We start from the raw sequence: 53,761 nt of genomic DNA, 5'->3' as shown, positions 1-53,761 counted from the left end.
CAAAATTGCTTCGCAATTTTGTCGCGAGCTCCTCGCAATGACGGGGAGGCATCTTTTCTCGGTCCCTTGGGGAGGGAAAGTTGCAGCGACGCTATTGCGGGCAGCCCGAGGTCTGATCGCCCTGGGTCACCATCGGCTTGCCGTTGATGAAGACGCCGTGGCTGCCGGAGGTCGTCTTGCCGCCGCAATGCGTGCGATCGCCCATGACCACCGCCGGCTTGCCGTTGATCAGGACGTTGGGCACGCCCTCGACAAGCGGGCCGCCATTGCTGGTGGTATCGCCGCTGCGCGCCGCCGGCTTGCCATTGACGGTGACGCCGGTGGCTCCGCTGGTGACGACCCCGGGCTGGGTGCTGGTCTGGCCATAGGCGAGGCCCGACATCGCCGACAGGGCGGCGACGGCTCCGATCATCAGCGGGATGCGCATGGCTTCCTCATGGGAATCTGTTCCGCGCCAGTTTATAGGCGCTGTTTGGGCGGGATTGTGTTAGCACGGCGCACCCACGGCGTCAGCGCAACCCCCTCATCGTGCGGGATGGCTTGATCCGTCCCGCGCGGGACTGCATGGTCGCCGGCAAAAGGATGCAGCATTTTGACCAATCAGGTTTCCGCGCAAGCCGCCGCGCCGATCGTTGCCGTCGGATCGGCCAAGTTCGGCAATGCCTTGCCGATTTCGATCATCGCCGGTCCGTGCCAGCTCGAGAGCCGCGCGCATGCGCTTGAGGTGGCGTCCGCGCTGAAGGAGATCGCGGTCCGGCTCAAGGTCGGTCTGGTGTACAAGACCTCGTTCGACAAGGCGAACCGCACCAGCGCGACCGCGGCGCGCGGCATCGGATTGGCGCAGGCGCTGCCTATCCTCGCCGAGATCCGGTCTTCGCTCGGGCTGCCGGTGCTGACCGACGTGCATGAGGCGACCCAGTGCGCCGACGTGGCGCAGGCGGTCGACGTGCTGCAGATTCCGGCCTTCCTGTGCCGGCAGACCGATCTCTTGCTGGCTGCGGCCGCGACCGGCAAGGTCGTCAATGTCAAGAAGGGCCAGTTCCTGGCGCCGTGGGACATGGCCAATGTGGTCAGCAAGATCACCGGCGCCGGCAACGCCAACGTGCTGGTCACCGAGCGCGGCGCGTCGTTCGGCTACAACACGCTGGTCTCGGACATGCGCGCGCTGCCGATCTTGTCGCGCACCACCGGCGCGCCTGTGATCTTCGACGCCACCCATTCGGTGCAGCAGCCGGGCGGCAAGGGCACCTCGTCGGGCGGTGAGCGTGAATTCGTGCCGGTGCTGGCGCGCGCCGCGGTCGCGGTCGGCGTCGCCGGCGTGTTCATCGAGACCCATCCCGATCCGGATCACGCGCCGTCGGACGGCCCCAACATGGTGCCGCTCCGCGACTTCGAGTCCCTCGTCAAGCGGCTGATGCAGTTCGACGCGCTGGCGAAGACGGCGGCCTGACCGGCGGACAACGACATGACCGCAACCAGCGGCATGCCGCCGGCCCTTAACGTGATCACGCTGGCGACCTTCGCGGCGAGCCTGTCGGTGCGCGCGCTGGATCCGGTGCTGCCGCATGTCGCTGAGGATTTCGGCGTCAGCATCGCGACCGCGGCGAGCTTTGCCGCGGTGTTCGCCTTCACCTTTGCCGCGGTCCAGCCGGCGATCGGCGCCGCTGCCGATCTGTTCGGCAAGGCGCGGCTGATGACGATCTGCCTCGGACTGCTCGGCGTCGCCAACATCCTCGGTGCGCTCTCGACCTCGTTTCCGATGCTGTTCGTGACCCGCATCCTCGCCGGCATCGGCTCGGGCGGCGTGTTTCCGGTGGCGCTGTCGCTGACCAGCGATCTGGTTGGCCCGGACAAGCGGCAGCTCGCGATCGGACGAACCCTCGCGGGCTCGATGACCGGCAATCTGCTCGGTGCGACGGCATCCGGCCTGATCGGCGACTTCCTCGGCTGGCGCGGCGTGCTCGCGGTGCTCGGCGGCCTCGTGATCATCGTCGCGCTGGCGGTTGCAGCCGGCTTCCGCGGCGCTGCGCTGAACCGTCCGCCGCGCACCAGCCTGAAGGCGCTGCGCCACGGCTATCGCACCATCTTCACCAATCCGAACGCCCGCATCTGCTATTCGGCAGTCTTCATCGAAGGCTGCTGCGTGCTCGGGCTGTTTCCCTTCATCGCCTCGTTCCTGTTCGAGCTCGGCGAGACCTCGCTGTCGATCGCCGGCATCGTGATCGCGGGATTTGCGATCGGCGGATTGCTCTACACGCTGACGGTATCGCGCCTGCTGCCGTGGATCGGGGTGAGGGGGATGATGATCGTTGGCGCGACACTGGTTGCGATTCAACTGGTCGGGGTCGCCTTCGGGCCGCACTGGAAGCTGCAGATGGCGGGCCTCCTGGTGATGGGCCTCGGCTTCTACATGATCCACGGCTGCCTGCAGGTGTTCGCCAGCGAGCTGTCGGTCGAGGCGCGCGCCACCGCGCTGTCGCTGCACTCGTTCTTCTTTTTCATGGGCCAGACCGTCGGCCCGATCGCTTACGGCTTCGGCCTGCAACACGTCGGCAAGACCGCGACGTTGGTGTCAGCTGCCGCCGTGATGGTCGTGCTCGGCTTTATCTGCGCGCGGTTTCTGCGGCAGACCAGGCCCGCCGATGCGCAGACAACCTAGGCGTCCACGGGCCCACCGGCGGTGGCAGACACAACATGCAGGGAAGCGGGGTGCAGCGTCAGGATGACGCATTCGCAGCAGCGTTCGGACGACCGCGCATGGCATGAGGATTGCTTATTTCTCGCCATTTGAGGTGAGAGCGTGGACGTCCAGACTGGCTGGCCTATTCGAGGGAATGCGGACGTCAGGACAACGGGATATGGCACCGAGCCTCCACTTCAGCGTTTTCTGGCCTCCTGCCACCAAGAATTCAAATCGGACAATTCCGGCGCGCTCGCCGACTACATTCCGGAGCTGAAACGGGCCAACCCGGCGCATTTTGGCATCAGCCTCGTCACCATCGATGGCCATGTCTACGAAGTCGGCGACAGCGCCGCTCCTTTCACCATCCAGTCCGTTTCGAAGGCGTTCGTGTTTGCGCTGGCCCTCGATCTCGTCGGCGAAGCGCGCGTCGCGTCGGCGATCGGCGTCGAGCCGAGCGGTGAGGCATTCAACTCGATCCGGCTGACCAACGACAACAAGCCGTTCAATCCGATGGTCAACGCCGGCGCGATTGCCTGCTCCGGGCTGATCCACGAGGTCGATGGCCGCGCCGCATTCGAGCGCATCCGGGACAAGCTCGGCCAGTTTGCCGGCCGCGAACTCGACGTCGACGACGCGGTCCATGCGTCGGAGACGGCGACCGGCAACCGCAATCGCGCGATCGCCTGGCTGCTGCGCAACTACCTCGTGCTACAGGACGGCGTCGATGCCGTGCTCGATATCTATTTCCGGCAATGCGCAATTCTCGTCACCGCGCGCGACCTCGCGGTGATGGCCGCAACGCTCGCCAATCGCGGCGTCAATCCGGTCACCGGCGTCCAGGTGGTGACGCCGCATGTCGTCGCGCGCACGCTGTCGGTGATGACGAGCTCGGGCATGTACGACTATGCCGGCGAGTGGATCTATCGCGTCGGAATGCCCGCCAAGAGTGGGGTCGGCGGCGGCATCGTCGCAGCGCTCCCGTCGCAATTGGGGCTCGGCACCTTTTCGCCGCTGCTCGATGGGCACTTCAACAGCGTGCGAGGCCTGAAGGTTTGCGAGGCGCTGTCGGCGCGATTTGATCTGCATATGCTCAACCGCAGCGGCGACGTCCGCACCTGCATCATCGCCGACTACGACATCTTCGGCATCACCTCCCGCCGCAGCCGCCAGCCGCACGAACAGCAGATCCTCGATGACCGCCACAGCGACACCCGCGTCATCGAGCTGGTGGGGGCGCTCAACTTCGCGTCGATCGACTACGTCACTCGCCGGCTGTCCAGCGAGCCGCCCGGCGCGCCGCTGCTGATCCTAGATTTCCACCGCGTGCCCGACATCACGGCAGCCGGCGCCCAGCTGCTGGCTGAGAAAATCGCCACGCTCGGAAATTCCGGTGTCACCACGATCATCTCCGGTGTCGAGACGACGTCGCCGGTCTGGGCCACGATCCGCGCGCAGATCGAAGAGCCGAAGCGGTTGCGGCATTTTCCGCTGCTCGACGACGCCGTTGAATGGGCCGAGGATCAACTGATCTACCGCTATGGCGGCTTCACCGAGACCAAGGAGACCGCCCATCTCGGCGAGCAGGCGCTGTTGGCCGATCTCGCGCCCGAGGAGATCGCTGCGCTCGCCGAACTCTCGACGCCGCGCCGCTACGACGCCGGCCAGCGCATCGTCGTGGCCGGCGAGCCGGCCAATTCGTTGTTCTTCCTGCAAAGCGGGATGGTGAGCGTGAAGCTGCCGAGCGGCGTGCGGCTTGCCTCGCTCGGGCCGGGCATGGAGTTCGGCGAGATGGCGATCATCGAGAGCCACCGCAGCGCCGACGTCTGGGCGGACACCCCGGTCAAATGCCTCGAGCTACCGATCGACAGCTTTGCCGACTATCGTCAGCTCCACCCGCAGATTTCGATGAAGATCATGCGCAATCTTTCCGCACTGCTGGCGCGCCGCCTGATCCTCGCCAATGCCAAGGTCGATCTGCTGAGCGCCTATTGAGACGCCGGATCACCCGCGCCCGCGATAGGGCGCGACGCCCTGATCGGGAACCCAGACGCCCTTCGGCAGCCGGCCGGTCTGGAAGAACACGTCGATCGGGATGCCGCCGCGCGGATACCAGTAACCGCCGATCCGCAGCCATTTCGGCTTGATTTCCCCGACGATACGCTTCCCGATCATGACGGTGCAATCCTCGTGGAAGGCGCCGTGATTGCGGAAGCTTGCCGCATAGAGTTTCAGCGACTTAGATTCCAGGAGCCACCGGCCCGGCACAAAGTCGAGCACCAGATGGGCGAAGTCCGGCTGGCCGGTGATCGGGCAGACCGAGGTGAATTCCGGGATAGCGAAGCGCACCAGATAATCCGTGCCGGCCTGCGGATTGGGGACGCGGTCGAGCACCGCCTTGTCCGGGCTATCCGGCCAAGCGACGGCACGGCCGAGTTGCAGGGTTTTCTTCGCCATGGGCCTCATCCTTGTGGGAGCGGCCGAAATGAACGGAAGCGGGCGGTTCGTCAACCGTCCGCGTGCGGGGGCAGGGTGCTACGCGGGCGCGGCAGTCTGGATCAGGACCAAGCGGTCTTGGCCGGATTCACAGCCCCAGACCTCGCCGGGCCGGCCATCGAGTTGCCGGACATTCGCGCCGGCGCGGTCGCTCGGAAAGGCGTTGAAGGTCGCGCCCACCGGATCGAAGCGCATGATCGCGTTGGCCGAGAAATCGGTGAGCCAGACCTTGTCCTTGTCGTCGACATAGACGGCATAGGTCCGTGGATTGCTGCCGGGCAGCTTCCAGGCCCTCCACGTCCCGTCGGCGGGATCGTGCACCGACACGTTGCCGCTGTTCCATTCGCTGACCCAGATCCGCCCCCGCGAATCCGACCACACCCGTCGCGCGCCCTGTTTCGGCGTCGGCGGTTGGACCACGCTGGCGTTGCCGGTCGCAGGGTCAATCCGTGCGATATAGCTGCCGGCAAGCGAGGCGTACCAGATGTCGCCGTTTGGGGTCACGGTGATGCCGTAGGGGCCGACGCCGCGCGGTGCCTCGAACACCTTCATCTCACCGGATTTCGGATCGAGCCGGCCGTAGAAGCCGGACTGGCCGGTGAACCAGTAGACGCCGCGCTTGTCGAACACGCCGGTATTGAGATTGGCGTCAGCGGCTTTCTCAGGCAGGCGGAACAGCGTCACCTTGTGGTCGCCGGGGTCGACGCGGGCGATCGCATTCTGCCCGCCCTCGGTTACCCATGGCGCGCCGTCGGGGCCGATCGTGACGCCGTGCGGGGCCGCACCCTTGCCGAGGCTGACCAGCTTGAACGCACTGTTGCGCGGATTGAGCCGGCCCAGCGCACCGCTGCGCTGGCCCGTGAACCAGACGGTGCCATCGGGCGCCGGCGTGACATCGTGCAGGCCGGTCCCGGCGTCGACGTTGAAATATTTCACCCGGAACGGCGTCTGGGCATCCTGCGCCTGCGCTCTCGTGGTCAAAATCGCGGCAGTGGTGGAGGCGAGAAACTGGCGACGGTTCATTGCGTTATCCCGGCTTCGTGAAACAATGGGCCAGCACGCGAAGGTAATCCCCGACAGCATAAACCCACCACATTGCACCGTCAGACGGGCCGGGCGGGCGGGCCGTTCACATTTGCTTGCGCGCCGTGTATGACGCGGCGCATCAGCCAACCCCATATCGAGAAAGAGCACGTCATGACTGACATCGTCGACATCATCGGCCGCGAAATCCTTGATAGCCGCGGCAACCCCACGGTCGAGGTCGATGTGGTGCTGGAGGATGGGTCAATCGGTCGCGCGGCGGTGCCGTCGGGCGCCTCCACCGGCGCGCATGAGGCGGTGGAACTGCGCGACGGCAACAAGGCGCGCTATCTCGGCAAGGGCGTCGAGAAGGCGGTCGCCGCCATCAACGGTGAGATCTTCGAGGCGCTCAGCGACCAGGCGGTCGAGGAGCAGGTCGCGATCGACCAGATCATGATCGAGCTCGACGGCACGCCGAACAAGAGCCGGCTCGGGGCCAACGCCATCCTCGGCGTCTCGCTGGCCTGCGCCAAGGCCGCCGCCGAATCCTTCGACATGCCGCTGTATCGTTATGTTGGCGGCACCTCGGCGCGGACGCTGCCGGTGCCGATGATGAACATCATCAATGGCGGCGTGCATGCCGACAACCCGATCGACTTCCAGGAATTCATGATCCTGCCGGTCGGCGCCACGTCGTTCGCCGAGGCGCTGCGTTGCGGTTCGGAAATTTTCCACACGCTGCGCGGCGAACTGAAGAAGGCCGGCCACAACACCAATGTCGGCGACGAGGGCGGCTTCGCGCCGAACCTGCCGTCGGCCGACGCCGCGCTCGAGTTCGTGATGAATGCGATCGGCAAGGCCGGCTACAAGGCGGGCGACGACGTCGTGCTCGGCCTCGACTGCGCCTCGACCGAATTCTTCAAGGAAGGCTCCTACGTCTATGGCGGCGAGAACAAGACCCGCTCGCGCTCCGAGCAGGTGAAGTATCTCGCCGATCTCGTCAGCCGCTATCCGATCGTCACCATCGAGGACGGTATGTCGGAGGACGACATGGACGGCTGGAAGGAACTGACGGATGCGATCGGCAAGAAGTGCCAGCTGGTCGGCGACGATCTGTTCGTCACCAACGTCACCCGGCTTGCCGACGGCATCAAGAACGGCCGCGCCAATTCGATCCTGGTCAAGGTCAACCAGATCGGCACGCTGACCGAGACGCTTGCGGCGATCGAGATGGCCTACAAGGCCGGCTACACCGCCGTGATGTCGCACCGCTCCGGCGAGACCGAGGACTCCACGATCGCCGATCTCGCGGTCGCCACCAATTGCGGGCAGATCAAGACCGGCTCGCTGGCGCGCTCCGACCGCACCGCCAAATACAATCAGCTGCTCCGCATCGAGCAGCAGCTCGGCACCCAGGCGAAATACGCGGGCAGGGCGGCCTTGAAGGCGCTGGCGTAGCGCCCCAGCTTGAACGGGATCCAACAAAACTCAAAAGGGAGGTCGGGATGAGCGACGGCAAGAGCGGTCTGCAGCTGCGTTCGCTGCTCAAGAAGAATGGCGAGCTCGAGATATCGCTGGTCAATGTCCCGACCCCCGAGCCCGGCCCCGACGAGGTCGTGGTCCGGGTCGAGGCGACCCCGATCAATCCGTCCGATCTCGGTCTGTTGATCGGCCCGGCCGACATGTCGGCCGCCAAGGTCTCCGGCAGCAAGGAATTGCCAGTGGTGACCGCGCGCGTGCCGGAAGCTGCGTTGCCGGGCCTCGCGGCACGACTCGACGAGTCCATGCCGGTCGGCAATGAAGGCGCCGGCGTCGTGATCAGGACCGGTTCATCGGATGCGGCGAAAGCGCTGATGGACCGGACGGTCGCGATGATCGGTGGCGCGATGTATGCGCAATACCGGACGTTGCGCGTCAACGAATGCCTGCCGCTGCCCGACGGCACCACGCCGGCGGAAGGCGCGTCCTGCTTCGTCAATCCGCTGACCGCGCTCGGCATGACCGAGACGATGCGGCGCGAGGGGCACAAGGCGCTGGTGCACACCGCGGCAGCGTCCAATCTCGGCCAGATGCTCAACAAGATCTGTCTCAAGGACGGCATCGGCCTCGTCAACATCGTGCGCAACAAGGAGCAGGCCGACATCCTGCACAAGATCGGCGCCAAACATGTCGTCGATTCCTCCGCGCCCGATTTCATGGACAAGCTCACCGGCGCGCTGGTCGAAACCGGCGCCACCATCGCCTTCGATGCGATCGGCGGCGGCAAGCTCGCGGGCCAGATCCTGGTCGCGATGGAGACCGCGATCAACAAGACCGCCAAGGCCTACAGCCGCTACGGCTCGAATGTGCACAAGCAGGTCTATGTCTATGGCAGCCTCGACACCCGCTCGATCGAATTGCCGCGCGGCTTCGGCATGGCCTGGGGCGTCGGCGGCTGGCTGCTGTTCCCATTCCTGATGAAGATCGGTCCGGAGGCCGGCAACAAGCTGCGCCAGCGCGTGGTGGCCGAACTGAAGACGACTTTCGCCAGTCACTACACCAAGGTGGTCTCGTTGCAGGAGACCCTGCAACTCGACAACATCGCCGTCTACAACAAGCGCGCGACCGGCGAGAAATTCCTGATCAACCCGAACAAGGGCTGAGGATCGAAACGCAGGGGCCGTCCCGATGGGGGCGGCCTTTTGCTTTGCATAGACCAACTCCGCGAAACGCTGCGTTTCCGGAATTGAACGATCCATGCACTTGCATCTTTCTTGGTGCGCCGGTAGGTGAGGGGCACCAGTTTCACGCGCAATCCGAGGGGAATTTGCTATGGCCTATAACATCGTCACCATCGTCGGCAGCATCCGCAAACAGAGCTTCTCGCTCAAGATCGCCAATGCGCTGGCCAAGCTTGCACCGGCGTCGCTGAAGCTCGATGTGACGACGCTTCAGGAAATTTCCTTCTTCAACCAGGACCTCGAGGCCGCGCCGCCGGCGGACTGGCTTGCCTTCCGCGAGAAGCTGCAGAAGTCGAACGGCGTGCTGTTCGTGACCCCCGAATACAACCGCTCGATCCCGGGCGTGCTGAAGAACGCCATCGACGTCGCCTCGCGGCCCTACGGCAAGAGCTCGTTCATCGGCAAGCCGGTCGGCATCATCGGCAATTCGCCCGGACCGCTCGGCGGCGTCAGCGCGGTGAAGCACCTGCAGAACATCCTGCCCGGCATTTCCGGCCCGATCCTCGGTCAGCCGGAAGCCTATCTCAACGGCGTCGGCGATGCCTTCGACGACAACGGCGAACTGACCAAGGAGTCGCTCAAGGGTGTGCTGCAGCAGTATCTCGACGCCTTCGCGGCCTTTATCGAAAAGCAGAACCGCTGAGCAAGAGTCCCGTTCCGATCGAATCGGAACGGGCTCTGAACTTGCTTTGACGCGTTGTCTTCACGCGAACCGGCATCCACTTCGCTCGAAAACGCTCTGGTTCAGCGTTCGTTAACCCCATGGCCGCATGCTCGCGGCCATGGTTTCCCGCACACGCCTCAAATCGATTCTGACCGGGCTCGCCCTCTATACGCTGGCGGCGCTGATGGTCGGCTATTTCGGCGTCAACGCCTACACCGGCAAATACGGCTTGAACGCGCGGCAGGAGCTCGATCAGGAGATCATCGCGCTGACCTCCGAGCTGGCGCGGCTGAAGAAGGAGCGGGCCGAGGGCGAGCAGCGGGTGTCGCTGCTGCGGTCGGACCGGGTCGATCCCGACATGCTGGACGAGCGTGCGCGCTTTCAGCTCGACTACGCCAATCCGCGTGACCTCGTTCGGATCAACAAGTAACTGACGACGCGTTCTCAAATTTCAAAATCATTCGCGCGCTATCACAAAAATGTCGCGCTGCGCTGCAGTGCGGCATAGCAAAATTCCATCGGGCGAACGCAATCCTTCCAAGGCGATTTGAGTTGGGTTAGAGAGGGTTCTCCGACTTCTCTCACCCGGAATTGCCATGGCCGCACCCAAGAAAAGCGTCGCAAAAGAATCAGGGCAGGAGAAGGCCGGCTCTCCCCCCGAATTCACCAAGGAGCAGGAGCTCAAGGCACTGCGGGACATGCTCCTGATCCGGCGCTTCGAGGAGAAGGCCGGTCAGCTCTACGGCATGGGTGCGATCGGCGGCTTCTGCCATCTCTATATCGGCCAGGAAGCGGTCGTGGTCGGCATGCAGATGGCGCTGAAGCCGGGCGACGAGGTCATAACCGGCTACCGGGACCACGGCCACATGCTGGCCTGCGACATGGAAGCCAAGGGCGTGATGGCCGAATTGACCGGACGCCGCGGCGGCTATTCCCGCGGCAAGGGCGGCTCCATGCACATGTTCAGCAAGGAGAAGCACTTTTATGGCGGTCACGGAATCGTGGGCGCGCAGGTCTCGCTCGGCACCGGCCTTGCGTTCGCCAACCGCTATCGCGGCAACGATAACGTCAGCGTGACCTATTTCGGCGACGGCGCGGCCAACCAGGGCCAGGTCTATGAGAGCTTCAACATGGCGGAGCTGTGGAAGCTGCCGGTGATCTACGTGATCGAAAACAATCGCTATGCGATGGGCACCTCGGTGTCGCGCGCATCGGCCCAGCAGGATTTCTCCAAGCGCGGCGCCTCCTTCAACATTCCGGGCAAGCAGGTCGACGGCATGGACGTGCGCGCCGTCAAGGCCGCCGCCGATGAGGCCGTGGCCTGGTGCCGCGGCGGCAACGGTCCGATGATTCTCGAGATGCAGACCTACCGCTACCGCGGCCACTCGATGTCCGATCCGGCCAAGTACCGCACGCGCGAGGAGGTCGAGAAGGTGCGTCACGACCAGGACCCGATCGAGCAGGTGCGTAACCGCTTGCTGGCCTCGGGCGCCAGCGAGCAGGACCTGAAGGCGATCGACGCCCAGGTGCGCGAGATCGTCAACGAGGCCGCAGACTTCGCGCAGCACGATCCGGAACCGGATCCGGCCGAGCTCTACACCGACATCTACCGCTGACCCCACCCGCGCAGACGAATTTCAAGACCGATTTCGGGAGCCGATATGCCCATTCAAGTGCTGATGCCTGCGCTGTCGCCCACCATGGAGAAGGGCAACCTCGCCAAATGGCTGAAAAAGGAAGGCGAGACCATCAAGTCCGGTGACGTCATCGCCGAGATCGAGACCGACAAGGCGACGATGGAGGTCGAGGCAACCGACGAGGGCACGCTCGGCAAGATCCTGATTCCGGAAGGCACCGCGGACGTTGCGGTGAACACGCCGATCGCCACCATTCTCGTCGACGGCGAAAGCGCCGCCGACCTCGCCAAGGCGCCGGCGGCTCCAGCGCCGCAGCCGAAGGCCGCCGAAGCCGCGCCTGCCGAAGCCAAGGCGGAAACGCCGCAGCCCGCGGCGAAGGCATCAGCCGCGCCCGCGACCGAGTCACTGCCTGATCCGGAAATCCCTGCGGGGACCGAGATGGTCACGCAGACCATTCGCGAGGCGCTGCGCGATGCGATGGCCGAGGAGATGCGCCGCGACGGCGATGTCTTCATCATGGGCGAGGAGGTCGCGGAATATCAGGGCGCCTACAAGGTGACGCAGGGCCTGTTGCAGGAATTCGGCGCCCGCCGCGTGATCGACACGCCGATCACCGAGCACGGCTTTGCCGGCGTCGGCGTCGGCGCGGCGATGGCGGGCCTGAAGCCGATCGTCGAGTTCATGACCTTCAACTTCGCCATGCAGGCGATCGACCAGATCATCAACTCCGCCGCCAAGACGCTCTATATGTCCGGCGGCCAGATGGGATGCTCGATCGTGTTCCGCGGCCCGAACGGCGCCGCCGCGCGTGTCGCCGCGCAGCACAGCCAGGACTACGCGGCGTGGTACTCGCAGATCCCGGGCCTCAAGGTGATCGCGCCGTATTCGGCCGCCGATTACAAGGGCCTGCTCAAGGCCGCGATCCGCGATCCCAATCCGGTGATCTTCCTCGAGAACGAGGTGCTGTACGGCCACACCGGCGAGGTGCCGAAGCTGGCTGATTTCGTGGTGCCGATCGGCAAGGCGCGGATTGCCCGCGCCGGCAAGGACGTCACCATCGTCTCCTGGGCGATGGGCATGTCCTATGCGCTGAAGGCTGCCGACGAACTCGCCAAGGAAGGTATCGAGGCCGAGGTCGTCGATCTCCGCACCATCCGTCCGATGGATACCGAGACCATCATCAACTCGGTGAAGAAGACCGGCCGCGCGGTGACGGTCGAGGAGGGCTGGCAGCAGAGCGGCGTCGGCTCCGAGGTCGCCGCGCGCATCATGGAGCACGCCTTCGACTATCTCGACGCGCCGGTGGCGCGCGTCTCCGGCAAGGACGTGCCGATGCCCTATGCCGCCAACCTCGAAAAGCTCGCTCTGCCCTCCGTCGCCGAGGTGGTCGCCGCCGCCAAGGCCGTATCCTACCGGTAACGCCGATGGCCGGTCCCAAGGAGCAGCCGCTGCCGCCTGACGTGATGGGCCGCGACGACGCCATCGAGGTGCTGCGCGCCTTCGTCGTCGATGGCGGCCTGTCGATCGCGTTCCAGCGCGCTTTCGAGGAGCCGGACATGTGGGGGCTCATGCTGGTCGACATCGCCCGCCACGCCGCGCGCGCCTATGCGCGCGAGAGCGAATACACCGAGGACGAGGCGCTCGCGCGCATCGTCGAGATGTTCGAAGCCGAAATCGCCCGGCCGACCGACATGGGCCAAACCAAACCGCGGTCGCAACAAGGTCACTGACAATGCCGATCAATATTCTCATGCCCGCGCTGTCGCCGACGATGGAAAAGGGCAACCTCGCCAAGTGGCTCAAGAAAGAGGGCGACAAGGTCAAGTCCGGCGACGTGATCGCGGAGATCGAGACCGACAAGGCGACGATGGAAGTCGAGGCGGTCGACGAAGGCACGATCGCCAGGATCCTGGTGCCCGAGGGCACCCAGGACGTGCCGGTCAACGACGTCATCGCGGTCATGGCCGGCGACGGCGAGGATGTGAAGGCGGCGGCCAGCGCCGGAGCGGGCGCCGCACCTGTCGCGAAACCCGCCGAGGCGCCGAAGCCCGCCGCCCAGGCCGCGCCGGCGGCGGCTCCCGCACCGGCGGCGGCGCCGGCGCCGAAGCCGGCCGCAGCGCCGGCAGCGGCGCCTCAGGCTGCTGCACCGGCCGCGCAGGCTAACGGCCACGCCCGGGTGTTCTCATCGCCCCTGGCGCGCCGGCTGGCAAAGGAAGCCGGCATCGATCTCGCCCGCATCACCGGCACCGGCCCGCATGGCCGGGTCATCGCGCGCGACGTCGACGAGGCCAAGTCCGGCAAGGGCCTGAAGGCGCCGGCGGCAGCGCCCGCCGCGGGACCGGGCATCGCGCCGTCAATGTCGGACAAGCAGATCCTCGCGCTGTTCGAGCCGGGCTCCTACGAGGTGGTGCCGCATGACGGCATGCGCCGCACCATCGCGCAGCGTCTCACCGCCTCGGTGCAGAACGTCCCGCACTTCTACCTCACCATCGACTGCGACATCGGCAAGCTGCTCGCCGCGCGCGAGGAGATCAACGCCGCAGCGCCGAAGGACAAGGAGAAGAAGCCGCTCTACAAGATCTCGGTCAACGACTTCGTCATCAAGGCGATGGCGGTCGCGCTGCAGAAGATTCCGAACTGCAACGTCAGCTGGACCGAAGGCGGCATGCTCAAGCACAAGCATTCCGACGTCGGCGTCGCGGTGGCGATGCCGGGCGGCCTGATCACGCCGATCATCCGCAAGGCCGAGACCAAGACACTCTCGACCATCTCCAACGAGATGAAGGATTTCGCCGCCCGCGCCCGCGCCCGCAAGCTGAAGCCGGAGGAATATCAGGGCGGCACCACCGCGGTCTCCAACCTCGGCATGTACGGCATCAACCACTTCACCGCCGTGATCAACCCGCCGCATGCCTCGATCCTCGCGGTTGGCACCTCGGAGGAACGTCCGGTGGTGCGCGGCGGCAAGATCGAGATCGCGCACATGATGAGCGTGACGTTGTCGTGCGATCACCGTGCGATCGACGGCGCGCTCGGCGCCGAGCTGATCGGTGCCTTCAAGCAGCTGATCGAAAACCCTGTGATGATGATGGTGTGACGGGCATCCGCCATGTACGCGATCGTCGGTCCGTACGTCCTGCTCGCCGCTATCGCCGTCGCGTTGCTCGTCGCGGTCAACCGCGACCTGATATCGACGATCCAGTTCAGGATCATGATGATCGGCGCCGCGGTGCTGGCGCTGGCGTGGTCCGTGTTCCTCGGTGCGGTATGGCGGGAGTACGGATGAATGGCCAGCATGGCTCGCACGCGCTGGCCCTGGATCTCGCTGTTGCTGTCGGCCGCACTGGTGCTCAATCCGGTCGGATTGGATTTTCTACACTCCGCGTTCTTCGCCGGCGAGCAGCTGGCGCGGAACATCGCCCAGCCGATCGTGCTGACGGCCCTGGCCATCATGGCCCTGGTGATCGGACTCGAATGGCTGGTCAGGTCATTGATCGCAAGAAGCCGCGCCCGCGGCGTCACACGTTGAGTTGAACGGGAGCCGCCATGGCCGACACATCCTTTGACGTCATCATCATCGGCTCCGGCCCCGGCGGCTACGTGACCGCGATCCGTGCCGCGCAGCTCGGTTTCAAGACCGCGATCGTCGAGAAATCCTATCTCGGCGGCATCTGCCTGAACTGGGGCTGCATTCCGACCAAAGCGCTGCTGCGCTCCGCCGAGATCTATCACTACATGCAGCACGCCAAGGATTACGGGTTGTCGGCCGACAATGTCTCGTTCGATCCGAAGGCGGTGGTGCAGCGCTCGCGCGGCGTCTCGAAGCGCCTCAATGACGGCGTCGGCTTCCTGATGAAGAAGAACAAGGTCACGGTGATCTGGGGCGAGGCCACGATCGATGCCCCCGGCAAGATCACGGTGAAGAAGTCGGCGGTCGAGGCGCCGAAGGGCGCCAGCGGCGAGGGCACCTATCAGGCCAAGCACATCATCGTGGCGACCGGCGCGCGGCCGCGCGTGCTGCCCGGGCTCGAGCCCGACAAGAAGCTGATCTGGACCTATTTCGAGGCGATGGTGCCGGAGCGGATGCCCAAATCGCTGCTGGTGGTCGGCTCCGGCGCGATCGGCATCGAGTTCGCCTCGTTCTTCCACACCATGGGCGCCGACGTCACTGTGGTCGAGGTGCTGCCGCAGATTCTCCCGGTCGAGGATGCGGAAATCGCAGGGCTCGCCCGCAAGCGGTTTGAGAAGATGGGGATCAAGATACTCACCTCGACCAAGGTGACAAAGCTCGAGAAGAAGGCCGACAGCGTGGTTGCGACCATCGACGACGGCAAGGAGAAGCCGCAAGCGGTGGAGTTCGAGCGCGTGATTTCGGCGGTCGGCGTGGTCGGCAATATCGAGAATCTCGGGCTGGAGAAGCTTGGCGTCAAAACCGATCGCGGCTGCATCGTGATCGACGGCCTCGGCAAGACCAACGTTCCCGGCATCTATGCGATCGGCGACGTCGCGGGACCGCCGATGCTCGCGCACAAGGCCGAGCATGAGGGCGTGATCTGCATCGAGGCGATCAAGGGCCTGCATCCGCATCCGATGGACAAGCTGATGATCCCGGGCTGCACCTACTGCAACCCGCAGGTCGCCTCCGTCGGCCTCACCGAGGCCAAGGCCAAGGAAGACGGCCGCGAGATCCGGGTCGGCCGCTTCCCGTTCGTCGGCAACGGCAAGGCGATCGCGCTCGGCGAGGACCAGGGCCTCGTCAAGGTGATCTTCGACAAGAAGACCGGCCAGCTGCTCGGCGCCCACATGATCGGCGCCGAGGTCACCGAGCTGATCCAGGGCTACGTCGTGGCGATGAATCTGGAGACCACGGAAGAGGAACTGATGCACACCGTGTTCCCGCATCCGACCTTGTCGGAAATGATGAAGGAAGCGGTGCTCGACGCCTACGGGCGGGTGCTGAATATTTGAGTGGCCGAATTCAGCTCGTCATGCGCGGGCTTGACCCGCGCATCCATCAAGCGAAAGCTTTTTTGCAAGATGGATCGCCGGGTCAAGCCCGGCGATGACAAGCGGAAAGAGCCGTTGACGCAAGAAGCCGGAGAAAGAACAGAGCCAGTGAAAGACAACGACAACCTCACCATCGAACGCCCGACTTTCGTCACCCATCTCGAATGCGCGATGGAGGGCGATCATTATCCCGCCGACCAGGTGCACAACCTCTCCAAGGCCGGCAAGCCGCTGCTGGTGCGCTATGACCTTGCCGGGGTGAAGAAGGCGCTGACGAAGGACGCCCTGGCGCAGCGTCCCGCCGATTTGTGGCGCTACCGCGAGCTGCTGCCGGTGCGCAAATGCAAGGATATCGTCAGCCTCGGCGAGGTCACGACGCCGCTGATCCGGCTGCCGCGGCTCGGCGCCAAGCTTGGCGGCGGCGAGATCATTGTGAAAGATGAAGGCCGGCTGCCGACCGGCTCGTTCAAGGCACGCGGCCTGGTGATGGCGGTGTCGATGGGCAAGGCGCTCGGCATCAAGCACATGGCGATGCCGACCAACGGCAATGCCGGCGCGGCGCTGGCGGCCTATGCGACCTCCTGCGGCATCAAGACCACGATCTTCTGCCCGGCCGATACGCCGGAGGTGAATGTCAGCGAGATCGAGCTGCAGGGCGCCACCGTCTATCGCGTCAACGGCTATATCGATGACTGCGGCAAGATCGTCGGCGAGGGCAAGGCGAAAGTCGGCTGGTTCGACACCTCGACCCTGAAGGAGCCGTACCGGATCGAGGGCAAGAAGACAATGGGGCTTGAACTTGCCGAGCAGCTCGGCTGGGACGTGCCCGACGTGATCTTCTACCCGACCGGCGGCGGCACCGGCCTGATCGGCATGTGGAAGGCGTTCGACGAGCTCGAGAAGATCGGCTTCATCGGAAGCAAGCGCCCGCGCATGGTCGCTGTGCAGGCCTCCGGCTGCGCGCCGATGGTGCGGGCCTATGAGGCCGGCACCGAACACGCCGCGCGCTGGGAGGACGCCCACACCATCGCCTCGGGCATCCGCGTGCCGCAGGCGATCGGCGACTTCCTCATTTTGCGCGCGGTGCGCGAGAGCAAGGGCTTTGCGATCGCCGTCGATGACGACAAGATCAGCGCCGCCCTCAATGAGGTCGCGCGCGAGGAGGGGCTGCTGCTGTGCCCCGAGGGCGCCGCGACCTATGCCGCCTACAAGGAGAGCCTCGCCGACGGCCGTGTCAGCAAGACCGACCGCGTGATGCTGTTCAACTGCGCCAGTGGCCTGAAATACCCGCTGCCGCCGATCACCCGCACGCTCGACCGGTACAAGCCGATCGACTTCTCGCAGTTCTGACGCCTCATCCGAAGGGCCATCTTGTCGAAAGGTGGCCCTTCAAAAATAATTGGAAACAAGAAAATTGAGGGAGAGCGTGATGCGGAAGCTGGTTCTGGCCGTATTAGCGATGTTCGCGTTGACGGGGACCGTTTCCGCGGAAACCTATCCCGCGCACCCGATCACCATCGTGGTGCCGTTTGCTGCCGGCGGCCCCTCGGATGCGATGGCGCGCATCCTCGGCGAACGAATGAAGCAGTCGCTCGGTGAGGTGCTGCTGATCGAGAACGTGACTGGAGCGGGCGGCTCGATCGGCGTTGGCCGCGCGGTGCGCTCGGCGCCCGACGGCTATACCATCTCGTTCGGTCATCTCGGCACCCATGTCGCCAACGGCGCGATCTACAAGCTCGGCTACGACCTCGTCACCGATCTCGAGCCGGTGGTGCTGCTGCCGAGCAACCCGATGATCATCGTCAGCAAGAACGCCGTGCCGGCGAAATCGCTGAAGGAATTGCTGGAGTGGCTGAAGTCGCGGCCGGCGCCGCCGACCGCGGGCACCGCCGGCGCCGGCAGCGGCAGCCATATCGCCGGGCTCTATTTCGAGAACGTTTCCGGCATCAAGCTGCAATATGTACCGTATCGCGGCACCGGCCCAGCGCTGAACGACCTCGTCGCCGGCCAGATCGACATCATCGTCGACCAGACCTCGAACTCGATCAACCAGGTCCGTGCCGGCAATATCCGCGCCTATGCGGTCACCGATTCCAAGCGGGTCGCGAATGCGCCTGACGTTCCGACGGTCGACGAGGCCGGCCTGCCGGGCTTCCACATGACGCTGTGGTCCGGCCTCTGGGTGCCGAAGGGTACTCCGAAGGAGATCGTGGCCAAGCTCAACGCCGCTGCGGTCCAGGCGATGGCCGATCCGGCCGTGCAGAAGCAGCTCGAGAATTTGGGCTTGCAGATGCCGCCGAAGGATCACCTCACGCCGGATGCGCTCGGTGCCTGGCAGAAGGCGGAAATCGCCAAATGGTGGCCGATGATCAAGGCCGCCAACGTGAAGGTGGATTGAAACTTGTCATCCCGGCCGCGCGCAATTGCGCGCTAGGACCGATCGACATTCAGGATTCCCAAGCGGTTTGATCGCTGATTCATAGAGTTCCGTGATTCGAGACACGGAGCAGATGGTGGCGGCGAAACGATATGAGCTGACGGAGGCGCAATGGGCGAGGATTGCGCCACTGCTGCCGGGGAAAGCTGGCGACCCGGGACGTACGGCTGCGGACAATCGACTGTTCGTCAACGGATGTTTGTGGGTTTTGCGATCGGGCGCACACTGGAGCGACCTGCCGGAACGGTACGGCAAGTGGAAAACGGTGCATCAGCGCTTCAGCCGCTGGTGCCATGCCGGCGTCTGGGAGCGCGTGTTCGCTGCTCTGACCGCCGATCGCGACAACCAGTATCTGATGATCGACAGCACCATCGTTCGCGCCCACCAGCAGGCGACGAGCGGAAAAGGGGGGCCAAAGATCAGGCGCTGGGGCGTTCCCGAGGTGGACTGACCACCAAGATCCACATGCTGGCTGATGCGCTCGGCCGTCCGCTCCGCTTCATCGTCACGGCTGGGCAAGTTAATGACATCACCCAGGCGCCGGCACTGCTCCACGGCCAAAGCGGCGATGCCGTGCTCGCCGACAAGGCCTATGACAGCAACGCCCTGCGTGCGATCATCGCGGAAATCGGCGCAACGGCGGTGATCCCGTCAAACCGCACCCGCAGGATCATCATTCCGCACGACGCCGACGCATACAAACAGCGCAACCGCATCGAGCGCTGCTTTTGCCAGCTCAAACACTTCCGACGCTTGGCAACCCGTTATGACAGGCGATCTGACAACTTTACCGGCTTCATCCATCTCGCTGCCGCAATGATCTGGATGCAATGAATGTCGATCGGTCCTAGGCCGGGACGACGTTATTGCGACGGCATTGCCTCAGCCGGCGCCGCGTTGCTCTCCTGTGTCACGACGCGCTCGCCGTTCTTGGCCACCGCCGTGCCGGCATCCTCGAACCGCGCCTGGTAGACCGCGAAATTCTCCATCACGCGCTGCACGTAGTTGCGCGTCTCGGAGATCGGGATCCGCTCCACCCAGTCGACCGGATCGACCTTGGGATCGCGCGGGTCGCCATAGGCCTTGACCCAGTCGCGGACGCGGCCGCGACCGGCGTTGTAGCCGGCAAAGGTCATGATGTGGCAGTTGCGATATTCCGACAGCAACGCGCTGAGCTCGGCTGCGCCCATCTGGGTGTTGTAGACGGGATCGGACACCATCCGGCTCCAGTCATAGCTGACGCCGAAGCGCTTGGCGGTGTCACGGCCGGCTTCCGGCGTCACCTGCATCAGGCCGACGGCGTTGGCCGCCGACTTGTCGCGCTGGTCGAACGCGCTTTCGGTACGCGCGATCGAGTAGGTCATGCTGCGCCCGATATCGGGCGCGATCGGCGTGTGCTTGGGAATGCCGATCACCGGGAAGGCGTAATGGTCGAAGGCAAAGCCGCGCGCGAGCGCGATCTTGCCGATCTGCAGCATGGCGCGGGCATCGTTGCGGCGGCCGGTCAGCTCGCCGAGCGCTTCGAGCATCCCGACATCGGTGCTTTCCTCGGCGAGGTCGGCGGCGAAATAGAGCACGACCTCGGGCTCGCCGATCGCATAGAGCATATCGGCGGCGCGGACCCGCTCGTCGGTCGCCATGCTGCCGGCGCTGGCAGCCGGCGAGGGCGCGCGCAGCTCGACGCCACCATCACGGCCGAGCTTGGCCAGCGCGAGCTGACCATAATAGGCCGTCGGGTAGCGCGCGGCGGCCTGGTAGTCGGCCCGCATCGCCGCGGAATTTCCGAGTGCCTCGGCGGCGCGGCCGCGCCAATAGGCGGCGCGCGCCAGCACGGTCGGGTTGGTCTGGCCCTCGTCGATATGCGCGAAGTGCGCCGCGGCGGTCTTGGCGTCGTTGAGATAACGCAGCGCGATCCAGCCGCGCATGAAGTGCATGTCGGAGCGATAATAAGGATTGTCCGGCGCCGCCGCGGGCCGGACCACGTCATAGGCCGCCTGGTACTCGCCCTGGTCGAGCAGCTTGCGGGAGAGGATGCGGCGCTCGCGCCACCACTGGTCGGTGTCCTGCTGCGCCATCGTCTCGGGCTCAGCCGCGATCGTCACGCGCGCGGCTTCGTCGACCTTGTTCTTCGCAAGCAGCCACTGAATTCGGCACAGCGTGTAACCGAGATCGCGGCGGGCATCGGTCGGCACATCGTTGAGCGTGTCCTCTGCCTTGCTGGATTGTCCGCGGACCGCGCTGCAGGCTTTCACGATCGCCAGATCGTCGCTGCCGAGCCGCTGCGCCGCGCGCCTCGCGCCGGCGAGATCCTTGGCGCCGATCCGCTTGTCCATGCGCGCGCGATGGTCGTCGCGCGTCAGCAGGTCCTTGAACGCATCATAGGCGTCGCTCTCGGAGCGATCGGACAGCTCCTCCGAGCGCCAGGCTTCGCGCACCAGCCGGGTGGCGCCGTCGCGGTCGCCTTCGGCCAGCAGCGTGCGGGCGAGCGCGAACTTGCCCTTGGCGCTGATCGGCTGATCGAGGGTGAAGCCGTGCACCGTGGCCGGATCGCTGCGCTCCTGCCAGATCCGCGCTTCGGCGCGCTTGCGCAACAGCGTGACGCTAGGCCAATCCGGATTGGCCGTCACGAATGCCGCATAACGGCTGAACGGCGCGCTCGATTCCGAGTGGCGCAGCAGATACCACTCGACGAGTTTTCGCCCGACCGGGTCGGTGATCCTGGCCTGGATATCGGTCGCGTCGCTGGTCTTGCCTCTGCGCGCGGCGAGGATCGCGTCCCTGATCGTGGCGAGATCGCCCAACAATTGCGGCTCGGCGGGTTTCTCCGGCTCGGGCGCCTTCTCAGCGGATTTGGAAGGATCGGATTTGGCCTTCGCGGATTTACGTTTGTCGGCGCCGTGTCTGGCGTGCCGCCGCTTGCCGGAGGCACTCTCGCGCGCGGCCTTGCCGCCATGCGCCTTCTTGTCCCCGTGGCCGCTTTTGGCCTGGTGCTGGTGATGCGGCTTGGCGGTCGCCTGGACCGGAAGCAGCGCGAGCGCGGCGGCGGTGGCGAAGCACGCCAGCGGACGTAGGCAACGGTTCATTCCCTGGTCCCCCCTGAGAAACCATGAGGCACAACAGAACGCGTCATACGGCGGCACAACCGCCGCAGATTATCACTACCCTCGATTCTCGAGTCTTAATGCAGCTGCAACTCAACAGGGAAAACGCGGCGAAATATGGAATATGGCGTGTGGAACCCGCGGGAACCGGGGTTTTTACGGCGGAAACGGACGGCCGCACCGTGCTTTGACCGGTTCCGCGTGAGTTGTATCGTCGTCGCGAGCGCACGTGGGGGCTACCGATGTCACTGCCACATCACTTTTCTCGAGCCGGTGCGTCATGACGGCTCGCCTCAGAACGATCCTCGACGGCGGCCGCTATTTCGAAGGCCCGCGCTGGCATCGCGGGCGGCTCTGGTTCGTCGATTGCATGGCGCGGGCGCTTCTGAGCATCAGCTCGTCGGGCGAGTTGCAGGAGCATGCTGCGCTGACCGACGACACGCCGTGTGGTCTCGGCGTGCTGCCTGATGGCGACATCGTCGTGCTGACGATGTTCAGGAAGCGGCTGCTGCGGTTTTCCGATGGAGCGCTGTCGCTCTATGCCGATCTCTCCGAAGTCGCGACCGGCACGATCGACGACATGATCATCGACGGGCAGGGACGCGCCTATGTCGGCGATCTCGGCTTCAACCTGCCGCCGCCGGAGCGCCGCGGTGCGGTCGGCCGGATCATCCTCGTGACGGCCGATGGCAGTGCGCGCGTCGTTGCTGAAGGCTTGCGGTTTCCCAACGGCATTGCCGTCTCCTCCGACCATCGCCGACTCGTCGTTGCCGAAATGGATGGCGCCGGTCTCGCCGAATACGACATCGCGCCGGACGGCGGCCTGAGCCTGCGCGGGCGGTTCGGCAGCATCAACGATCCCGACGGCATCTGCCTCGATGCCGACGGGGCGACCTGGGTCGCGTCCTTCACGGAAGATGCTTTTGTCCGGATCGATCGCACCGGTGTGGAGCGTAAGCGCATCACGGTGTCCGGCCGCCGCGCGCTTGCCTGCGCGCTCGGAGGCGCGGACCGCAGGACGCTGTTCTGCCTGAGCGCGGAGACGTCCTACGAGGAGTTACGCAAGGGCAGGTCCGCGTCGCGGATCGATGTGGTCGAGGTCGACTCGCCGGGTGATGGCTATCCGTGAGCCCTGGCCGCAGGCAAGTCTCACCTCTTCTTTTTCTTCTCTTTCTTCTTCAGGATATCGGCCTGGCTCCTGAAAGCACGGGCGAGGGAGCGCATCTGGTTGGCGACAAGTGCGTCGGCCGTCGTCAACGCAACCCGCTCCGCGGTCTGCGCCTGCCTGCGAATTGCCTTGGCCATTTTCATGAAGGAACCAATCGCGCCGCGTCGCTCTGGTTCCTGCACGCGCGACGGCGGCTTGAAGCCATCTCGCGGCCTTGAGTTTTGTTCTTGTTTCGTTCATATTGGCGCGCTCCGGGGGAGTGCTGCCATGGACGCCGAGCGAGACCGCGAAATCATCAGGCTGTGGAACGAGCTCCGCCGGCTGCAGCGCGAGGGACGTCCGACGGCGGTGCTGGTCCGCCGGATCGAGAGGGCGCTCGCGGAACGCGAGCAGGAGGCTGCCTGAAACTACGGTCTGCCGCGTCCTCGCTGCGCGCAAGCGGTCTAGCGCCCGCCGTCCGGCCCCATGATCAGATTCGGCAGCCAGGTCGATATCTCCGGAAAGAAGCAGAGCAACAGCACTGCGAACATCATCAGCAGCACGAATGGCAGCGTGCCCCAGATCACCTCGCTCAAGGGGATGTCGGGCGCGACGTTGCGGATGACGAAGATGTTGAGGCCGACCGGCGGATGGATCAGGCCCATCTCCATCACGATCGTCATGACGACGCCGAACCAGATGATATCGAACTCGGCCGCGCGCAGCGGCGGCAGGATGATCGGCGCGGTCATCAGGATGATCGAGACCGGCGGCAGGAAGAAGCCGAGCACGATCACCATCACGAGGATCGCAAACAACAGCTCCCAGCGCGGCAGGTGCATTGCGACGATCGCTTCCGCGGCCGACTGCGAGATGTGCAGGTAGCTCATCACATAGGAGTAGAGCAATGACATGCCGATGATCAGCATCAGCATGGTGGACTCGCGGATGGTCGATTTCAGGATCGGCGACAGGTCGCTGGGCGTCCACACGCTGTAGATCACGGCGATCAGCCCGAGCGCCAGGAGGCCGCCGAGGCCGGCGGTTTCCGATGGCGTGGCGTAGCCGCCATAGAGCGCGATCATCACGCCGGTCAGCAGCAGCACGAACGGGATCACGCGCGGCAGCGCGCTGAAGCGCTCGGCCATGGTGAATTCGTCATGCTGCAGGATCGCCGCGTCCTTGCCGGTCGCGTCATAGACGGCGCGGGCCATGGCGTATTCCTTGCGGAAGCGGAACACCGCGTAGAAACCGAACAGCGTCACCAGCAGCAGGCCGGGGCCGATGCCGGCGAGAAACAGCCGTCCCAGCGATTTCTCGGCTGCGACGGCGAACAGGATCATCGTGATCGAGGGCGGCAGCAGGATACCGAGCGTGCCGCCGGCGGCGATGATGCCCGCGGCAAAGCCGCCGGAATAGCCGCGCTTGCGCATCTCCGGGATGCCGGCCGAACCGATCGCCGAGCAGGTCGCCGGCGAGGAGCCGGCCATCGCCGCGAACAGGGCGCAGGCGAATACGTTGGCGACGCCGAGGCCGCCGGGCACGCGGTGCAGCCAGGCGTGCAGCGCCGAATAGAGGTCCTGGCCGGCTCGCGATTTGCCGATCGCCGCGCCCTTCAGGATGAACAGCGGGATCGACAGCAGCGTGATCGAGGCCATCTCCTCGTAGACGTTCTGCGTCACCGTATCGAGCGAGGCCGCCGGCATGAAGATCGCCATGAACACGACCGCGACGGCACCGAGCGCGAACGCGATCGGCATACCGGAGAACATCGCAAACAGGGTGGCAAGTCCGTAGGAGATACCAATACCAAACACGGTCATCGGCGCGCGCCACCCGTCAGCGGAATGATGATTTGCAGGAGTATCTGCACGCAGAGCAGCGTCATGCCCAGCGCCATCAGCACGTAGGGGATGGCGAGCGGCGGCGACCACATCGAGTTGGACACCTGGCCGTCGACATAGGCTTCATGCGCCAGGGTCCAGGACTTCCAGGCGAAGAAGGCGCAGAACGCGAAGCTCGCGACATCGACCAGCCACAGCCGGATGGCGTTGGCGCGCGCCGAGAGCAGCCCGACGAACGCCTCGATGCTGACATGGCCGCGCTGGCTCTGCACATAGGCGGATGTCATGAAGGTGGCGCCGACCAGGAGGAACACGGCCGCCTCGTCCTGCCAGTAGTTCGGGCTGTGGAACAGGGCGCGGCCGAGCACGCTGTAGCTCAGGATCACGCAGGCCGCGACCAGAGCGAGCGCGGCGAACACCACGATGATGTTGTTGCAGATGGACAGCGCGCGCCCAAGCAAGGCCACGGGCGTGTTGCCCGCGGCGATGCTTGCGGTTTCGGCCTGATCCGCGACCGGACCATGGATCATGCGGCGACGTCGCTAGCGAGCTTCAGCAGGTTGGCGGCGGTGGCGGTCTTGGCGCCATAGTCCTTCCACGCGGTATCGCGCGCGATGTCGCGCCACTTGCCGACAATGGTTGCATCGAGCGCGCTGACCTTGGCGCCGGCCTTCTCATAGACCTTGGCGACTTCGGTATCGTCGTCCTGCGCCCCCTTTCGGCCAAACGCCTCGAGCTCGGTGCCGACGGCAAGGATGATGTCCTGCTGGTTTTTCGGCAGCTTGTCGAAGATTGCCTTCGACATCATCAACGGCTCCAGCATGAACCAGTAGGAGGCGCCGGCGCCGGAGGTCAGCGATTTCGCGACCTCCTCGAGGCGGAACGAGATCAGGCTGGTGGAGGAGGTGATGCCGGCGTCGCAGGCGCCGGTCTGCATCGCGGCGTAGAGCTCGTTCGACGGCACCGACAGCACAGCGGCGCCAGCGGTCTGCAGCACCATGTCCATCTCGCGCGAGCCGCCGCGCACCTTGAGGCCCTTGGCATCTTCAGGCGCCACGATCGCCTTGGAGCGGCTGGCGACGCCGCCGGCCTGCCAGACCCAGGAGATCAGCAGAATGCCCTTGTCGGCGAGGAAGTCGCTCAAGGCCTTGCCGACCGGCTCCTTCTTCCAGCGCAGGCCCTGGTCGTAGGTGGTGACGAGGCCCGGCATCAGGCCGATATTGGTCTCCGGCAATTCGCCGCCGGCATAAGGCATCGGATACAGGCTGAGATCGAGCGCGCCCTTGCGCATCGCCGAGAACTGCGCGTTGGTCTTGATCAGCGACGAGTTCGGGTAGACCTCGGCGGTCAAATCGCCGCCCGAGCGCTTGGCGACCTCGGCCGCGAACATCCTGCACAGCCGGTCGCGGAAGTCGCCCTTGTCGATGGTGCCGCCGGGGAACTGGTGCGAGATCTTCAGCGTGGTCGCGGCATGCGCGGTCCCGATGCCCATCCGCAGGACGGCGGGTGCGGCGAGGGCGGAAGCGAGGACGTGGCGGCGTGTAAGCATTGTTCTCCCCTGAGAGCTTCTTGAGTGGCTGTTAGGCCGGCGCGGAGCTTTAGCTTAGCCGGTCTTCGCGTGAATATTCTCTAGTCTGATAGTTCGAGGCGCCCTGATAGTGCGAGCCGATACGGGGCTGCAAGTCCTGACGTTCAAGTCCTGACATTCAAGTCCTGACGTTCAAGCCTTGCCGTTGTTGCGATGCACACTGATGCGCGGTGACGCCGCGTCATCGCGCAACCGTCGCGCGACCAGCCGCCGGGCGACCGCAGCCGTGCTGCTTCAAGAATTCGTTATTGGAGGTAACGACGGCCGGCGCAAGTGCGTCGAGTAGAGAGCGGCAAGTCGTCGCGCTCACATTCGACCACACAAGGGATCATCACCATGACCACCAAGACCTGCCTCGGCCTTTCCGCCGCGCTGCTCTCGTTCAGCCTGGCGCTGGCGCCCGCCGCCTTCGCTCAGGACAAGATGGGCAAGGATGACGCGATGAAAAAGGAAGACTCGATGTCCAAGGATGCCATGAAGAAGGACGGCGGCATGATGAAGAAGGACGACGCCATGAAGAAGGACGGCGGCGCGATGATGAAGAAAGACGACGGCATGAAGAAGAACTGACTGCCGTCATCGCCCGCTGTCCGCAGGCCCGCCGCTGGCGGGCCTGGTTGCGCCTTAGCGCTTCTTCTTGCCGCGCTCCTTGCGTGCCGCGTAGCGGGCATCGCGCTTGGCCTTCTGCTCGGCGAGCAGCGCCTCCTCGCGGGCGGCTTCCTCTTCCTTCTCGCGCGCAATGCGGGCGGCCTCGGCGGCGGCGGCCTCTTCCTCGCGGCGCTTCTGCTCGGCCTTTTCGGCCTCGCGGGCTTCCTTGGCCTTGGTGCGGCGTTCGGCAATCGCCGCGCGCTCCTCGGCACGTGCCTTCACAGCGGGATCGTCAGCTCCCGGCTGGGCGCGAAACTTGTTGAGGAGGTTTTGCCGCGCCTGCAGGGCCGCTTTCTGGCGGTCGGCAAAACCCGGTTCCTTGAAGCCACTCATAGAGGAAGCCTTGCTGCTTTCTGTTCGGGTGATGGATGGGGTTGGTTCGGCGTTTCAATAAGTGAGTGGCGACGAAATTGCCAGTGGTGAACGGAGGGCTGTGGAGCAAGGGAGATATGAGCCAGCGTCAAGCGGCCATCGTTCGCCCCGCGGACGCGTGGTGAGTGGCTGGTCACCAAGGGCTGTTGAACAAGGGCTGTTGAAAAGTTCAGCCGCGCTGGAGGTGCTCGCGTCGTCCGTTACCCAGGACCTTGGCGACCGTCTCGGCGGTCATCGCGCTCCGGTCCGAGGCGCGCTGGGCTTCCAGCCTGTCGCGCGCCCTTTCGACGATCAGTAGGCTGATCAGCCGCTGCCTGCTGCTCTCATCGACAGCCTCCGAGAGCAACTGCCTGTAACGCTGATAGTCGTACGTCGTCGCTTCTTGTTCGCTCATCGGCACGCCCCGCACACGCGCTCCACTTCAGCGAGTAGTCTTTCGCGAGTCGCCCCTGGCGCGCAACGGAATTGCGGTGCCGACGGCCGCGGCCGTGCATTTCGTTGTGCGACTGTTGCAGAATTGATCGCACGCAACCGTGCAAAGGGTCATGATGCGGACCGTGGCAACCGGGAACCGAAGCGGGCATGAGCGAATCCGACGACGGAGGCAGCAGAAGGGGCGCGCTGATCGGACTGCTGGTCGCAGCGGTCATGCTCGCGGTCGGCCTCTGGCTCGCGCATGACCTGACGGCGGCGAGCAAGATGCAGGACTGCCTGATGTCGGGCCGGACCAACTGTAATGTGATCGAGCCGGCGCGCTAACCCCGTCTTGCGGCAGTGCAATATCGATCCCACATCAAGCCCAAAGACTCGGGCTGAACTGTTTGATCCCGGTTGTGATTCCGATCACACGTGGACAGGCGGCTGCCTCGTCTCCTGGAGATCGGCGGGAACCAAGGCCATGATGTCCAAGCTGTGGTCCGGAAAGGGCGCGGCGCTGGCTGCCGCAGGCGCGGCGGGTGCCGTTTTGGTGGCGTATCTATCCCTGACACTGGCGTCGCCCGAGCCGGTGTCCAATGCGGCGCTCGGGCCGGAATGGCAATGCAGCCGGGTTGCTTTCGTGCTGACCACCTGCACCAGGGGGACCGAGGCGGAACGCGAGGCTGAGGCCAAGCCGGAAGGCGAGGTCAAGGCGATCCTGGTGCGGGCGAAGGACGATTGTCCGCCAGAACTCTAGCGGCCGTATTTCAAGTCATTTCTTGGTGGTACTGCGCGGCTTGATCGACAGGCCGAGGCGCATCGCCATCTTCTTGATCCGCTCCGGCGAGCGGCCGGTCGCCTTCACGACCTCCTCCAGCGACTTCGAGGAGCGTGCCAGTTCCATCAGTCGTCGGTCCTCCTTGAACGACCACCGCGGCTTTCGGGCCATCTTGTTGGTTTCCTTGTGCATTGCTGGGCAACAAAGCCGCCAGGCGGGGTCGCCTGACGGCCTTGCCGGTGTGGGCCCGGACCTTGGGGAAATGTCCGGTGGATAAGCAATACTGCTTCCGAATAAGGCCGCAATTGAAACCGGAATTTAACCTAACCCATCAAGGTTACTTGCAACATTACTCGGATACGGCGTGGCAGGAGGCCTTATGCGCAAGGTCGCCATTTTGAGTGCCGCAGCATTTTTACTGTCCGGTTGCTGGTCCGACCCGGAGGTTACGGGATCGACCAACAGCTGTGCGGCCAATCTCTACAGTCAGTACAATCCCAAGGTCATGGATCAGTGCGTCAACGCCTGCATCAAATGTGATCGCGGCAACGTTACGACCTGCACGACCTCCTGCACGCTGAAGGGCGCGCGGTAATCGATCCGCGCGTCCGATGCCAGCGAGGCCTCGTGGCGTCACGCCACCGAGCCGCCTTGCGTGGCGCGATGATCGCCTTTATCGCGTCTGGCAGCGGCGCCGTCGGCGCGCGGGACACTGAGAGCGTGGAACAGGGCGCGATGAGCGGGCTTTCCTATGTCGCGGTCGACTGGGGCACCAGCAGCTTCCGGCTCTGGCTGACGGGCGCCGGTGGCAAGGTGCTCGGTGAGCGCCGCAGCGATGAAGGCATGACCGCGGCAGCCAGGACCGGCTTTGCGGCCGTGCTGCAATCGCATCTCGATGCGCTGGGTGTGCCGGCCGACCTGCCGGTCGTGATCTGCGGCATGGCGGGCGCGCGGCAGGGCTGGGTCGAGGCCGGCTATATCGATACGCCGGCGCATCTGTCGGACATCCTCAAGGGCGCTGTCGTGGTCAGCGGGCAGACGCGCGAGATCCGTATCCTGCCTGGAATTGCGCAGCGTGATGCCGCCGCGCCGGACGTCATGCGCGGCGAGGAGACCCAGCTGCTGGGGGCGCTCGGCTTGAATGCGCCGGGCGAGGCGCTCGTCTGCATGCCGGGAACGCATTCCAAATGGGTGAGGGTCCGCGGCGGAACGGTCGAACGCTTTGCGACCTTCATGACCGGAGAGCTGTTCAGCGCGGTCGCGCGCGACACCATCCTGTCGCACGCCGTCGCCGGCGCCGAGGAAGCTGTTGACGGCGATGCGTTCCGCGCGGCGGTCGCGGCGGCATTCGCGGCGCCGGCGCTAGCGGCCAATCTGCTGTTTCGCGTGCGATCGCGGCAGCTGCTGTTCGGCGGCAACGCACAGGCCGCGCGCGAGACGATCTCGGGCACGTTGATCGGCGTCGAACTCGCGGCGGGCCTTGCGGAGCGGGAGCAGGGAGCGCCGGTTACGCTGATTGCCTCGGGCCGGTTGCAGCGGCTCTATCAGATGGCGCTCGAATGCCTTTCGATTCCGCTCAATGTTATGGATGCGGAGGAGGCGGTTCGCCGTGGCCTCGCCGGCGCAGCGGCGGCGATCTGGAAGAAGTGAGGGATCAACGCATGAGTATTCCGCTTCCGCCGATGAAGCGGCCGCTGGTCGCGATCCTGCGCGGCGTCAAGCCGGACGAGGTGCTGGGCATCGTCAGCGCGCTGCTCGACGCCGGCATGACCGCGATCGAGATTCCGCTGAACTCGCCCGAGCCGTTCCGCTCGATCGAGATCGCGGCGAAGCGCGCGCCGGCCGATGTTCTGATCGGCGCCGGCACGGTGCTGACTGCAGCCGACGTCGATCGCCTGCACGACGTCGGCGGCCGCCTCATGGTGTCGCCGAATGTCGATGTCGAGGTGCTGGCGCGTGCAAGGGACCACGCGATGATCACGATGCCCGGCGTGTTCTCGCCGACGGAAGCGCTGCTCGCCGCGCGCGCGGGGGCATCGAGCCTGAAATTCTTTCCGGCCAGCGTGCTCGGCGCCGCCGGCATCACCGCGATCCGCGCCGTGCTGCCGCCGGACGTGATGATCGCCGCGGTCGGCGGCGTCTCGGACCAGAATTTCGCCGAGTATGTGAAGGCAGGCATTCGCGCCTTCGGTCTCGGCAGCAGCCTTTACAAGCCGGGCATGACGGGCGCGGATATTGCGGTCAGGGCAAGGCTGACGATCGAGGCCTATGACAAGGCCGTGCAGGGTACCGGCTAGGCTCGGCGCAAGCGCGCTAATCGTCCCGCCTGCCGCCGTCGATCACCCTGAACAGCGGGGCCGCCTCGCGGGGATTCTCAAGCAGCTCTTCGACCATGGCGATCGCGGCCGCGACGTATTTCCCGGTCGCGGCGTCCAGCGGCCGTTCGGCTTCGTCTGACAGCGCGAGCCTTGCGCCTTCGAGCAGCTTGCGGGTGCGGACGGCGGACTCGTCGCCGGCGGTGAGGGCGGCGCGCGCGATCGATCGCAGCACGAACAATTCGCCCTCCAGCCGCAGCAGGCGGTCGTTCAGCTTGCTCAGGACGGTGTTCAGGTTCCGCATGACGCGCTCTCCGGGCATTGGACCCGTCTTCCATACACGGTCATTCCTGACGAAATTCTTGTGGCGACCACGCACCATTTGGTTGGTTGAATGGCGTCCCGGATCTCCTCATGTTCCCGGCGGCCCGGGCATTGCCATTTGACGAAGGCGTCGATGGCCCTAATAGAATGGCTGCGGTCCGGCGCCGCCCGGGAGGCGCGTCGGCTTCACCCATCGCTACGAGGGAATAGATATGAGGATTGCCGTCGAAATGACCGTTGCCGCGCCGATCGCGGATGTCTGGCGCGCCTATACGACGCCCGACGACATCAAGCAGTGGAACGCGGCTTCCGACGATTGGCACACGACCGCCGCGACCGTCGACCTGCGCACCGGCGGCGCCTTCTCGTCACGGATGGAAGCCAAGGACGGCAGCACGGGGTTCGATTTCGCCGGCACCTACACCAGGGTCGAGGAGCCCCGGCTGCTCGAATATTCGTTCGGCGATCGCAGCGCGCAGGTCGCATTCACGCCGGAGACCGGCGGCGTCAAGGTGCAGGTCAGCTTCGACAGCGAGGATACTCATTCGGTCGAGCAGCAACGCGGCGGTTGGCAGGCGATCCTGGATAACTTCAAACGTTACGTCGAAGCCAAGCGGCGGTCCTGATCCGGCGATCGGAGGGCGGCGTGACGTTGAAGCGACCGCGCGCGGCGATGCCGGCGAGCATTCGCCGCGAGCTCGATGCTGCCGGACTGATGCAGGCGTTCAAGACGCGCCCGCCGTATCAGCGCAACGACTATCTGCACTGGATCGGCCGCAGCGTGCGAACTGCAACACGGCGCAAGCGGATCGACCAGATGCTGGCGGAATTGAAGGCCGGTGGGGTGTATATGGGAATGGCGCATCGGCCGAGCAAACCAAAGTGAGACTCTCGCGGCGTGACCGCTGCGCGCTGTGCGTTCGCATCGCTCGCGTGATGTTTTGGTCGTGCGAATCCTCATCGAACAAAAAGGACGATCTGGGAATCGTCCATCGCGGTCCTGAAAAATATCGACGACCGATGCGCGCACTCACAATCCTCTAGAGAAACATTCTTGGATTAAGAAATTGCGAAGCGCGCTGCCGGAGCTCACGGCAAGTGGAACCTGCAATCGCACGAACGGAAAGCGATCAGTCCCTCAATCGCCGCCGGAACTTTGTTCACGCACGGAGAACTACGGAATCGTTTCGTGCGCTGAATGATAAGACGCGAGTGATTTCACGGCACACGGCGAACATCGAAAAAGAAAGGCCTCAGCGCGTGGGCCACGCTGAGGCCAAGTAGACACTTTGGTCGTGAGGCACCGTCGCCGGCGCCTCAATGCCTAACCTATCTTTGTTTCTGTGTTTCCAAATGGCCCATTTGGGCCATGCCGCGTGATAGCCAATTTGGGACATGCGCCGCTGGCACAAAGTGTGCAGACTTGGAGCTGTCAGGATTTTGCATCACCTTCCTGGGGCTAGGGCCAGCGCCGTCCGCATCTATTTCAAGCGGACGGCGTTGTGCATTCCGGCGGCCGCGCCGGCCATCGCCTGGCTGCGCTCAGGGTCAGCGGTCCACCGGCCGAATCTCGAGGTTCTCGATTTTCAGGGGCGGCGTTGAGGGGACGTTCCGCTCGTTCAACGGATGCAGCGTGATCGGCGTATTCGTGCCGCCGGCGAGAACGTTGACGCCGGCGCCGTCGGCATGGGCGTAGCCGCCGGCGAGATCGTCGCTTCCAAGCCACGGCACGGGCGCCATCACCTTCCAGGTCATGGCGACTTCTTGATCTCCGATCAAAACGCCGAGGTTGCGGATGGCCGCGACATAACGACTGTCCGGCGTGCTATCGACGTGCAGCACGCAATTGAGGTTGGTCACCGGACCCACCACGAACCCGGTATCGGGTCCGCCACGACACTCAAGCGTTCCGGCCTGCACCTGCTGCGCATTGGCGGCTGCGAGCGGCGCAGCGAGAACCGCCGCACCACACAGAGCAGAGGCGATCGGACGGCTTGTCACACGCATGGTGCTGGATAACGCGGATCGGCGCGCAATCGGCCCATGACCCCGCGTGCGGCCTTCGCTTGTGGTTAAGAGAGCCTTAGAGATTGGTTTGATTGCTGCCGACGGTCGACGTTCGCGAGCGACCGGCCAGGAGGACGACGATCAACCAGCGGCGATCCTTTTCATCGCCGTGCCGGCTGACACCTTGATGGCGGAGCGATCGACGTCGAACGAGCGTGCTTGATTTCCAGGCAGGAGAGGCCGCGGGCGAAGCAAGGGAATGGTCCCGGCACTGACGCCGGACCGTTCGGATCATGGCGGTGAGCCCGTCCCGAAAAATTACGCCGCCGGGCTCGAAATGCATTGTCCCGGCGGCGCCTGTTCCAATCTGGGCCCGCAATCCCAGTCATGTTTGTGTCTGCAAAACCGGCGCCAAGGTTCGAGCGCCCCCGTAATCATACGGGGACTGGGGGTCCCGCGATGGATTGGTGTTGGCTGCTTGTGCGCTGGCGAAGGTCCGATTGTCTGGGGTGATCCAAGCCGCGGCGCGAGAACGGCTGATCGCCACCGATGCTCCGCCCGGTCAGATATGATGCTCGAGCTTGCGCATCTCCTGCAGGCGAGCCAGGCAGAAATCCCGATACAATTCGTTGATGAAATCCCACATGACCGAAGCCCCTTGGTCCAATCCCCGGGACACTACGCCGGGTTTGTTTCCGGCCGGCTTCGCGGCTTCTGGAAAATGGTTTCATCGAGGAGGGAGGGTGGCGATCCCGGCAGGATTCGAACCTGCAACCCGCGGAGTAGAAATCCGCTGGAGCGCAAGCAATATCAATGGATTGGCGTCGCCGTGTTGCGCTGGTGTTGCTGCTACGGCGTTAGCTTCCGTATGCCTCGCGCTATAACCTCGGCGTATTTCTTGCGGACCTGCGTGCGCTCTTTTTGTCCGGCCGCGAGATTGACCGTGTTCAGCTCTTTATCGGCGGCCTCGATCTCATCGTTGGCCACAGCTTCGGCTAGCTTCTTGGCGGCCTCAAACCCCTCTAGGAAGTCCTTGTTCAACATATGCGCTATCCCCCCAACAATCGTGCTTGAACACCTTCGGCGGCCTTCTGGTCGGCATCGGCGTCCGCAAACAGGTGGCCGTACACATCAAATGTCACCTTGATCGAACTGTGACCCATCAGCCGCTGGATCTGCTTGGGGTTATAACCGTTCTCGATCCAAAGTGAGGCGCAGGCGTGCCGTAACGAGTGCATACCGTACTTTCCTGCCACGGTGATTTTAGGCTCTCCAGCATCGTCCAGAACCGGCTGGCCTGCGGCATCCAATGCTGGCCGGGTCTCTGAGAGGCCGGCCGCTATGAGGATCGGGTCCAGGCCGCGTTCGATCAGGTTGGAGTGCGATTCGACCTTGCCGAGACCATTGGGAAAGGCGAGGTCGAGCACCATCACCGGCTCGCCAGCCGCATCTTTCTTTCCAGTATCCCGCCTTGGGCAGACCAGCTTCCATTCGCGGAGGGCATTCAGGACCAGGGGTGGGCAGGGGATCGATCGATAGCCCGATTTGGACTTGAGCTTCCCGATCCTGTGTGATGCGTCGGCGCGCTGGGTCACATTGATCTGCTTAGTCTCGAAATCGATGTCCATCCAGCGGAGACCGCGCAGTTCGCTGGCGCGTAGACCGGCGAAGATAGCCACCAGAATCAACGGGCGCCAACGACCGTGAGCGCCAGCAATGATGGCTTGGAGCTCTGCCTTGGAGGGGATGACCGGGCGCGGATCGTCACGGTCCGGCAAGTCCAGATCAATGCCGGCGGTTGGCGCGGTGGACGCTAGCCCGCGGCGCCTGGCTTCCTTGAAAATGCCCCCCAGTGACCGGACGACGCGCTTGATCATCTCTGCCGATCGCCCGCTGTCCCGGAGCTGATCGGCGAATGCGTTCACGGCCGGCACAGTGATCTCGGAAAGCCTCTTGGCGCCGATGAACGGCACAATGTGCAGCTCGACATGCTCCTCGTACTGCTTGACGGTCATGGGCTCGAGGCCCTTGTCATTGCACCTTTTGATCCAGAGGGCAGCCGCAGATTTTACAGTAGGAGAGACGCTTCCTGCGGTGTGCGTGCCGCGTGCCACATCATGCCTTGTTTCGACAAGCCAGACCTCGGCATCGCTTTTGCGCTCGAAAAGCTTGGCCCGGCGCTTGCCGCCACCGTCTACGTAGGATGCTTGCCAGCGGATGAGGCCGGAGGGGAGCTTGCGTTTGCGGACGGTGGCCATATCACTTACCCCCCTTGGAATTGACCCGTTCGATCAATCGGCCGAGATCAATAAGGCTGTATGCGTCTGCCGACCTTCGACCCAGCACCATCGGAAGCTTCGACAGCGGGGTACTTGTCATCTGCCACTCGCGATCTCCAAGAGATCGGATCATCACCAAGAAATAGGGCTCGGCTCCGCCCTTCTTGAGGTGCTTGCGAGCATCCTCTAGCTCCGCGCGAGCGTCCTCCAATTGCGGTGCAACGGCTACCGCCTTCATTCCTGCAGCATCGGTCAGAAACTGCAGCAGCACCGCACTTTCCATCGAGGCCGCGGAGTAAAGGCGGGCGCGGCCCGTTCCGGGGTTAAGCTCGCCCTCAGGAGTGAGGAGTCGCTCCTTCGTCCAGTTGCGGATGCGCGTAATGGCGTCGCGCAGGTCCTCCTCGGGCTTTTTCACGATTTCGGCGATGTCTGAGACTGTAAACATTTGTAGCCATTGGTTGAGCTTCGCAATCAGGAGAACTCTATAAAGATTATTTTCACCCTTGTAAAGGATCAAAATAATCTTTATATCGCGGATAGGATGAAAATGATCCTTATCCAACGAAGAGGTTTGATTGTGGAGATAGCGGACGACCTTCTGCGCGGGGTTAAGCGCATTTCGGCGTTCATCAATGAGGATGAGCGGGCCACATACCACAAGCTCTCGACGGGCAAATTGCCGGGCGGGAAAGAGGGAAATCAGTGGATTGCCTCGAAGTCGGTGCTGCGTGACCACTATGCCAACATCACCCGTGGCAGGGGGGCCGAATGATGATCCCAATTCGAAACCCCATGATGGCTAAACCGGAGCGGCTGATTGCCTGCGTCGTCAAATCTGGCCGCGAAGAATTCCGGATCGCGCTCAAGGATTACAACGGTAGCACCAAGGCCGAGCTGCGCATTTTCGAGCGCCGCCGCGATGGCGAGATGCAATCGACGCCGCGCCACGTCGTCGTCGGGCGCGAATATCTCGTCGCAGTAGCCGAGGGATTGTTGCGGGCCGACGCGCTTTTGGCAGCGGAGGTCGCGGCATAATGCAACCTCATAAGGAAAACGCCGCCCTGGCCGGCGGCGTCTCCGAATACGATCTGGCGACTGCTTTGAAGTGTTCGGAATATATATCACCCACGCTGCACAGTCTGCAAGCGCGTCGATTGACTCGGCGCTGCGCGATCAGCATGGCGATGGCGTCGATCGTTGCACCCCTCGTGTTCGGGGAGGCTCAACGATGAAGGGCGGCAGAAAATCCCGAGACAAGGGCAATCGTGCCGAACGAGCAATAGTCAGGTTTCTTCAAGATCGCGGCTTTGCGGCCGAACGCGTGCCGCTGTCCGGATCTGCTGGCGGCTCCTATCTGGGTGACCTGACCGTGCCTGTCGTGGGCATCGATCGCGTGGTCGAGGTCAAGTGCCGCGCGGCCGGCTTTAAGGAGCTCTATCGCTGGCTGATTGACCGGGACATTCTGATCGTCCGAGCCGATCGCAGCGAACCGCTTGTGGTCTTGCCGCTCAAGCTGGCCGCCGAAATCGCATCGGCGGCCGACAAAAACAAGCTACGGATCGAGCGCGTCATTATCCGGCCGGGCGGTGATGCAGTATGAACCACCATCGACTCATGGTCTCGGACCCCGCCATCCGGAAACAACTGCAGCTCGCCGGGCTGCGCTTCATGTACAGCCGCGCCATGTGGCTCGCCAGCGAAGTGCGAGTCATTGGCCTTCAACTAAAGAACGGCCGAATCACGACGGCTCAGGCTGACGCCAAGCTTGAGGAGATGGGCGCGATCAATCTGGTCTACCCCGAATTGATGGGGGCCGAATGATTGAGAACAACCTGGTCTATGACGCAGATGGCAACTGCACATATGCCGACGGCACAAGCCGCAAAAGATCTCCCCCGAGAAGCCGGAAGCGCGACGAATACGGCGCCGGCTTTCCATTTGAAGTATCGGATGAGTTCTTCGGCAGTGAAGAATACGCCAAGTCATGGATATTGAAGGGCGCCATCGCGTTCGGCGAAACATCGGCATGGGTTGGCCCTCCCGGTAGCTTGAAGTCAGCACTGATGGCGGATCTATCCGTCAGTGTCGCTTATGGCTTGGATTGGCACGGTAAGAAATTTAAAGGCCATTCCGATTACGGTGTGATCTATTTCGCGCTCGAGCGCGCGGATCTGGTCAGGCGCAGGATCGAGGCTCAGATTAAGCGGCTTGGACTCGATCCTAAGCGCAATATCGTTGTCGTTCCGGCGACCATTGACCTGCTTGCCCCTCAAAACGTCGCCAAGGTCGCCAACACAATCAAGAACGCCGAGGCATTCACCGATACGTTCTTGTCGGTTGTGATTTTTGATACGCACGCCAAGCTGATTGCGGCCGGTGGCGGCGACGAAGACAAGGCAAAGGATCAGGGCCGGCTGTTCACCAACCTGGAGCGGCTGAAGGAATTGACCGGTCGACCGCACATAGCCCTGGTTGGCCATACGGGGAAGGACGAATCCCGTGGCGCCCGAGGCTCAAACGCCTTTTATGGCGACGTCGATCTGATGGTGGAAATTTCTGGTAGCGAGATCAAGACGGCTACCATAACCAAGGCCAATGACTTAGCCGAGGGTCCGTTGTTCTCCTTCAAGTCTGAGATACACCAGTTCGGTTCTGACGAAGACGGCGACCCAATCACGGTCAACATCGTCAGCGGCGAGGAGGTTTCGGCGCAAGTTGCTGCGAAGCGCGAGCCGAAGCTCAGCGCCAATCAGAAAACCATGCTTGGGCTGCTGCGCGACGCAGGCGGCGCCGGGCTCTCCACGGAGGACTGGAATGCCGCTGCTCGCGATCTGGACATCGGCAAAAAGCGGAAAGCGACCCTGCACGACATCGCCAGGTCGCTGAAGGCGAGGGGTCTCGTGCGCGAGTACGCAGGTGTATGGCACGCGGTGCAGTCATGACAGACTACTTCGGCGCGCCTGTCCGTTCTGCGGCAAGGATGACGGCTACCTCAATGACGAAGTCGGTCGCCATTGGTTCATCTGTGAGGCGCACAAAACAAAGTGGTGCGTCGGTTCTGGCCTCTTCTCCATTCCCGATGACCTACCAGATCAGGAACGGATAGCGGGACAGTTCAAGCTAAGGCATTTCCGCACCGTCAACGAAAACGGGCCGAGGTTGGTTACGTGTTACGGCCCCTTATAGGGGGCCGTACCGTAACGTAACCCCGTAACCTGTTTGAACCGTAACCGTAACGTAACCCGTACCGTAACCACCGTAACCAGGGCGGCAAGGCCAGGATCTCATCAGGCAAAACCAACTGCTGCCTGCGACGCACGTCTGCAGTTGTTGCGCTGGCAACTATTCGCCAATTGGCGTGAGTATCGGATATCTCATCCGTGGGTCACGAAATCGGCGAGTCATCTCAATGATTTGCGGGGCGTGTTGCTGCGGTGTTGCGTCGATTGTAGACGTTTGTAATCGCGGCTGTTGAATCGCGACGGATTTTCGCGCTAGATTCTCCGCATCGGGTTCGCCCGATGTGCCCATGGCCGCGCAAGCGGAGCGGGCTTTCCAACGGATGTACTTGGAAAGTCACGCTGCCCATGGGCGTCACACGCTCCCCACGCTGTCAGGTCTGCCGCCATGATGAACGATGGCGCATTGAGCTATTGCGCGCTGGTGGGGCGAGCCTCGATAGCCTGGCAGAGAAGTTCGGCGTCCACCGCGACGCGATCCACCGGCATTACCGGGATCACGTCAGCGACGAGATGAAGGCCGGCTATCTGGCCGGGCCTGTCCAGTTGCAGGACCTGGCGGCGAAGGCGGCGGACACGGGCGGCTCTGTCCTCGATCACCTGCACGCTGTGCGCACCGTGCTGATGGGCGTCATGGCCAACATGACTGAGGCTGGCGACGGACGCGGCGCTGCCTACGTCGCTGGCCGATTGACGGCCACGCTCGAGACGATTGCACGGGTTAGCGGCGAACTCGGCGACCTTGCCAGGTCGAACACCTACCACATCACCAACAACGTCGCGCTGATCAGCGATCACCCGGCATTCATGAAGGTGCAGGCGGCCATTCTCCGAGCCCTTGCGCCGCATCCTGACGCGCGTGCAGCCGTGGTGCTGGCACTTCGGGACCTGGATGCGACCAACGCACCAGCGGCTCTCCCTGCGAAGGTAATCGACCATGTCGCAGCGTAGCCTGGCCGCACAGCTTGCCGACACGCTGGCCGATGGCGGCTGGCGCACGAAGGCGCGCCCGTCGCAATTACCTCCGGATGGCGACTGGAACGGCTGGCTGGTCATGGCGGGCCGTGGGTTCGGCAAGACCAGGACCGGCGCCGAGTGGGTCAAGGAAGAGGTCGAGACGGGCAGGGCGCGACGGGTGGCGATGATTGCCCCGACCGCTGCCGACGCCCGCGACACGATGGTGGAGGGCGAATCGGGCCTCTTGGCCATCTCGTCCGACTGGTGCCGGCCGGAATATGAGCCCTCGAAGCGCAAGCTGACGTGGCCCAATGGGGCCGTGGCTCACACCTTCTCGAGCGAGGAGGCCGATCGCCTCCGCGGCCCGCAGTTCGACCTCGCCTGGGCTGACGAATTGGCGGCTTGGAATGATCCGGCTGCGGCATGGTCAATGCTTCAGTTCGGTCTTCGCCTTGGCGATCACCCGCGCTGGATTGCCACCACCACGCCGAGGCCGCTCAAGCTCATCAAGGAGCTGCTGGAGCGCAGGGACGTCGTCGTTACGCGCGGCTCGACGTTCGAGAACGCAGCTAACCTTGCTGGGCCATTCCTGGATGCCATCAGAGCGCGCTATGAGGGCACGCGTCTAGGTCGGCAGGAGCTGAACGCAGAACTGCTTGAGGACGTGCAGGGGGCTCTCTGGGCCCGCGACTTGCTGGAGCGAGCGCGGTTCACTGGCACTGTTCCAGATCTCAAGCGCGTGGTCGTCGCGATCGATCCATCGGGCACCGCGGGCCAAAATGACGGCGGCGATGCCGTCGGCATTGTCGTTGCCGGCCTCGGCGTCGATGGCTTCGGCTATGTGTTGGCCGATCGCACCATCAAGGCATCGCCTGGCATCTGGGGCGCCCGTGCAGTGGCTGCCTTCCACGAATTCAAGGCTGACCGGATCGTCGCAGAGCGCAACTTCGGCGGCGCGATGGTTCAGCACGTCATCCGCACGGTTGATTCCAGCGTGCCTTACCGCGAAGTGACGGCATCGCGCGGCAAGATCCAGCGCGCTGAGCCGATCGCGGCCTTGTACGAGCAGGGCAGGGTTCGTCACGCCAGCAACTTCACTGAGCTTGAAGACCAACTCGCTGCGATGACGGGCGAGGGTTACCTCGGTGAAGGTTCGCCAGACCGTGCTGATGCGCTGGTGTGGGCTCTGACTGAGCTGATGACGAAGCCGCGGGCCGCCTGCGCCTCACAGATGGTTTATCAAAGAGTCAGTTACGCAGATTCATACGGTCGCAAACCAACCAGCAAATTCGACGGTCAGATCACCGAAGGCCCATTGGCCGGCGGTTTTGCCACGTCACGATAGGAGAACATACGCGATGAATTCGATTGGCGAGCAGTTCGGCGTCAAGGGTCGGCGCAAGATCCTGCGGGCAGACGTTCCTGGTAGATCCAACCAGGCAATCCGGATGTGGACGCTGACACCAAAACCCGACTCCACCATCGAGCGCTTGGAAAAGGTCTACCTGGACGCTCTGTCATCCGTCGATGTCGCCGAGAACATCGGCAAGCAGCTCCACGCGGATACTCGATACACCGATCAGGGCCGACAGGATCAGCACCGTAGCCACATCCTGAACCAGGCCGTGCCTGTGTTCCATCAGGGGCGCCGCGCGATCTCGCGAGCCAAGCAAGAACTCGATGACATGCGCAGCCGTCTTCAGCTCCCGAAAGCCGATCCGGCAGACGCCGCTGGAGCCATTGCGAAGATGGAGATCCGAACTTGGCTCCGTGGTTTGCCGCAGGCCGAGCGCGACAAGATCACCAGGGCAGAGAACCTCGATCCGCAGGTCCGCGCGGCCATCATCGAGGCAACGCCTGCTTTGACGGGTGTGGCTGACAGCCATCTAGCCGTGCTGAAAGAGAAGGTTTTGCGCGAAGTGCATGGCTCGCTGATCGATGACATCGCCGAGTTGGAGGACGCGATCAGCGTGGCGACATCAGCAGTCGAGGCCGGACGCGACAGTGCCCGCATCGACACCGGCATGACTCTGGAGCAGTTCAACACCGCCGCTGCGCCAATCGAGCGACGTCAGGAAGTGGCCTGGCTGCGTCGCGGTCGCGTGGTGGATCTTGAGCACGGTGTTGAGCGTGAACCGACCGCTGATGAGCTCGCCACCGGCATCGAGGCGGCAACTCTCGACGAATTCAACCAACGCAAAGCGGCCTGATCACGAAAGGACAATAAATGACTATCCCGAAAGCACTTCCTCCCGGAGTAAATCAGCGAGCGGCAGCAGATGCGCTCGCCAGCGCCACAGAAGCCGGCGTCAAGGCCGGCATCGCGCAGCAAACTGCGCCGCGCCCTGCGGGGCCGAAGGCCACCATCACTGCCGAGCTTCCGGCGAAAACCTTGCGATCGAGCGGGACCTAATCCCACCCCGCTCTCGAGCGCGTAACCGGACTCCGGCGGGATGCCGGGGTCCGGGGCCGCGCGCAGCAGATGGCCTCGATGATGTCGGGCCTAGCTCCATTAGGAGAAATTTTGATGTTTTGTAGCCCGCAAATTCTTGCCCGGCCGACACCCAAGCCTCCGGCCGGCGGTGGTTTCACACCGACGACGTTCGACGCTGTATCGCTATCCAACGCCACGCTTAGGAGCCACTAGACAAGATGACGCTTCAGACGCTCGCTAGACCGGCTTTTCTCGGCCCTAGCCCGAACTTCAACCCGATCAATGGGCTTGGATCTTTTAACGCCGGCCTGGTCAACCAGGCAGTGATCTGCATCGGTCATATCGAAACGTCAGATCAAGGCTCACATACGATCGACACGACCGGGTCGTCATCGATTGGTTGGCGCTCCGATGGTATTACATTCGTCAGCCCAAGCACCTCTGTTTCGGTAGGACTTGCTGCCGTCGATACCGGCAATGGTCAACCTGGACGCGCCGTTAATTCGGCGGGCGTCGCCACACTCGATGTTGCAGCCGTGTTTGCTGGCGGCGGTGGTGGAATCACCGATAGCGCGTGGCAGACCAGCGTGCCGACGACCGGATCCAAGACAATCGCTCACGGCGATCTCGTCGCCTTCGTGATCCAGATGACCGCGCGCGGTGGCTCTGACATAGTCCGCATTGATCTACCTGGCCCCGCCACCGTAGGCATCATGTCGCCTACGGTGACGACGTACAATGGCAGCTCGTACACTGGCCAAGCCGCATCTATTCCGAATGTCCTCATAACGTTCGCCGATGGTGCCACCGGATGGATTCAGGGCGGTGACGTCACGTCCACCATGGGCAGTAAATTCTGGAATAGCGGCTCTGCAACAAAGGAGTACGGGCAGCTCTATCAGATGCCCGTGCCGATGAAGATTTTCGGCATGTACGGCTGGGGAACATTCAGTAACGATGTTACGCTGAACCTTTACAGTGATCCGCTGGGCACACCGACCGTGCAGAAGTCCGCGTCCATCGTGGCAAAGACGCTCTCGTCGAATAGCGGCTTCTTCTACAAGATGTTCTCTTCGCCGTACTCTACGACCGCGAACCAGCCAATCGGCGCCGTGTTCACACCGGGTGCAGGAAGCATCAGCGCTTATTTCAAGACACTGGGCAACGCTGCTCATCGCGCGTCAGACCCTTGGGGTACCAGCGGCTATGGCATCAGCCGCGCATCTGGAGCATTCGCAAACGCCAATTCCAGCCTCGATCATTATTACATCGGGCTTCTGGCCAGCGCATTCGATGATGGAGCATCGGGCGGCGGCGGCGGGGGCTTCGTGGGCGTGATCGGCTCTTAGCCACAGATGACATCGACAAGCGACGAAACAATTATCGTGATTTCAGCCGCCCCGCGGCGGTGCCCGTCCGTGCTCCCGCAATTCCCCAACCCGTCATGCCGGACGCAAGGTGCAGGAACTCCACTTGTTCTGGAGTTCTTCTATAAGCCGCCTTCGGCGGTCGATTACGCAATGGGGAAAGTGCCGCGCCGCGATGTGGCCGCCTATGTGCTGTCGATTCACGAATCGCACGATCGCAGCATTGTCTTGAATATCGACGATGCAGGTGGGGTGGCGGATGATGCTTTACAGATTGCCTTGGCACTACTGGCTCACCCGCGGCACGTTGAGGCTCGGATCACCGGCCGGTGCAGCTCGAGCGCGGTACTTCTCGCGCTGTCGGCAGACGCTCGAACCATTGTCCCAGAGGGACAGGTGTTAGTCCATGCTGCTGTCAGGTGCTACACCGAACAACGATTCAAGGCTGTGCAGTTTCTATCTGCGGAAGACCGAAATGCGATCAACGAAAGCCTTTGCGATACCGACGACGTGACAACCTCGCTGCTTACGGCTCGTCTAGGCGTCACTGAGCAGACTGCGCGCGCGTGGATTGCCGAAAATCGCACCTGGAATGCGACCGAGGCTCTGGCCAACGGCTTTGTTCACTCGATCGCAGAGGTAGGAGCATGAACAAGCGGGTCGATGACATTTACGCAGTGGAATTCACGGCGGTGCCATACATCCGCTGTTCGTTCGGATGGAGCACCGCGAACTTCGATCCATCTACGGCACTTCATGCGACGGTGAGTAATCACAATCTGACCGCGACTGGAACGGCACCTGGCGGGGGCGGTGTCTTCGTATTCCTTAGTGAGGCAAAGACCGCCGGCAAGGTCTACTTCGAAATAACTTGGGTCTCTCTGGGCGGCTTTCTTTTCGGCGGAGAGATCGGGATCGCGTCAACATCGGCGACTGTCGGCGACTTGGCCAACCCGACAAATGCGACAATGCTGTTCCAGGGAAATATTCCACAGGGTCAGATCTGGAACGACGCTGGATATTCTGGCTACAACCTCGGACTCATCTCTGTTGGGGACGTGATCGGGATTGCTGTTGATATCGACAACGGAAAAGTCTGGTTCAAGAACGTCACGCACGGTGGGGCTTGGAATGGTGCCACCGCAGCCGGCGACCCCGCCACCAACCTCAACGGCGTAGCAATTCCGGCGGGGCCGGTAATTCCCGCCGTAGGGTTCGGTCTGAATAACGACGTCTACACAGCCAATTTCGGCGCGAGGAGCTTTTCCGGCGCAGTTCCGAGTGGCTTTACGCCTGGGTGGTTTGTCTAATGGCTTCGTCGTCTTCAACAACGAGGATATGAGCGCAAATGGCTATTGACGCTGACCACCAGCACTCAGAGCAATTAGTCGTTGTCCGATTGCCGCCATCTGACTGCGATGGATGGCAATTCCCAATGCAGAAGGGCCAAAGTAAAAAATCAGGTTGTCACAGCCTGGTATATGACTTTGACCGAAATTGTATCCTGTCGGCGCAATCGACATCGTCGGAATGATATTTTGCGGCGGCATCTGCTCACATGCTTGTGTTGCCGTAGCTAGCAACGTTGCAGCCGCTGCGCAAACTTCCGACAAATCGATGTCGGTGACGCAAATTTCTTTGTCGTCCCGTATGAGAGCAATTTCCATCTTTCCGGTCTTGATATCAGCCGTGGCCTTCAGACCGTTCTTCACAGCTTGCGGCATGCTCGCTTCCCCCTTGTTTCTTCCTTGCGAGTTTCTCGCAACCCTGATGGCGAGAGCAAGGGGGCATGGGAAGTAAGCCCTTAGAAAGGGCCTGCCTAGTTGCCCATGGACCGCAACGCGTTATCGGTCATTTGCTGGCGGTAGGAAGCGCGCTCTTTAAGGCGCGCTCTAGCGAGCATTGCCACGCCAACCAGTAAGAGAAAAGCCACAGTGCCGATGATTGCCATCGTCGTCTAGCTCCCGGGGAAGGCCTTCGGGAATCCTGAATCAACCGAGAGTCGAGCGCAAGAGCTATCTTTTAGCGAGCGCGCCTGCTGAACATGCTTCGAAACCCTTCGAGATCAACCGACCCCCTTGGCGAAGTTAATCACCTCGCCCCAGTCCATCCGCGTATCGACCCAGCCGACCCTGCCGCATGCAGTGCACTTGAGGTGCGCCGAGATATCGTACCAGTCCCAGTCCGGAAGATCGGCCAGCTTCAGCCGACCGTTGTGATGCTGACATCCGACGCAGAAGACCAACACCGTCTTGAAGCCGGCGTTTCGATCGACGGGACCGGACCAGTAGCGGAGATGACGAGCTGGTTTGCGGCGCCAGGGCATGGCCCGATAATCGCGCCGATCGCGTGCGCAGTGAAGCCGCTAGGAATTGGTCCGGCCAACTACGAAAGCCCTATTCGTTGGTCAACCCGCCCAGCGTTAGTGGATGATCTACGTGAAGCCCATTCTAAATGCCGGCTCCGCGCCCAACTTGGGCATCGACACCAAAAGGACTGCCATCTGTGAATGATGCTGCAGCAGCCGAACCTCGTTTCCGTTATCGTCGATACCGTCGAAGATGAGAATATCAGGATTGGACACGCTGATCGCACGCAATCTAAATGACGCTGCGGATCCAACGACTGATATGCCGATCTCTGCATCGTCCGACATACGCGACTGATATGCGTGGATCAGATCTAACAGGCGCTCCTGGGCGTTGCCCGCCTGGTTGTTTTGTCTACGAATGTAGTCGACCATCGGGTTTACCGGTGGCGCGGACGCAATCGGGAAGCGGTCCACGGACATCTCCTTTGATTCGGGATCCGGCCTTAATTTGACACGCGACTTGTTTCGCAAGTCGCGCAATTGAAGGTTTTCCGGATTATTCACAGTGCCAGTGGCGATCCAACTTGATCACTTTGCTTCACGCCTTCGGAACGGCAGCACTCTTGCTGATTGTCTCGGTCGAGCCGGCCTTGGCGGCGGTTCGGGCTCTGGCGTCTCGGGATCGACGCCGTACATGTCCTCGAGCGTAAGATCGATCTTCGTCCATCGGGAGCCCTTACCTACACCATAGACGGACATGGCCCAGACTTCAGTGAAGCGGGCGCCTTCCCAAGGTATGTCGCTCTTGTCCTCTTCCTCTTCCTCGTCGTCTTCGGCTTCGTCGCCGGGCTCAATCGGGATGGCGACGGCCTTTTCTTCCCACATGATGCCACCGGGCGGGAGCCGCTGATATTCACACGCGTCCGGATCCAGCGCTTCATCGATCAGAAAGGCCAATTCCATGACGTTCGGTGCGGCGAAGATGCCGACCAAGTCTTTGTTTTTGATTGTCCGCACCAGGTAGATCGGCATCGGCGGCTCCTTCTGGAGGAGCGGGGATTCTATGGGGCTACTTTTTCGCCTTCAACCCCAGTTCCACCAGCCTGCGGATAGCCTCAGGTCGGCCGGGCAGGTCTTCTTGCTGGCGGCGCCAATCGTCAATTGCATCAAGCACTTCGGGCGACCATCGCGCGCCGATCTGCGTGCCGACGCCGGTCGCGGGTCTGCCTCTTGATTTTTTGGTACCATTTTTTCTTGCGCTCTTCATGATTAACTGGTATCAAAAAATCAGGCCGGACGGAAGCGTCAACTTCCAATCCGGCCCTAACCCAGGCCGACAGGGAGTTAGCCAATGGCCCGAGCTACCGCAAATCATAGCACAAAACTGTCCTCTCTGTTCCGCGACCCCTACGTCGCGGCTGCCTTCAAGGCCATCGAGGATGATGGCGCGATAGAGGTCTACACCGGCCGCGACGCGAACGGCGCGCTCGTCTCCGCTTTCCGGCCGCGGACCCTCGACGGTGGCGCCGCTGTCCGTCCCGAGCTGGAATTGGCGTGAGGGGGGTGTGCGACCATGGCAACCCCACAGGATTTTGAGAGCAAGATCGAGAAGATCAAATCCCAGCAATCGCATGAGAACGCTTTTAAGCGGCTTCAGAAGGACGGCAGCACGTCGAGCGCGAATATCAGGCGTCGCCTGAAGCTGATCGCCGATGAACGCCTGATCCACGGCGCCGAAGTGTCGAAGGCCTGTCGATCAGATCGCGCCATGCTAGATTTCTGCGTCAATCACGCCATCAGCACCGACTGGGTGCTGTACGGCAGCCTCAGTGGCCTGCTGCGCACCGTGCGGGACGCCAGATCTACGACGCCCGAGGTGGAGCAAGCACAGTCGCAGGAGGTGGCGATACTGTTCCGGCAACTGACACCCCATGACCGAAACAGACTCCTCAACGGCCTCCGCAACATGACTGGGGCAGCATCCAAGCGGGGGCCAGCAGCATGAGCCCGCTCGACACATATGGCGTTCAGGAGATCTTCGTTGAGGCGCTGGCACGGGTGGAGCGGATCGGCCCCAACCGCCGACTGGTCTTTGCCATCACGCAACCGGCCAGTGACGGCAGCGCAAACCGTGAGCAGCTCGCTGTGCTCAAGGTCACGATGTCCGCCGAGGCTTCCTTTCAGGCCGCGCAGGCGATGCTCAGCGACGGCGGAGAGGCTGCCTTAGGTCTCATCGTGCCGGCCTCCACAGCCTGGGCGAATTAGGGAGGGTGGCAGAATGATCGCTAACAACACGATCGACGACTGCGATGCCATCATCAGCCACGCCACGCTGCTCTGCGTGCTAACGACCGCCCCTGACGCGGAGACCTGTTTAGATCAAATGAACCGCGTGTTGTGGCTCATCGTTGAGCATGCTCGGGCCATTCAGTCGCGAGAGGCAACAGCACTGCCGCGGCCGGTGCTATCCGTGGTGCGCCGCCCCGACCCTCGCGATCGGGCCTGACGAAAAAACGCCGCCGGTCTCAGAAATACACGCCCGGCGGCGTTCACTCCAAAAACCTGGATAGCGGCCCTGGCGTGGGGAACGCCAAGGCCGCTTTAAACTCCCGGTCGGGGGGCAACCTATCGCGGGAGCTTATGATGACTCCCGGCATTGCCCCTTGTTCCTGGTGCGTCAGCCCACCCGCAGAATATCAGAACAAACGCAAAACCGCCGTGTTGCGTCCGTGTTGCGTGGAATGATTTGTAGCCGTCCGCAATGCGTTGATTTTGCTAGTATTGGCTTGCGAGGTCTTGCAACACGAAAACGGACGCTGGAACGAAGCCGAAACTGCAAGAAACCCTTATTTTATCGGCACAAGTACTGGCGATCCCGGCAGGATTCGAACCTGCAACCCGCGGAGTAGAAATCCGCTACTCTATCCAGTTGAGCTACGGGACCGTGGCGGCCTTGTAGCACCGCCAATATGAAAAATCCGCCTTTCCGCCAAGTCCGTCCGAACCGATTTTTGTGGTCGAACGACAAAGGCGAGCAGGGCGCCCGCCCTGCGTTGGCCTGTCCAGCCTGCCGAGCCGCACGACGCTGCCGCCGGGGTGGTCAAAGGAATGTCGGCAATGCGATCTGCGACGTTTTCGTCCGTTCATGTCCGCGCCTTCACTCCGTCACCTTTTCGCGCACTTTTGGCCCCAACGCGGCGTTCGACCGCGGGGCGTTCAGGAGCTCCATCATGATCGGATTGGTTCGTGCCGCCACGATATGCGCCACGCTGCTGCTCGCCCTGGTGGGCGCCCAGGCCGCGGACAAGGCCTTCAAGCGCGACGATCTCGCCGATTCCGCGATCAAGCTGGAAGCCCAGATCAAGAACGAGGCCGGCGCGGTCAACAAGTCGGCCGCGACCCTGCGCACCGACGCCGACGCCGCCTTCAAGCGCAATGATTTCCGCGGCGGGCTGCAGATCCTCGGCCAGATCGCGGCGACCACGCCGGAGGACGGCGCCAACTGGCTGCGCCTCGCCAGGACGATCTTCCAGATCCGGTCGGCGAGCTCCAGCGAACAGACGTTCCTGATGGAGCGCGCCTCCACCGCCGCCTACATCGCCTACCAGCGCGCCGGCAATGCGGGCGAGGAGGCGGACGCGCTCGCCGTGCTCGGCAAAGCGCTTGCCGAGCGCAAGCTGTGGCGCCCGGCGCTGGACAGCTTGCGGCTGTCGCTCGACATGCGCGAGGTCGCCGATGTCCGCGGCCAGTACGAGAAGATGCGCGACGAGCACGGTTTCCGGCTGCTCGATTATACCGTCGATTCCGACGCCGCCTCGCCGCGGGCCTGCTTCCAGTTCTCGGAGGAACTCGCCAAGCGCGTCGACTTCGCGCCGTATCTCGCGCTCGCCGGCACCGACAAGCCGGCCTTGTCGGCGGAGGGCCAGCAGCTCTGCGTCGACGGGCTCAAGCATGGCGAGCGCTACAACATCAATCTGCGCGCCGGCCTGCCGTCGACTGTCAAGGAGACCCTGCCGAAATCGGCCGAGTTCAACATCTATGTCCGCGACCGCAAGCCGTTCGTGCGGTTCACCGGGCGGGCCTATGTGCTGCCGCGGACCGGACAGCGCGGTATCCCGGTGGTCAGCGTCAACACGCCGGCGGTCAAGGTTGACGTCTTCCGGATCGGCGACCGCAACCTGATCAACACGGTGATCGACAGCGACTTCCAGAGCACGCTGAGCCGCTACCAGCTCTCCGATCTCGGCGACCAGCGCGGCGTCAAGGTGTGGTCCGGCGAGCTTGCGACAGCGACCACGCTGAACCAGGACGTCGTCACGGCGTTTCCGGTCGACCAGGCGCTCGGCGACCTGCAACCCGGTGTCTATGTCATGACCGCCGCGGCCAAGGGGCCGGGCACCGACGACGACGGCACGCTGGCGACGCAATGGTTCATCGTCTCGGACATGGGCCTGTCGGCCTTTTCCGGCAATGACGGTATCCACGTCTTCGTCAACTCGCTGGCTTCGACCGAACCGGTCGCCAACGCCGACGTGAAGCTGGTCGCCCGCAACAATGAGATCCTGGCCACGCGCAAGACCGATGCCGCCGGCCATGTGCTGTTCGAGCAAGGCCTGGCCCGGGGCGAGGGCGGGTTGTCGCCGGCACTGCTGACTGTCATGGGCGAGAAGGCCGACTATGCCTTCTTGAGCCTGAAGACCAATGCGTTCGACCTCACCGACCGCGGCGTCGCGGGCCGGGCGATCCCGGCCGGCGCGGACGCCTTCGTCTACGCCGAGCGTGGCGTCTACCGCTCCAGCGAGACCGTCTATCTGACCGCGCTGTTGCGCGACGGGCAGGGCAATGCCCTGACCGGGACGCCGCTGACCATGGTGATCGAGCGCCCCGACGGCGTCGAATTCCGCCGCGCCGTGCTGCCCGACCAGGGCGCCGGCGGCCGGATGCTGGCGGTGGCGTTGAACTCTGCGGTGCCGACCGGCACCTGGCGCGCCCGCGTCTTTACCGATCCGAAAGGCTCGTCGGTCGGCGAGGCCACCTTCATGGTCGAGGATTACATTCCCGAACGGGTCGAATTCGATCTGACCAGCAAGGAGAAGGTGATCAAAGCTGAAGTTCCAGTGGAGCTTCAGGTCTCCGGCCATTTCCTCTACGGCGCGCCGGCCTCGGGCCTGCAGCTCGAGGGCGACATGCTGGTAGCGCCCGCGGCGAACGGCCGGCCCGGTTATGCCGGCTATCAGTTCGGCGTCGACGACGAGCAGACCGCGAGCAACGAGCGGACCCCGATCGAGGACCTGCCGGAGGCCGATGCCAACGGCGCGGCGACCTTTCCGGTGAAGCTCGAGAAGGTGCCGACCTCGACGCGGCCACAGGAGGCCCAGATCTACATCCGCATGGCGGAGACCGGCGGCCGCTCGGTGGAACGCAAGATCGTGCTGCCGGTGGCCCCTGGCGCCTCGCTGATCGGCGTCAAGCCGCTGTTCGGCGACAAGAGCGTGGCCGAGGGCGACAAGGCCGAGTTCGACGTCGTGTTCGTCGCGCCCGACGGCAAGCAGCTGCCGCGCAACGGGCTGCGCTACGAGCTGTTGAAGCTGGAGTCGCGTTACCAGTGGTACCGGCAGAATTCGTCCTGGCAGTATGAGCCGGTCAAGTCGACCCGCCGCGTCGCCGATGGCGACGTCAACCTCGCGGCCGACAAGCCGATGCGCCTGGCCTTCCAGCCGCAGCCCGGCCGCTACCGGCTCGACGTGAAATCGACCGACGCCGACGGCCCCGTCACCTCGGTGCAGTTCGACGTCGGCTGGTATTCCGACGGCAGCGCCGACACGCCTGATCTATTGGAAACCTCGATCGACAAGCCGGAATATGCCTCGGGCGACACGATGACCGTGTCGGTCAATGCGCGCACGTCAGGCAAGCTGACGGTCTATGTGCTTGGCGACCGCCTGCTGACCACCCAAAGCGTCGACGTCACGGAGGGCACCCGGCAGGTCAAGCTCCCCGTCGGCAAGGACTGGGGCACCGGCGCGTATGTCATGACGACGTTGCGCCGTCCGCTCGATGCCGCCGCCGGGCGCATGCCCGGCCGCGCGATCGGACTGAAATGGTTCGGCATCGACAAGAAAGCGCGCACGCTTGCCGTCGAACTGTCGCCGCCCGCGTTGGTGCGGCCGGGCTCGACACTGAAGATCCCGGTCAAGCTCGGCGGGCTCAATCCCGGCGAGGATGCCAAGGTGGTGCTCGCCGCGGTCGATGTCGGCATTCTCAATTTGACCAATTACAAGCCGCCGGCGCCGGACGACTACTACCTTGGCCAGCGCCGCCTGACCGCCGAGATCCGCGACCTCTACGGCCAGCTGATCGACGGCATGCAAGGTACCCGCGGCCAGATCCGCAGCGGCGGCGACTCTGCCGGCGCCGAGCTGCAGGGCTCGCCGCCAACGCAGAAGCCGCTCGCGCTCTATTCCGGCATCCTCACGGTCGGGCCTGACGGGACGGCCGAGGTGAGCTTTGATATCCCGGAATTTGCCGGCACCGCGCGGGTGATGGCGGTGGCGTGGAGCGCAACCAAGGTCGGCCGCGCCAATGTCGACGTGATCGTGCGCGATCCCGTGGTGGTGACCGCGACCTTGCCGCGCTTCCTGCTGACCGGTGACAAGGGCACCATCAGCATGGATATCGACAATGTCGAAGGTGCCGCCGGCAACTATGCCATCAGCGTCAAGGCGAGCGGCCCGATCAAGGCTTCCGGCAATTCGACCACGACGGTGAAGCTTGCCGCCAAGCAGCGCTCCTCGCTGTCGCTGGGCCTCGAGGCCGGCGGCGCCGGACGTGCCGAGTTCGACGTCGACATCTCCGGGCCGAACGGGCTGACGCTGGCGCGGCATTATGCGCTCGACGTCAAGCCGGCGACCCAGGTTCTGGCGCGCCGTTCGATCCGCACGCTGGCGAAGGGCGAAAGCCTGACGCTGACCTCGGACATGTTCTCCGATCTTGTGCCGGGTACCGGCAGCGTTTCGGTCTCGGCGAGCCTGTCGACCGCGCTCGATGCCGCGAGCATTCTGAAAGCGCTCGACCGCTACCCGTATGGCTGCTCCGAGCAGATCACGAGCCGCGCGTTGCCGTTGCTCTATGTCAATGATCTCGCCGCCGGTGCCCATCTTGCGATGGACACCGCGGTCGACCAGCGCATCCGCGACGCGATCGAGCGGCTCCTCGCTCGACAGGGGTCCAACGGCTCGTTTGGCCTGTGGTCGGCGGGCGGCGACGACGCCTGGCTCGATGCCTACGTCACAGACTTCCTGACCCGGGCCCGCGAAAAGGGCTTTGCGGTGCCGGACGTGCTGTTCAAGAACGCGCTCGACCGCGTCAGGAACTCGGTGGTCAATGCCAACGAGCCGGAGAAGGACGGCGGCCGCGATCTGGCCTACGGCCTCTATGTGCTCGCGCGCAACGGCGCGGCGCCGATCGGTGATCTGCGCTATCTCGCCGACACCAAGCTGAACAATCTGGCGACCCCGATCTCCAAGGCCCAGCTTGCGGCGGCGCTGGCGCTGGTCGGCGACAAGGCGAGGGCCGAGCGGGTCTATGGTGCCGCGCTCGATGCGCTGAACCCGAAACCCGTGATCGAGTTCGGCCGGGTCGACTACGGCTCGGCGCTGCGCGATGCTGCTGCGCTGGTCTCGCTCGCTGGCGAAGGCAATGCACCGCGCACCACGCTGACCCAAGCCGTGCTGCGGGTCGAGGCGGCGCGGGGACTGTCGCCCTACACCTCGACGCAGGAAAATGCGTGGATGGTGCTGGCGGCGCGGGCGCTCGCCAAGGAGACGCTGGCGCTCGACATCAACGGCCAGCCGGTCAAGACCGCGGTCTATCGCAGCTACAAGGCCGAGGAGATGACCGGCCAGCCGCTCAGGATCACCAATACCGGCGATGCGCCGGTGCAGGCGGTGATCTCGGTGTCGGGCTCGCC

The 53,761-nt window shown here is 63.6% G+C and carries 63 protein-coding genes and 1 tRNA gene (1 of these 64 only partly in view); 42 read left to right on the top strand and 22 right to left on the bottom strand.

Going from position 1 to position 53,761, the window contains the following annotated elements:
- Positions 1-91 precede the first annotated feature (91 nt).
- Positions 92-427 (bottom strand): PAAR domain-containing protein, encoded by a 336-nt coding sequence (locus ACVI1L_RS35650; protein WP_057016529.1) that lies wholly within the window; start codon positions 425-427, stop codon positions 92-94.
- A 165-nt stretch (positions 428-592) separates the two neighbouring features.
- On the opposite strand from ACVI1L_RS35650, the gene kdsA reads away from it, so the two are divergent.
- From kdsA to glsA, 3 genes are all read left to right on the top strand, one after another.
- The gene (kdsA, locus tag ACVI1L_RS35645; protein ID WP_456785027.1) at positions 593-1,450 is read left to right on the top strand and encodes a 3-deoxy-8-phosphooctulonate synthase; all 858 of its coding nucleotides are present in this window, start codon (positions 593-595) and stop codon (positions 1,448-1,450) included.
- 15 nt (positions 1,451-1,465) lie between these two features.
- Entirely contained in the window at positions 1,466-2,659 is a 1,194-nt protein-coding gene (locus ACVI1L_RS35640; protein ID WP_141342683.1) for an MFS transporter, read from the top strand.
- A 165-nt stretch (positions 2,660-2,824) separates the two neighbouring features.
- On the top strand, positions 2,825-4,675 hold the full coding sequence (gene glsA / locus ACVI1L_RS35635; RefSeq protein ID WP_057016594.1) for a glutaminase A: 1,851 nt from the start codon (positions 2,825-2,827) through the stop codon (positions 4,673-4,675).
- A gap of 9 nt (positions 4,676-4,684) precedes the next feature.
- On the opposite strand, the gene queF is transcribed toward glsA, so the two are convergent.
- Together queF and ACVI1L_RS35625 are read right to left on the bottom strand one after the other, a co-directional pair.
- Positions 4,685-5,146 carry a preQ(1) synthase gene (queF, locus tag ACVI1L_RS35630; RefSeq protein ID WP_141342685.1) on the bottom strand — a complete coding sequence of 154 codons (462 nt, stop codon included), beginning with the start codon at positions 5,144-5,146 and terminating at the stop codon, positions 4,685-4,687.
- A gap of 69 nt (positions 5,147-5,215) precedes the next feature.
- The gene (locus ACVI1L_RS35625; RefSeq protein WP_456785026.1) at positions 5,216-6,199 is read right to left on the bottom strand and encodes a Vgb family protein; all 984 of its coding nucleotides are present in this window, start codon (positions 6,197-6,199) and stop codon (positions 5,216-5,218) included.
- Positions 6,200-6,373: 174 nt separating this feature from the next.
- Here ACVI1L_RS35625 and eno point away from each other — a divergent pair, with 174 nt between their 5' ends.
- The 14 genes from eno (at position 6,374) to ACVI1L_RS35555 (ending at position 19,498) form a co-directional block, all read left to right on the top strand.
- Positions 6,374-7,657: a phosphopyruvate hydratase gene (gene eno / locus ACVI1L_RS35620; RefSeq protein ID WP_076825508.1), complete on the top strand. Its 1,284-nt coding sequence runs from the start codon at positions 6,374-6,376 to the stop codon at positions 7,655-7,657.
- Positions 7,658-7,704: 47 nt separating this feature from the next.
- On the top strand, positions 7,705-8,841 hold the full coding sequence (locus ACVI1L_RS35615) for a zinc-binding dehydrogenase (protein ID WP_456785025.1): 1,137 nt from the start codon (positions 7,705-7,707) through the stop codon (positions 8,839-8,841).
- Between the two features lie 169 nt (positions 8,842-9,010).
- Complete coding sequence (locus ACVI1L_RS35610; protein ID WP_076825467.1) at positions 9,011-9,562, top strand: NADPH-dependent FMN reductase; 552 nt, start codon at positions 9,011-9,013, stop codon at positions 9,560-9,562.
- Between the two features lie 139 nt (positions 9,563-9,701).
- Positions 9,702-10,013, top strand: a complete 312-nt coding sequence (locus tag ACVI1L_RS35605) for an FtsB family cell division protein (RefSeq protein WP_028334062.1) — start codon at positions 9,702-9,704, stop codon at positions 10,011-10,013.
- Between the two features lie 166 nt (positions 10,014-10,179).
- Complete coding sequence (gene pdhA / locus ACVI1L_RS35600; protein ID WP_057016533.1) at positions 10,180-11,199, top strand: pyruvate dehydrogenase (acetyl-transferring) E1 component subunit alpha; 1,020 nt, start codon at positions 10,180-10,182, stop codon at positions 11,197-11,199.
- A gap of 45 nt (positions 11,200-11,244) precedes the next feature.
- On the top strand, positions 11,245-12,639 hold the full coding sequence (locus ACVI1L_RS35595; RefSeq protein WP_456785024.1) for a pyruvate dehydrogenase complex E1 component subunit beta: 1,395 nt from the start codon (positions 11,245-11,247) through the stop codon (positions 12,637-12,639).
- Between the two features lie 5 nt (positions 12,640-12,644).
- Entirely contained in the window at positions 12,645-12,950 is a 306-nt protein-coding gene (locus ACVI1L_RS35590) for a DUF5076 domain-containing protein (protein ID WP_018271806.1), read from the top strand.
- A 2-nt stretch (positions 12,951-12,952) separates the two neighbouring features.
- Positions 12,953-14,317 carry a pyruvate dehydrogenase complex dihydrolipoamide acetyltransferase gene (locus tag ACVI1L_RS35585; RefSeq protein ID WP_456785023.1) on the top strand — a complete coding sequence of 455 codons (1,365 nt, stop codon included), beginning with the start codon at positions 12,953-12,955 and terminating at the stop codon, positions 14,315-14,317.
- A 12-nt stretch (positions 14,318-14,329) separates the two neighbouring features.
- Positions 14,330-14,506 (top strand): hypothetical protein, encoded by a 177-nt coding sequence (locus ACVI1L_RS35580; RefSeq protein WP_168858567.1) that lies wholly within the window; start codon positions 14,330-14,332, stop codon positions 14,504-14,506.
- Positions 14,507-14,749, top strand: coding sequence for a hypothetical protein (locus ACVI1L_RS35575; protein ID WP_057016535.1), 243 nt, complete (start codon positions 14,507-14,509; stop codon positions 14,747-14,749). It abuts the gene before it with no gap.
- 17 nt (positions 14,750-14,766) lie between these two features.
- Positions 14,767-16,188, top strand: a complete 1,422-nt coding sequence (lpdA, locus tag ACVI1L_RS35570) for a dihydrolipoyl dehydrogenase (protein WP_253608516.1) — start codon at positions 14,767-14,769, stop codon at positions 16,186-16,188.
- Between the two features lie 147 nt (positions 16,189-16,335).
- The gene (locus ACVI1L_RS35565) at positions 16,336-17,577 is read left to right on the top strand and encodes a threonine synthase (protein WP_456785022.1); all 1,242 of its coding nucleotides are present in this window, start codon (positions 16,336-16,338) and stop codon (positions 17,575-17,577) included.
- Positions 17,578-17,656: 79 nt separating this feature from the next.
- On the top strand, positions 17,657-18,625 hold the full coding sequence (locus ACVI1L_RS35560) for a tripartite tricarboxylate transporter substrate binding protein BugD (RefSeq protein ID WP_456785021.1): 969 nt from the start codon (positions 17,657-17,659) through the stop codon (positions 18,623-18,625).
- Positions 18,626-18,737: 112 nt separating this feature from the next.
- Positions 18,738-19,498 (top strand): IS5 family transposase gene (locus ACVI1L_RS35555; protein WP_210185730.1). Its coding sequence is split into 2 segments (ribosomal slippage): positions 18,738-19,083 and positions 19,083-19,498, totalling 762 coding nucleotides; the frame shifts between segments, so codons are not numbered across the junction.
- A gap of 29 nt (positions 19,499-19,527) precedes the next feature.
- Here ACVI1L_RS35555 and ACVI1L_RS35550 read toward each other — a convergent pair.
- Positions 19,528-21,747, bottom strand: a complete 2,220-nt coding sequence (locus tag ACVI1L_RS35550) for a lytic transglycosylase domain-containing protein (RefSeq protein WP_456785020.1) — start codon at positions 21,745-21,747, stop codon at positions 19,528-19,530.
- 298 nt (positions 21,748-22,045) lie between these two features.
- Here ACVI1L_RS35550 and ACVI1L_RS35545 point away from each other — a divergent pair, with 298 nt between their 5' ends.
- A complete protein-coding gene (locus tag ACVI1L_RS35545; RefSeq protein ID WP_229159936.1) occupies positions 22,046-22,894 on the top strand; it encodes an SMP-30/gluconolactonase/LRE family protein in 849 nt (282 codons plus the stop codon).
- A gap of 20 nt (positions 22,895-22,914) precedes the next feature.
- Here the strand turns inward: ACVI1L_RS35545 and ACVI1L_RS35540 are convergent, their stop codons facing one another.
- The gene (locus ACVI1L_RS35540) at positions 22,915-23,076 is read right to left on the bottom strand and encodes a hypothetical protein (protein WP_156436144.1); all 162 of its coding nucleotides are present in this window, start codon (positions 23,074-23,076) and stop codon (positions 22,915-22,917) included.
- A 124-nt stretch (positions 23,077-23,200) separates the two neighbouring features.
- On the opposite strand from ACVI1L_RS35540, the gene ACVI1L_RS35535 reads away from it, so the two are divergent.
- Positions 23,201-23,338, top strand: a complete 138-nt coding sequence (locus ACVI1L_RS35535) for a hypothetical protein (RefSeq protein ID WP_156436145.1) — start codon at positions 23,201-23,203, stop codon at positions 23,336-23,338.
- A 38-nt stretch (positions 23,339-23,376) separates the two neighbouring features.
- Here the strand turns inward: ACVI1L_RS35535 and ACVI1L_RS35530 are convergent, their stop codons facing one another.
- The 3 genes from ACVI1L_RS35530 to dctP are packed head-to-tail and all read right to left on the bottom strand — an operon-like array spanning position 23,377 to position 26,305.
- Complete coding sequence (locus tag ACVI1L_RS35530) at positions 23,377-24,735, bottom strand: TRAP transporter large permease (RefSeq protein WP_141340612.1); 1,359 nt, start codon at positions 24,733-24,735, stop codon at positions 23,377-23,379.
- Positions 24,732-25,286 (bottom strand): TRAP transporter small permease, encoded by a 555-nt coding sequence (locus ACVI1L_RS35525; RefSeq protein ID WP_200844436.1) that lies wholly within the window; start codon positions 25,284-25,286, stop codon positions 24,732-24,734. The genes ACVI1L_RS35530 and ACVI1L_RS35525 overlap by 4 nt, the downstream gene beginning before the upstream one ends.
- Positions 25,283-26,305: a TRAP transporter substrate-binding protein DctP gene (dctP, locus tag ACVI1L_RS35520; protein WP_229191491.1), complete on the bottom strand. Its 1,023-nt coding sequence runs from the start codon at positions 26,303-26,305 to the stop codon at positions 25,283-25,285. Before dctP ends, ACVI1L_RS35525 begins: the two co-directional genes overlap by 4 nt.
- Before the next feature lie 375 nt (positions 26,306-26,680).
- Here dctP and ACVI1L_RS35515 point away from each other — a divergent pair, with 375 nt between their 5' ends.
- On the top strand, positions 26,681-26,914 hold the full coding sequence (locus ACVI1L_RS35515) for a pentapeptide MXKDX repeat protein (protein WP_456785019.1): 234 nt from the start codon (positions 26,681-26,683) through the stop codon (positions 26,912-26,914).
- Positions 26,915-26,968: 54 nt separating this feature from the next.
- Here the strand turns inward: ACVI1L_RS35515 and ACVI1L_RS35510 are convergent, their stop codons facing one another.
- Both ACVI1L_RS35510 and ACVI1L_RS35505 read right to left on the bottom strand, forming a co-directional pair.
- Positions 26,969-27,325 carry a DUF6481 family protein gene (locus ACVI1L_RS35510; protein ID WP_057016541.1) on the bottom strand — a complete coding sequence of 119 codons (357 nt, stop codon included), beginning with the start codon at positions 27,323-27,325 and terminating at the stop codon, positions 26,969-26,971.
- A 208-nt stretch (positions 27,326-27,533) separates the two neighbouring features.
- Complete coding sequence (locus tag ACVI1L_RS35505) at positions 27,534-27,758, bottom strand: hypothetical protein (protein ID WP_057016542.1); 225 nt, start codon at positions 27,756-27,758, stop codon at positions 27,534-27,536.
- Between the two features lie 188 nt (positions 27,759-27,946).
- Between ACVI1L_RS35505 and ACVI1L_RS35500 the strand changes: the two genes are divergently transcribed.
- Positions 27,947-28,123, top strand: a complete 177-nt coding sequence (locus tag ACVI1L_RS35500; protein ID WP_162832424.1) for a hypothetical protein — start codon at positions 27,947-27,949, stop codon at positions 28,121-28,123.
- Between the two features lie 139 nt (positions 28,124-28,262).
- Entirely contained in the window at positions 28,263-28,538 is a 276-nt protein-coding gene (locus ACVI1L_RS35495; protein ID WP_456785018.1) for a hypothetical protein, read from the top strand.
- A gap of 15 nt (positions 28,539-28,553) precedes the next feature.
- On the opposite strand, the gene ACVI1L_RS35490 is transcribed toward ACVI1L_RS35495, so the two are convergent.
- Positions 28,554-28,730, bottom strand: coding sequence for a hypothetical protein (locus ACVI1L_RS35490; RefSeq protein WP_166205288.1), 177 nt, complete (start codon positions 28,728-28,730; stop codon positions 28,554-28,556).
- 208 nt (positions 28,731-28,938) lie between these two features.
- Between ACVI1L_RS35490 and ACVI1L_RS35485 the strand changes: the two genes are divergently transcribed.
- The 3 genes from ACVI1L_RS35485 to ACVI1L_RS35475 all read left to right on the top strand — a co-directional run bounded on the left by ACVI1L_RS35485 (position 28,939) and on the right by ACVI1L_RS35475 (position 30,856).
- Positions 28,939-29,154 carry a hypothetical protein gene (locus ACVI1L_RS35485; protein ID WP_026192800.1) on the top strand — a complete coding sequence of 72 codons (216 nt, stop codon included), beginning with the start codon at positions 28,939-28,941 and terminating at the stop codon, positions 29,152-29,154.
- Positions 29,155-29,294: 140 nt separating this feature from the next.
- Complete coding sequence (locus ACVI1L_RS35480) at positions 29,295-30,209, top strand: 2-dehydro-3-deoxygalactonokinase (protein WP_456785650.1); 915 nt, start codon at positions 29,295-29,297, stop codon at positions 30,207-30,209.
- An 11-nt stretch (positions 30,210-30,220) separates the two neighbouring features.
- Positions 30,221-30,856, top strand: coding sequence for a 2-dehydro-3-deoxy-6-phosphogalactonate aldolase (locus ACVI1L_RS35475; RefSeq protein ID WP_456785017.1), 636 nt, complete (start codon positions 30,221-30,223; stop codon positions 30,854-30,856).
- A 16-nt stretch (positions 30,857-30,872) separates the two neighbouring features.
- On the opposite strand, the gene ACVI1L_RS35470 is transcribed toward ACVI1L_RS35475, so the two are convergent.
- Positions 30,873-31,178: a hypothetical protein gene (locus tag ACVI1L_RS35470; RefSeq protein ID WP_057016599.1), complete on the bottom strand. Its 306-nt coding sequence runs from the start codon at positions 31,176-31,178 to the stop codon at positions 30,873-30,875.
- Positions 31,179-31,410: 232 nt separating this feature from the next.
- Between ACVI1L_RS35470 and ACVI1L_RS35465 the strand changes: the two genes are divergently transcribed.
- Both ACVI1L_RS35465 and ACVI1L_RS35460 read left to right on the top strand, forming a co-directional pair.
- A complete protein-coding gene (locus tag ACVI1L_RS35465; RefSeq protein WP_456785016.1) occupies positions 31,411-31,824 on the top strand; it encodes an SRPBCC family protein in 414 nt (137 codons plus the stop codon).
- A 20-nt stretch (positions 31,825-31,844) separates the two neighbouring features.
- Positions 31,845-32,084, top strand: coding sequence for a YdeI/OmpD-associated family protein (locus tag ACVI1L_RS35460; RefSeq protein WP_456780481.1), 240 nt, complete (start codon positions 31,845-31,847; stop codon positions 32,082-32,084).
- Between the two features lie 662 nt (positions 32,085-32,746).
- On the opposite strand, the gene ACVI1L_RS35455 is transcribed toward ACVI1L_RS35460, so the two are convergent.
- The 4 genes from ACVI1L_RS35455 to ACVI1L_RS35440 all read right to left on the bottom strand — a co-directional run bounded on the left by ACVI1L_RS35455 (position 32,747) and on the right by ACVI1L_RS35440 (position 36,265).
- Positions 32,747-33,205: a DUF992 domain-containing protein gene (locus tag ACVI1L_RS35455; protein ID WP_076825495.1), complete on the bottom strand. Its 459-nt coding sequence runs from the start codon at positions 33,203-33,205 to the stop codon at positions 32,747-32,749.
- Positions 33,206-34,054: 849 nt separating this feature from the next.
- Positions 34,055-34,249, bottom strand: a complete 195-nt coding sequence (locus ACVI1L_RS35450; protein ID WP_456785015.1) for a hypothetical protein — start codon at positions 34,247-34,249, stop codon at positions 34,055-34,057.
- Positions 34,250-34,254: 5 nt separating this feature from the next.
- A complete protein-coding gene (locus tag ACVI1L_RS35445; protein ID WP_456785014.1) occupies positions 34,255-35,463 on the bottom strand; it encodes a tyrosine-type recombinase/integrase in 1,209 nt (402 codons plus the stop codon).
- 1 nt (position 35,464) lies between these two features.
- Positions 35,465-36,265 carry a hypothetical protein gene (locus ACVI1L_RS35440; RefSeq protein ID WP_456785013.1) on the bottom strand — a complete coding sequence of 267 codons (801 nt, stop codon included), beginning with the start codon at positions 36,263-36,265 and terminating at the stop codon, positions 35,465-35,467.
- Positions 36,266-36,276: 11 nt separating this feature from the next.
- Here ACVI1L_RS35440 and ACVI1L_RS35435 point away from each other — a divergent pair, with 11 nt between their 5' ends.
- The 10 genes from ACVI1L_RS35435 (at position 36,277) to ACVI1L_RS35390 (ending at position 44,791) form a co-directional block, all read left to right on the top strand.
- Positions 36,277-36,519: a hypothetical protein gene (locus ACVI1L_RS35435; protein ID WP_456785012.1), complete on the top strand. Its 243-nt coding sequence runs from the start codon at positions 36,277-36,279 to the stop codon at positions 36,517-36,519.
- Positions 36,520-36,712: 193 nt separating this feature from the next.
- Entirely contained in the window at positions 36,713-37,084 is a 372-nt protein-coding gene (locus tag ACVI1L_RS35430) for a hypothetical protein (RefSeq protein ID WP_456785011.1), read from the top strand.
- Positions 37,081-37,305, top strand: coding sequence for a hypothetical protein (locus ACVI1L_RS35425; protein WP_456785010.1), 225 nt, complete (start codon positions 37,081-37,083; stop codon positions 37,303-37,305). The genes ACVI1L_RS35430 and ACVI1L_RS35425 overlap by 4 nt, the downstream gene beginning before the upstream one ends.
- Positions 37,302-38,426: an AAA family ATPase gene (locus ACVI1L_RS35420; protein WP_456785009.1), complete on the top strand. Its 1,125-nt coding sequence runs from the start codon at positions 37,302-37,304 to the stop codon at positions 38,424-38,426. Before ACVI1L_RS35425 ends, ACVI1L_RS35420 begins: the two co-directional genes overlap by 4 nt.
- A 645-nt stretch (positions 38,427-39,071) precedes the next feature.
- Positions 39,072-39,674, top strand: a complete 603-nt coding sequence (locus ACVI1L_RS35415) for a hypothetical protein (RefSeq protein ID WP_456785008.1) — start codon at positions 39,072-39,074, stop codon at positions 39,672-39,674.
- Complete coding sequence (locus ACVI1L_RS35410; protein ID WP_456785007.1) at positions 39,661-41,025, top strand: DNA-packaging protein; 1,365 nt, start codon at positions 39,661-39,663, stop codon at positions 41,023-41,025. Before ACVI1L_RS35415 ends, ACVI1L_RS35410 begins: the two co-directional genes overlap by 14 nt.
- A 13-nt stretch (positions 41,026-41,038) precedes the next feature.
- Complete coding sequence (locus ACVI1L_RS35405; RefSeq protein ID WP_456785006.1) at positions 41,039-41,890, top strand: hypothetical protein; 852 nt, start codon at positions 41,039-41,041, stop codon at positions 41,888-41,890.
- 442 nt (positions 41,891-42,332) lie between these two features.
- Positions 42,333-43,463, top strand: coding sequence for a hypothetical protein (locus tag ACVI1L_RS35400; RefSeq protein WP_456785005.1), 1,131 nt, complete (start codon positions 42,333-42,335; stop codon positions 43,461-43,463).
- Positions 43,464-43,532: 69 nt separating this feature from the next.
- A complete protein-coding gene (locus ACVI1L_RS35395) occupies positions 43,533-44,132 on the top strand; it encodes an ATP-dependent Clp protease proteolytic subunit (RefSeq protein ID WP_456785004.1) in 600 nt (199 codons plus the stop codon).
- A complete protein-coding gene (locus ACVI1L_RS35390; protein WP_456785003.1) occupies positions 44,129-44,791 on the top strand; it encodes an SPRY domain-containing protein in 663 nt (220 codons plus the stop codon). Before ACVI1L_RS35395 ends, ACVI1L_RS35390 begins: the two co-directional genes overlap by 4 nt.
- 42 nt (positions 44,792-44,833) lie before the next feature.
- On the opposite strand, the gene ACVI1L_RS35385 is transcribed toward ACVI1L_RS35390, so the two are convergent.
- The 5 genes from ACVI1L_RS35385 to ACVI1L_RS35365 form a co-directional block, all read right to left on the bottom strand.
- Positions 44,834-45,205 carry a hypothetical protein gene (locus ACVI1L_RS35385; RefSeq protein ID WP_456785002.1) on the bottom strand — a complete coding sequence of 124 codons (372 nt, stop codon included), beginning with the start codon at positions 45,203-45,205 and terminating at the stop codon, positions 44,834-44,836.
- 341 nt (positions 45,206-45,546) lie between these two features.
- Positions 45,547-45,807 carry a hypothetical protein gene (locus tag ACVI1L_RS35380; protein ID WP_456785001.1) on the bottom strand — a complete coding sequence of 87 codons (261 nt, stop codon included), beginning with the start codon at positions 45,805-45,807 and terminating at the stop codon, positions 45,547-45,549.
- Between the two features lie 108 nt (positions 45,808-45,915).
- Positions 45,916-46,266 carry a DUF6173 family protein gene (locus tag ACVI1L_RS35375; protein ID WP_456785000.1) on the bottom strand — a complete coding sequence of 117 codons (351 nt, stop codon included), beginning with the start codon at positions 46,264-46,266 and terminating at the stop codon, positions 45,916-45,918.
- Between the two features lie 114 nt (positions 46,267-46,380).
- The gene (locus ACVI1L_RS35370; protein WP_456784999.1) at positions 46,381-46,824 is read right to left on the bottom strand and encodes a hypothetical protein; all 444 of its coding nucleotides are present in this window, start codon (positions 46,822-46,824) and stop codon (positions 46,381-46,383) included.
- Between the two features lie 37 nt (positions 46,825-46,861).
- On the bottom strand, positions 46,862-47,059 hold the full coding sequence (locus ACVI1L_RS35365; RefSeq protein WP_456784998.1) for a hypothetical protein: 198 nt from the start codon (positions 47,057-47,059) through the stop codon (positions 46,862-46,864).
- An 84-nt stretch (positions 47,060-47,143) separates the two neighbouring features.
- Between ACVI1L_RS35365 and ACVI1L_RS35360 the strand changes: the two genes are divergently transcribed.
- The 4 genes from ACVI1L_RS35360 to ACVI1L_RS35345 are packed head-to-tail and all read left to right on the top strand — an operon-like array spanning position 47,144 to position 48,298.
- The gene (locus ACVI1L_RS35360) at positions 47,144-47,350 is read left to right on the top strand and encodes a hypothetical protein (protein WP_456784997.1); all 207 of its coding nucleotides are present in this window, start codon (positions 47,144-47,146) and stop codon (positions 47,348-47,350) included.
- A gap of 15 nt (positions 47,351-47,365) precedes the next feature.
- Positions 47,366-47,797 (top strand): hypothetical protein, encoded by a 432-nt coding sequence (locus ACVI1L_RS35355; RefSeq protein WP_456784996.1) that lies wholly within the window; start codon positions 47,366-47,368, stop codon positions 47,795-47,797.
- Positions 47,794-48,057, top strand: a complete 264-nt coding sequence (locus ACVI1L_RS35350) for a hypothetical protein (protein WP_456784995.1) — start codon at positions 47,794-47,796, stop codon at positions 48,055-48,057. Before ACVI1L_RS35355 ends, ACVI1L_RS35350 begins: the two co-directional genes overlap by 4 nt.
- Positions 48,058-48,070: 13 nt before the next feature.
- A complete protein-coding gene (locus ACVI1L_RS35345; RefSeq protein WP_456784994.1) occupies positions 48,071-48,298 on the top strand; it encodes a hypothetical protein in 228 nt (75 codons plus the stop codon).
- 361 nt (positions 48,299-48,659) lie between these two features.
- On the opposite strand, the gene ACVI1L_RS35340 is transcribed toward ACVI1L_RS35345, so the two are convergent.
- Positions 48,660-48,736: transfer RNA gene (locus ACVI1L_RS35340), tRNA-Arg, on the bottom strand.
- Positions 48,737-49,022: 286 nt separating this feature from the next.
- On the opposite strand from ACVI1L_RS35340, the gene ACVI1L_RS35335 reads away from it, so the two are divergent.
- Positions 49,023-53,761 carry the 5' portion of an alpha-2-macroglobulin family protein gene (locus tag ACVI1L_RS35335; protein WP_456784993.1) on the top strand. 469 nt of this gene lie beyond the right edge of the window, so the window shows 4,739 of its 5,208 coding nt (coding positions 1-4,739); the start codon lies at positions 49,023-49,025; the stop codon falls past the right edge of the window.

Source organism: Bradyrhizobium sp. USDA 4516 (assembly GCF_054055915.1).
The sequence above is the reverse complement of the archived record's forward strand: the minus strand, read 5'-3'. Positions and strand labels throughout refer to the sequence as shown.

Coding starts and splice junctions, on each gene's coding strand:
- ACVI1L_RS35420 (WP_456785009.1), top strand. CDS start 37,302: ATGATTGAGAACAACCTGGTCTATGACGCAGATGGCAACTGCACATAT.
- ACVI1L_RS35525 (WP_200844436.1), bottom strand. CDS start 25,286: ATGATCCATGGTCCGGTCGCGGATCAGGCCGAAACCGCAAGCATCGCC.
- ACVI1L_RS35490 (WP_166205288.1), bottom strand. CDS start 28,730: ATGGCCCGAAAGCCGCGGTGGTCGTTCAAGGAGGACCGACGACTGATG.
- ACVI1L_RS35450 (WP_456785015.1), bottom strand. CDS start 34,249: ATGTTGAACAAGGACTTCCTAGAGGGGTTTGAGGCCGCCAAGAAGCTA.
- ACVI1L_RS35355 (WP_456784996.1), top strand. CDS start 47,366: ATGGCAACCCCACAGGATTTTGAGAGCAAGATCGAGAAGATCAAATCC.
- ACVI1L_RS35485 (WP_026192800.1), top strand. CDS start 28,939: ATGCGCAAGGTCGCCATTTTGAGTGCCGCAGCATTTTTACTGTCCGGT.
- ACVI1L_RS35425 (WP_456785010.1), top strand. CDS start 37,081: ATGAACCACCATCGACTCATGGTCTCGGACCCCGCCATCCGGAAACAA.
- pdhA (WP_057016533.1), top strand. CDS start 10,180: ATGGCCGCACCCAAGAAAAGCGTCGCAAAAGAATCAGGGCAGGAGAAG.
- ACVI1L_RS35615 (WP_456785025.1), top strand. CDS start 7,705: ATGAGCGACGGCAAGAGCGGTCTGCAGCTGCGTTCGCTGCTCAAGAAG.
- ACVI1L_RS35550 (WP_456785020.1), bottom strand. CDS start 21,747: ATGAACCGTTGCCTACGTCCGCTGGCGTGCTTCGCCACCGCCGCCGCG.
- ACVI1L_RS35365 (WP_456784998.1), bottom strand. CDS start 47,059: ATGAAGAGCGCAAGAAAAAATGGTACCAAAAAATCAAGAGGCAGACCC.
- ACVI1L_RS35410 (WP_456785007.1), top strand. CDS start 39,661: ATGTCGCAGCGTAGCCTGGCCGCACAGCTTGCCGACACGCTGGCCGAT.
- ACVI1L_RS35515 (WP_456785019.1), top strand. CDS start 26,681: ATGACCACCAAGACCTGCCTCGGCCTTTCCGCCGCGCTGCTCTCGTTC.
- ACVI1L_RS35455 (WP_076825495.1), bottom strand. CDS start 33,205: ATGCGTGTGACAAGCCGTCCGATCGCCTCTGCTCTGTGTGGTGCGGCG.
- ACVI1L_RS35495 (WP_456785018.1), top strand. CDS start 28,263: ATGATGTCCAAGCTGTGGTCCGGAAAGGGCGCGGCGCTGGCTGCCGCA.
- ACVI1L_RS35390 (WP_456785003.1), top strand. CDS start 44,129: ATGAACAAGCGGGTCGATGACATTTACGCAGTGGAATTCACGGCGGTG.
- ACVI1L_RS35595 (WP_456785024.1), top strand. CDS start 11,245: ATGCCCATTCAAGTGCTGATGCCTGCGCTGTCGCCCACCATGGAGAAG.
- ACVI1L_RS35640 (WP_141342683.1), top strand. CDS start 1,466: ATGACCGCAACCAGCGGCATGCCGCCGGCCCTTAACGTGATCACGCTG.
- ACVI1L_RS35500 (WP_162832424.1), top strand. CDS start 27,947: ATGAGCGAATCCGACGACGGAGGCAGCAGAAGGGGCGCGCTGATCGGA.
- ACVI1L_RS35350 (WP_456784995.1), top strand. CDS start 47,794: ATGAGCCCGCTCGACACATATGGCGTTCAGGAGATCTTCGTTGAGGCG.
- ACVI1L_RS35535 (WP_156436145.1), top strand. CDS start 23,201: ATGGACGCCGAGCGAGACCGCGAAATCATCAGGCTGTGGAACGAGCTC.
- ACVI1L_RS35530 (WP_141340612.1), bottom strand. CDS start 24,735: ATGACCGTGTTTGGTATTGGTATCTCCTACGGACTTGCCACCCTGTTT.
- ACVI1L_RS35360 (WP_456784997.1), top strand. CDS start 47,144: ATGGCCCGAGCTACCGCAAATCATAGCACAAAACTGTCCTCTCTGTTC.
- ACVI1L_RS35610 (WP_076825467.1), top strand. CDS start 9,011: ATGGCCTATAACATCGTCACCATCGTCGGCAGCATCCGCAAACAGAGC.
- ACVI1L_RS35385 (WP_456785002.1), bottom strand. CDS start 45,205: ATGCCGCAAGCTGTGAAGAACGGTCTGAAGGCCACGGCTGATATCAAG.
- ACVI1L_RS35470 (WP_057016599.1), bottom strand. CDS start 31,178: ATGCGGAACCTGAACACCGTCCTGAGCAAGCTGAACGACCGCCTGCTG.
- ACVI1L_RS35560 (WP_456785021.1), top strand. CDS start 17,657: ATGCGGAAGCTGGTTCTGGCCGTATTAGCGATGTTCGCGTTGACGGGG.
- ACVI1L_RS35370 (WP_456784999.1), bottom strand. CDS start 46,824: ATGCCGATCTACCTGGTGCGGACAATCAAAAACAAAGACTTGGTCGGC.
- ACVI1L_RS35505 (WP_057016542.1), bottom strand. CDS start 27,758: ATGAGCGAACAAGAAGCGACGACGTACGACTATCAGCGTTACAGGCAG.
- ACVI1L_RS35580 (WP_168858567.1), top strand. CDS start 14,330: ATGTACGCGATCGTCGGTCCGTACGTCCTGCTCGCCGCTATCGCCGTC.
- ACVI1L_RS35650 (WP_057016529.1), bottom strand. CDS start 427: ATGCGCATCCCGCTGATGATCGGAGCCGTCGCCGCCCTGTCGGCGATG.
- ACVI1L_RS35445 (WP_456785014.1), bottom strand. CDS start 35,463: ATGGCCACCGTCCGCAAACGCAAGCTCCCCTCCGGCCTCATCCGCTGG.
- ACVI1L_RS35545 (WP_229159936.1), top strand. CDS start 22,046: ATGACGGCTCGCCTCAGAACGATCCTCGACGGCGGCCGCTATTTCGAA.
- ACVI1L_RS35575 (WP_057016535.1), top strand. CDS start 14,507: ATGGCCAGCATGGCTCGCACGCGCTGGCCCTGGATCTCGCTGTTGCTG.
- eno (WP_076825508.1), top strand. CDS start 6,374: ATGACTGACATCGTCGACATCATCGGCCGCGAAATCCTTGATAGCCGC.
- queF (WP_141342685.1), bottom strand. CDS start 5,146: ATGAGGCCCATGGCGAAGAAAACCCTGCAACTCGGCCGTGCCGTCGCT.
- ACVI1L_RS35475 (WP_456785017.1), top strand. CDS start 30,221: ATGAGTATTCCGCTTCCGCCGATGAAGCGGCCGCTGGTCGCGATCCTG.
- ACVI1L_RS35480 (WP_456785650.1), top strand. CDS start 29,295: ATGAGCGGGCTTTCCTATGTCGCGGTCGACTGGGGCACCAGCAGCTTC.
- ACVI1L_RS35380 (WP_456785001.1), bottom strand. CDS start 45,807: ATGCCCTGGCGCCGCAAACCAGCTCGTCATCTCCGCTACTGGTCCGGT.
- ACVI1L_RS35435 (WP_456785012.1), top strand. CDS start 36,277: ATGATGGCTAAACCGGAGCGGCTGATTGCCTGCGTCGTCAAATCTGGC.
- ACVI1L_RS35415 (WP_456785008.1), top strand. CDS start 39,072: ATGGGCGTCACACGCTCCCCACGCTGTCAGGTCTGCCGCCATGATGAA.
- ACVI1L_RS35405 (WP_456785006.1), top strand. CDS start 41,039: ATGAATTCGATTGGCGAGCAGTTCGGCGTCAAGGGTCGGCGCAAGATC.
- ACVI1L_RS35585 (WP_456785023.1), top strand. CDS start 12,953: ATGCCGATCAATATTCTCATGCCCGCGCTGTCGCCGACGATGGAAAAG.
- ACVI1L_RS35510 (WP_057016541.1), bottom strand. CDS start 27,325: ATGAGTGGCTTCAAGGAACCGGGTTTTGCCGACCGCCAGAAAGCGGCC.
- lpdA (WP_253608516.1), top strand. CDS start 14,767: ATGGCCGACACATCCTTTGACGTCATCATCATCGGCTCCGGCCCCGGC.
- ACVI1L_RS35345 (WP_456784994.1), top strand. CDS start 48,071: ATGATCGCTAACAACACGATCGACGACTGCGATGCCATCATCAGCCAC.
- ACVI1L_RS35400 (WP_456785005.1), top strand. CDS start 42,333: ATGACGCTTCAGACGCTCGCTAGACCGGCTTTTCTCGGCCCTAGCCCG.
- ACVI1L_RS35465 (WP_456785016.1), top strand. CDS start 31,411: ATGAGGATTGCCGTCGAAATGACCGTTGCCGCGCCGATCGCGGATGTC.
- dctP (WP_229191491.1), bottom strand. CDS start 26,305: ATGCTTACACGCCGCCACGTCCTCGCTTCCGCCCTCGCCGCACCCGCC.
- ACVI1L_RS35540 (WP_156436144.1), bottom strand. CDS start 23,076: ATGAAAATGGCCAAGGCAATTCGCAGGCAGGCGCAGACCGCGGAGCGG.
- ACVI1L_RS35625 (WP_456785026.1), bottom strand. CDS start 6,199: ATGAACCGTCGCCAGTTTCTCGCCTCCACCACTGCCGCGATTTTGACC.
- ACVI1L_RS35430 (WP_456785011.1), top strand. CDS start 36,713: ATGAAGGGCGGCAGAAAATCCCGAGACAAGGGCAATCGTGCCGAACGA.
- ACVI1L_RS35605 (WP_028334062.1), top strand. CDS start 9,702: ATGGTTTCCCGCACACGCCTCAAATCGATTCTGACCGGGCTCGCCCTC.
- ACVI1L_RS35590 (WP_018271806.1), top strand. CDS start 12,645: ATGGCCGGTCCCAAGGAGCAGCCGCTGCCGCCTGACGTGATGGGCCGC.